The following is a 57,671-nucleotide window of genomic DNA, read 5'->3' on the forward strand; positions in this document are numbered from 1 at the left end:
AAAATAATCTCGGGAGATAAAAACAAATGCACTCCTGAAGAAAATGCAGCGATTGTACAAGGAAGCAATTCGCATTTTGGCAAATATGAAATCGATGAATCTACGAAAACTATTACTTTTAAAATTGAAACTGCTTCTTTCCCGAATTGGGAACAAACAGAGCAAAAACGATCTTACAAATACAATAACGGTCAATTAGAATATATAGTTGTTAATACAACCCAAGGCGGAAAATCGGTTACGGCAAAAGTCGTCTGGAAAAAACTTTAATCGAAATAGCAATTCTTAAGAAAAACGTTTTCGTAACTAATTGTTATATAATTATGAAGCTTTAAGCTATTAAAAGTAATTTCAGTATTTTTGTGTTTCAATAAACAAACTTTCAATACAAACAAAAATGGCTTTAAACACAACAAACCCAACCGGGACTGAAGCGTGGAAAAATCTGCAAAACCACTATAATGCGATTCAAGCAACTACGATACAAGAATTGTTTCAACAGGATAATGCCCGCGTTGAAAAATTCAATTTACAATGGAATGACTTTTTAGTTGATTATTCTAAAAACAATATCAATCAGGAAACCATTTCGCTTTTGTTAGAATTGGCCAATTCAATTGGATTAAAAAATGCGATTGCTGATTATTTTGGCGGAGAAATCATCAATCAAACCGAAAACAGAGCAGTTTTACACACAGCTTTACGTGCTCCGGAATCGGCAACGATTAAAGTTGATGGCGAAAATGTAATTCCTGAAGTTTACGAGGTAAAAAATAAAATCAAGAAATTTACAAACGAAGTTATTTCGGGAGAAAGAAAAGGTTTTACCGGAAAAGCGTTTACTGACATTGTAAATATTGGTATTGGAGGTTCTGATCTTGGTCCGGTTATGGCTGTTGAAGCTTTACAGTTTTACAAAAACCATTTGAATGTTCATTTTGTTTCGAATGTTGATGGCGATCACGTTAATGAAGTTATTAAAAAACTGAACCCGGAAACAACTCTTTTTCTGATTGTATCGAAAACTTTTACAACTCAGGAAACTTTATCAAATTCTGAAACTATAAAAGAATGGTTCTTAAAATCGGCTAAGAAAGAAGATATTGCAAAACATTTTGTGGCGGTTTCTACAAACATTCAAAAAGTAACAGAATTTGGAATTAATCCTGATAATGTTTTCCCGATGTGGGATTGGGTTGGAGGAAGATTTTCTTTGTGGAGCGCTGTAGGTTTAAGCATCGCTTTGGCAATTGGTTTTGACAATTACAATGATTTATTGAAGGGAGCCAATGAAATGGATGAACATTTCAAAACTGCAGAATTTGACCAGAACATTCCTGTAACTTTGGCTTTATTAAGCGTTTGGTATAATAATTTTTTTGGTGCCGAAAGTGAAGCTTTGATTCCGTACACACAATATTTACAAAAATTAGCTCCATACCTTCAACAAGCAACAATGGAAAGTAATGGAAAAAGTGTTGGACGTGACGGAAAACCTGTAAACTACCAAACGGGAACAATTATTTGGGGAGAGCCGGGAACAAATTCTCAACATGCTTTTTTCCAATTGATTCATCAGGGAACAAAATTAATCCCAACTGATTTTATTGGATTCGTAAAACCATTATACGGAAACGAAGATCATCACGACAAGTTAATGTCAAACTTTTTTGCTCAAACCGAAGCTTTGATGAACGGAAAAACAGCAGAACAAGTTCAGGCAGAATTTGACAAACAAGGCCTTGCTGCAGAAAAAGCTTCTTATTTATTGCCATTTAAAGTTTTTACCGGAAACAAACCAACAAATACTATCTTAATTCAAAAACTAACTCCACAATCTTTAGGTTCATTAATTGCACTTTACGAACATAAAATTTTTGTTCAGGGAGTTATTTGGAATATCTTTAGTTTTGATCAATGGGGAGTAGAATTAGGAAAACAATTAGCAAATTCTATTTTAGAAGAAATAAATACTAAAACAGTAAAAAATCACGATAGCTCAACTACGTTTTTACTAAATCATTTTTTAAGTAATAAATTAACTTAAAAATTACATAGCAAATTTGAAACGCCTTAATTTAACAAAATTAAGGCGTTTTTTCGTATAAATCATATCATTTAACAAAGAAAACAGATATTTTTGAAAGTTAAACACTACAAGTTAGAGTGTATTATTATCATTTTAACAAAAAACACGGCATTAAATTCAAAAAAAACTGATTTTAAGTAACACAAAAAGAAAAAATCATTTTAATGTGCAACAGATTAAACAAATCTACCCTTTCTTAACATTTTGATAACATTATCTGATTTTAATGTTATAATTTTGCCAAAAACAATAAACTAAATAAACAAATGAAGACAATGAAAAATTGGTTACTCACGGGACTATTGTTCATGATAGTTTCAACCGCATTTTCTCAAAACAAAATTACGGGTACTATTACCGATGGTGCTCTTTCTTTACCTGGTGCAAATGCAGCAGTTAAAGGATCTTCAGACGCTGGTTCAAGTGATTTTGATGGTAAATTTACGATTACAACTTCAGCTACATCTGGACAAGTTGTTGTTTCTTATCTTGGATATGAATCAAAAACAATTTCTTTTACTGTTGCAAATGGAGGAACTGTTAACTTAGGTGTTATTACTTTAAGCGCAAATTCAAATGAATTAAGCGAGATTGTTGTTAAAAGTAGCACAGTAGATATCGCAAAAGACAGAAAAACTCCTGTTGCGGTTTCAACTATTAAAGCAGCTGAAATTCAAGAGAAATTAGGTTCTCAGGAATTTCCTGAAATTCTTAAAAATACTCCTTCTGTGTATACTACAAAAGCAGGTGGTGGATTTGGAGACTCAAGAATAAGCATTCGTGGTTTTGACCAAAAAAATATCGCGGTTATGATTAACGGTATGCCAGTTAATGACATGGAAGGTGGAACTGTATACTGGAGTAACTGGGCAGGTTTATCTGATGTAACTTCTGCAATGCAGGTTCAAAGAGGTTTAGGATCTTCAAAATTAGCAATTGCTTCTGTTGGAGGAACAATTAACATTTTGACAAAAGCTTCTGATTTAAAAGAAGGAGGATCTGTTTCAACTTCATTTGGAAATGATAACTATATCAAATCACAAGTTTCTTATTCTACAGGAAAATTAAGCAGTGGTCTTTCTGCATCTGTTTTATACAGCCATACTCAAGGTGACGGTTATGTAGACGGAACAAAATTTAATGGAGATAATTACTACATTGGTCTTGGTTATGCTACTAAAGATAACAAACACGACTTTCAATTTACTTTTACTGGTGCACCTCAATGGCACAACCAAAGAACAAGTAATATTACTTTAGAAACGTACCAAAAATACGGAACTCCTACTGATCCAAATATTAAATACAACTCTGATTGGGGTCTTTTAAACGGAAAAGAATTTAATATTAGAAGAAATTACTACCACAAACCGGTAGCTTCTCTTAACTGGGATTACAAAATTAACGAAACTACTAAATTATCAACTATCGCATACGCTTCTTTCGGACGTGGTGGTGGAACTAATGGTACTGGTGGAATTCAAGGAAGTAACTACGCTAACGCTAAATTAAGAACTGCAGACGGATTAGTTGATTATGACAAAATCGTAGCATACAACTCTGGTCAACCAGTAACTCTTGCTGGTGCAACAACACCAATTACACGTACACCAAATGCTGCTGGTCAGTATCAAAATACGTCAAGTTCAGCAGGAACTGGAGCTGGTATTTCTCAAATTTCATCAATCAACTCTCATAACTGGTATGGTGCAATTATCAATTTAGATAAAAAACTAGGACAATACTTTACTTTAGATGCTGGTATTGATGTTAGAGGATACAAAGGTCTTCACTACCAAAACATCAACAACCTTTTAGGAGCTGACAATTATTTAGATAATTTTAATGTTAACAGCCCTAATAGAGTTTTAACTCAAACAAATTCTGTTTATCCTTCTTGGAATCCTTTCAAAAGTACAAGTGGAGAGGAAAAAATTAACTTCAACAATGATGGTGATGTAAACTGGTATGGTGCATTTACACAATTAGAATATTCTAATGATAATTTGACTGCATTTATTCAGGGAGCTATTTCTCAACAAGGTTTCAAAAGAGTAGATTATTTTAAATATGCATCTTCTGATCCATTATCTAGTACAGATTACGAAAACATCCTGGGAGGAAACGTAAAAGGAGGAGCTAACTACAACATTAACGAACACCACAATGTATTCGTTAACGCAGGTTACTATTCTAAACAACCTTTCTTTAACGCAGTTTATCCAGGAAATGCTTCAATTGTTAACCCACTTTTGACAAATGAAAAAATATTAGGTCTTGAGGCAGGATACGGATTCCGTTCAGGTATCTTTAATGCAAATGTTAACGTTTACCGTACATCTTGGAAAGATAGAAACTTAAGAATCACCGATACAAGAACAACAAATACTGGAGGTTATTTTGACTATACTGGAATTACAGAAGTGCATACAGGTATTGAACTTGAAGGTACTGCAAGAGTTATGGACAAGTTAAAAATTAACGCAATGTTCTCTATGGGAGATTGGGAATATGAAGGAGAAGCAAACGCTACTACTTATGACAACCAAAATAATGTAGTTGAAAGCGCATTATTATATCTTGACAAAGTAAAAGTTGGTGACGCTGCACAATTAACAGCTTCTTTAGGTGCTACATATGAAGTGCTTACAAGATTGAACGTTGATGCAACTTATAACTATAATGAAAAATTATATGCTTTCTTAAATCCAAACAGTTTTACGGCTGCTGATAATAAAGGAGCTTTAGAGTTACCTTCTTATGGATTAGTAGATGCAGGTATTTCATACAAATGGTTAGTTGGAAGAACAAAAGCAAACTCTGTTAACTTTAGACTAAACGTAAACAACTTGTTTGACACGGTTTATATTGCTGAATCAAAAACAAACAATTTTGCTAGTGATAATCTTCCTGTTGCAGCTGGTCAGCCAGCCGGATCAAATGGAACTTATGCTTCAAATGGTTTAGTTTACAGAGGAATTGCAACTAATAACGCAGTATTCTTCGGTTTCGGTAGAACTTGGAACTTTAGCTTACGTTACGATTTCTAATATTTAGAATCTAAATAAATATCAAAAACGGCATTGACTTTTAAGTTCAATGCCGTTTTTTTATACCCTTTTTTGTTATATTTGTTTCAATCAAAAAAACAATTTATGTATTATTTTCTACAAAAATTTCACTCTGGCTGGGCATATTTAGCTTTGCTTCTTTTATTAATTGCCGTTGTAAATGCTATCATCGGATTAACTTCAAAAAAAGAATTTACTGGTAAAGATCGCAAAATTGCCTTATTTGCTTTAATTGGAACTCATACTCAATTATTAATCGGTTTGATCCTTTATTTTGTGTCTCCTTTGGGAAAAGCTGCTTTCGGACAAATGTCTAACGCAGAACTTCGATTAACTTCATTAGAACATCCTCTAATTAATATTATAGCTATCATTCTAATCACAATTGGATGGTCTAAACATAAAAAACTAATTAATAGCGAAGCAAAATTTAAAACATTTGCTATTTTTTACGGTTTAGGATTATTGCTTATTTTAAGTAGAATCCCCTGGAATCTGTGGTTTTAAAAACCATCAACTAAAGCCCTAAAATTAGGGCTTTTTTTATCTCGGCATATTATTTGTACAAAGTCCCCAAGTCTGAAAAACAATAACCCATGAGAATTAAAAAAAACATTACCCTCTCTCTATTTGCAGTTACATTTTTAAGTTGTTTTACTACTATAACGAGTCAAAACAAAACAGCGGTAGAACCTCCTAAAATTATTCAGGACACAGTAAAAATTGGAAAATTATCGGTCCCGCCGTTAGAAAGTGATTCTATATTTACCGACAATGGTTTAAAATTAAAACCTTACAAAAAAAATGCACACGCTTCTTATTACGCTGATAAATTTACCGGAAGAAAAACAGCAAACGGAAGCAGGTTTGACAATAACAAATACACTGCGGCCCATAAAAAACTTCCATTTGGTACCAGAATAAAAGTAACCAATGAAGCAAACGGGAAATTTGTAATTGTAAAAATTACCGATCGTGGTCCGTTTGTAAAAACACGTGAATTAGACCTCTCAAAAAGAGCTTTTATGGAAATAACAAAAAGCAAAGGTGCAGGTGCAATGAAAGTGACAATAGAAAGAATAATAGAATAATAAAAAAGTCCCAATTATGGGACTTTTTTTATTTAGACAAACTTTCGAATACTCATTATGATTCCGGTATGAATTCCTTCATGGTAATTCACAAAGTCTAATGCGTCCTGAACATTTGTGAGTTCAAAACCCATACTTGTCATATAGGTCGTATAGTTTTGAAAAATGCCATCCTTAACATCTTTTTCAGTTTTATCTAAAGTTGAAAAAAGTAATGCTCTGATTTCATCAACTTCTGATTGTGATACGTCACCTTCTGGTTTTGTTCCTTTTTTATATTTATCAATGAATTCATCAGAAACCAGCGTTGGCAAACCTGATAATTTATAGACTAAAACTTGTTGTGAAGAAATACAATGCGCCACATTCCAAATTAAATTATTACTATATCCTGCCGGAATTTTATTTAATTGTTCCAATGAATGATTATCCAAAATCTTCAGGAGAATTTCGCGAATGGTTTTCTGTACTTTAAAAACTGAACTCATATTTATATTTTTTTTATAAAATTAGTCATTTTTATATTTCAAATGGATTTTCTTTGTATTCTAATAAATCAGAAATCATGAACAAAATATATTACTTAGCTTCTTGCGATACGTGCCGAAAAATCATTAAAAGTTTACCAAAAGACAATAATCTGGTTTTTCACGATATTAAACAAAATCCGATTACAGAAGCTGAACTGGAAGAAATGTATCAACTTGCGGGAAGCTACGAGGCTTTATTCAGCAAAAAAGCACAGTTATACAAATCGATGGATTTGAAAAACAAGAATTTGACTGAAGCTGATTTTAAAAAATACATTCTGGAACATTATACTTTTATCAGCCGTCCGGTTTTTATTATTGATGAAAAAATTTATATTGGCAATACACAACCTGTGACATTACAGGTAATGAAGGCTTTAGAAAAATAATAACTCTAAAATTTGTAAGAATTCGGGGTTGCGTTAGGGATAGAAGCGGAAATCCTTTTTTTGAGCTTTTTCTGCTCAAAAAAAGATTGGGAGCGGATAGCCCGACCGAAGGGAACGCCCAAAAAACAATCTTAGCTCTAAAAAGTTAGCCACGAATTTACACGAATTAAAATTTTTAATTAATCGAAAAAATCAATAAATTCATTTTTGCTAATTCGCAAAGATTTAAACAATAGTAATTAGTGAAAATTCGTGAGATTCGTAGCAAACAAACTGTTTTAACAGATTAACGAATTAAAACCCAAGACTGCAAAGTTTTATTTATCTTTGCGCCTTTATACTCAATTATATGATACAATCTATGACAGGGTTTGGCAAAGCTTCTTTGCAATTGCCTACAAAAAAAATTACCGTCGAAGTAAAATCCTTAAATAGTAAAGGTTTAGATTTAAACGTAAGAATGCCCTCGCTTTACCGCGAAATGGAACTAGGTTTAAGAACTCAGATTTCTACCAAACTTGAAAGAGGAAAAATTGATTTTGCAATCTATATCGAAAGTACTGCTGAACAAACTTCGACAAAAGTAAACGTTCCTGTTGTTAAAAATTATATCGCTCAACTAAGAGAAGTATATCCTGCTGCAGATGAAACGGAATTAATGAAAATGGCGATTCGTATGCCGGACACCTTAAAAACCGAGCGCGAAGAAATCGACGAAAACGACTGGGAACAAATTCAGGTTATTATCGAAGAAGCGCTGCAAAATATCCTAACTTTTAGAAAAGACGAAGGTGAATCTCTTGAAAAAGAATTCAACCTAAGAATTGGAAATATTCGTCAATATATGACAGATGCTTTAGAGCTTGATCCGGAACGCGTTCAGGCAATAAAAGACCGTTTGCAAACTGCCATCTCAGAATTGAAAGTTAATGTTGATGAAAATCGTTTTGAACAAGAATTGATTTACTATTTAGAAAAACTGGATATTACAGAAGAAAAAGTTCGTTTAACGAACCATTTAGATTATTTCTTAGAAACTATAAAAGGTAAAGAAGCAAATGGTAGAAAATTAGGCTTTATTACTCAGGAAATGGGTCGTGAGATTAATACAATGGGTTCAAAATCAAATCACGCTCAAATGCAAAAATTGGTTGTGATGATGAAAGATGAATTGGAGAAGATTAAGGAACAGGTTTTGAATGTGTTGTAAAAGCTGTAGGCTTTAAGCTATAGGCTATAAGCAAAAAACACAGCAAACTAAAGCTTAAAGCGTACAGCCTAAAGCTTAAAGCATAAATTAAAGCCTAAAGCATAAATTAATGAACAAAGGAAAATTAATTGTTTTTTCAGCACCATCTGGATCAGGAAAAACAACTATAGTAAAACATTTACTCGGGAAAGAGGATTTAAATTTAGAATTTTCGATCTCAGCGGCTTCACGCGACCCTCGCGGAGAAGAAGAACACGGAAAAGATTATTATTTTATTTCGCTGGAAGAATTCAAAAAACACATTAAAGCCGAAAACTTCCTGGAATGGGAAGAAGTATATCGCGATAATTTTTACGGTACTTTAAAAGCGGAAATTGAGCGTATTTGGGCTTTAGGAAAAAATGTGATTTTTGATATTGATGTTGCCGGCGGATTGCGTATTAAACACAAATTCCCGGAACAAACCTTAGCCGTTTTTGTAAAACCACCAAGTGTTGACGAACTAAAACGTAGATTGAAAGAGCGTTCTACCGAAAGTGACGACAAAATCAACATGCGTATTGCAAAAGCTTCGGTTGAATTGGCAACAGCTCCACAATTTGATACAATCATTAAAAATTACGATTTAGATACTGCGAAAGAAGAAGCTTATCAGTTAGTGAAAGCTTTTGTTTCCAAATAGTAATTAGTCGTTAGTTGTTAGTCCTTAGTCTGTGAGGAAATTAAATTAAGATTTACATGAGTGGTATTAAATCGTACAAAGAGTTATTCATTTGGCAAAAAGGAATCAAAATAGTTGTTCTGGTTTATAAACTCACAAAGAGCTTTCCTAAAGAAGAAATTTACGCCTTAACAAGTCAATTAAAAAGGGCGAGCGTATCCATTCCTTCAAATATAGCAGAAGGTTTTGGACGCCAAACCGATAAATCATTTAACCATTTTTTGAATATTTCCAGAGGGTCTCTGAATGAAATAGAAACACAATTAATTATTGCAAAAGAATTAGAATTTATTTCTGATGATAATCTATTTAACGAGATTATGTTTTTGATTGAAGAAGAAAGCAAAATGATAAATGCCTTTTCTAAAAACCTTAAAGACTAAGGACTAATAACTAAGTACTCTAAAAATGAAAATAGGTCTTTATTTCGGAACATATAATCCCATTCATGTTGGTCATATGATTATTGCCAATCACATGGCTGAGTTTGCCGATTTAGATCAGATTTGGATGGTCGTTACGCCTCATAATCCGTTAAAAAAGAAAGCAACTTTATTAGACGATCATCAGCGTTTGCAAATGGTTTTTCTGGCCACAGAAGATTATCCAAAAATTAAACCTTCGGATATTGAGTTCAAATTACCTCAGCCGAATTATACGGTAAATACGTTGGTTCATTTGCAGGAAAAATATCCAACTCATGAATTTTCTCTAATAATGGGTGAAGACAATCTAAAAACGCTTCATAAATGGAAAAACTATGAAGTGATTCTGGAACATTATGATATTTATGTTTATCCGAGAATTTCTGAAGAACCTGAAAATACTGAACTAAAATCGCATCCAAAAGTGCATGTTATCGATGCGCCAATTGTAGAGATTTCTTCTACTTTTATTCGAAACAGCATTAAAGAAGGAAAAAATATTCAGCCGCTTTTACCGCCAAAAGTTTGGGAATATATAGATCATAATAATTTTTATAAGAAGTAAAAAAAGCTGTCTGGAAATAATCAGACAGCTTTTTTATTTTAAAGTTCATTATCTCTCGTAATCTTGTCATTTTGACGTAAGGAGAAATCTCCGCAAGTAACTCCGTAACGAGAATCAATCCTTGTCGAGCTTCTCGCGGAGATTCCTCGTGCCTCGGAATGACAATGTTGGGGTTACTGTGCGCTCAAGGGATTAAAATCCCTTGCTACAAAATAAATCATTCCTTTGGAATTTCATAAAGAGTTCGGGAGGAACGGATTATATTGTAGGGATGGATTTCAATCCATTCTACACATGCAAAATCGCCAATCTTTGTCGAGTTACTTGCGAAGATTTATCGTCCCTCGAAATGACAAACTGGTGTACAAAAAAAGCCTGAATTATAAAAATTCAGGCTTTCGTTTTTAATATTGAATAGCTCCAGCGGAGCTCAATATTTATAGCCAACAATAAGCGTTCGATCCAGAGCTCCATCGGAGCGACATTTTGGTAACCAAATATATCACCCCGATGGGGTTTACTTCTCGCAATCTCTAAAATCCTATAAATATGTCGTCCCTTTGGGATTATTCTAAATCATAATTAAACTTTTTTATGCTTCAACATTAACGGCACTTTTTACCCTCGCTCTAATATCACTCAAAGACTGATCTACTAAAAGTTTTCCATCTCTGAAAACTTCTTTCAATTCGCCTTGTTTTTCTTCTTCCCACGAAACATTATCGGTTAATTGGTACACACCATCAACTAAATCAATTTTCATTAATCCTTTAGCCGATTTTTTAGTCCCGTCATCAGTAATTGGATTTTTGAAGATAGCTCTTCCTTCTCCGTCAACTTCACCGTAAGTTGCTTTCATGGCAAAACCGAAAGTATCTCTGGTGTTATATTGATAGGTAAAAGAACCAATTCCTAAAACAACGTTTGTAGAGGCAAATCCTTTTTCTTTTAATCTTTCTGCAATTTGAGTTGCTCTTGCTACCGTAATACTATCGCCGTAAATAGCTCCAATTTGCGGAATAAGCTCTTTATATCCTTTTGCATTGGTTGTTCCTCCAAAAACATCCCAAAGCAGTTCAATTACTCCTTTCTTTTCTTGTTCTGTTTTTCCGTTCGGATTTCCGCAGATAATATCAACCGGATCTCCACTATCTGGTCGAATCACTACTTTACCTTCTCTGGCAATAATATCTTCTTTTAAACGAGGTAAATAATCGGTTAGCACTTTCCATAAATCCCAAGTATCAGAAACGATAGAAACAATTCCTTTTGGATAAACCTCAGTCACTAATCTTTTAAACGTTTCGCACTCGCCTTCAGTAGTTCCCATACACATTACAGAATGCTCTGTTGCTGCCACTGAACCTGCGATTAATTCTTTATCTGAATTGGCATTGTAATAATCTTCGAAGAAATCAATTACAGGAATAGTATCTGATCCTGTAAAACTCAATAAGTGACCGGCTGCAGAAGTTATCGCCGCTTCGATTCCGCCCATACCTCTCATAGAGAAATCGTGTGCCTGCCAATCTACAAATTCAGGAACAGAAGAAGTTTCGTCAGCGTATTTGTCTAATACTTTTCTGTATTCTTTGGCAATTGTAGCAGAGTTACAAGGAAGCCAGATTACCGCAGAAAGTAACGTTTCGAAATAATTTGTCAGCCAGAAAAATTCCGGAATCGTATTGTACATCGTAAACATTGGCACTCTCAAAGGCACACTTGATCCTTCCGGCAAGGCTTTAAAAACCATCGGAATATATCCTAAATCGTGTAAATCTTCGATATGTTTTGTTCCAACCTGGTTTTCGCCCAAATAATTATTGATTCGGCGTGCGTATTTTTTAACGACTTCTTCTTTTGGCTGTTTGAAAAAATCAGCATCAAAATCGTGAATAATATATTTTTTAATGAAATATTGTAATCCAAAAAACACCACCTCATCAAGACCTTCAATTCTTGATTTTCTTGGTGTCCAGTTAGAATATACTAATGTTGTTTTATCCGGGTATTGTCTTCTGTGGTCAACTTTGTAACCGTCTGTTAATAATAGTGGGTTCATATATTTTAGTTATTTAAATTCTCGTAAATTTTGGGTTTCACAGAGATTCACAAAGTTTATCACAGAGACTCGCAAAGTTTTAATTTTCTTTGTGCTGTTTTGTGTTTTCTCTTCGCGTGTCTTTGTGTAATTATTCTTTGTCCTCAATCCTATTTCAAAACTACTTATTTCTTCCTTTTTCATTTATATAAAATGTCTGCACAACATCGCTTTGCCAAAATACTTTTGTTTCTATATCAATACAACTTAATTTTCCATAAAAACCTGCGCCAGTATCAATATTCCAGACATTACAACCTTGCATTGGAATTTCAATATTATAATGAAGTGTTGGCGTATGGCCGATATAAATTTCATTATAAAGCAATAATCTTTTAGGATAAGAAAGCGAATCTTTTTGAATTCTCTTATCCATCGTTAAAGCCATTTCCCAAAGTGTTCTGTCCCAGGAAAAATTGCTTACGTAATGTTCTTTTTCCGGACCATGCATCGATGAAAAACCAGCGTGAATAAACAAATTATTATGCTCATCTACAAAATAATCTTTCATATTTGCAAAAAATTCAAGATGTTTCTCTTTTTCCAAAGAATCAATGTTCTGATAACTTTCTATAGTTGATTTTCCGCCATGCAGATACCAAATATCATTTACAACATCTTTTTTCAACCATTCATGGCACCAAACATCATGATTTCCGCGTATAAAAATGCATTCTCGTTTTTGAGATAACTCGATCAAAAAACCAACAACTTGTGCAGATTCACTCCAGCCATCAACATAATCTCCAAGAAAAATAAGTCTGTCATTTTCTTCTACGGCAACTTTTTCAAGTAATTGAATTAAAGCTTTTAAACCGCCGTGAATATCCCCAAAAACTAATGTTCGTTTCATATATTGGCTTAATTACTTAAACTTATTCAATAGGTCCAAATCTAATTTAGTCAAAAAGTCTTTCCCAAACTTATCGTTTTCTAACTCTTCATACAAAAACGAAGGCAGCACTTTCTCGCAATTTTGTTTGTGACTCAAAATCGCCATGCACAAAGCGGCAACAGTATCTGTATCTCCACCATAACCGATGCTTGTTTTTAAACAATCTTTCATTGATGTTGCTTCAGAAACGATTTTTATAACCGCTTGCGTGGTTGGATATCCGTGCATATCAATTGGCGAAGTGATTCTATAATTCTCATTTTCTTTTAAAGTTTCATTTAGAAACTCAATCAAAGTCGATCCATCACCCAAATTATACTTAAAATAATGAACTGCCAAAGCAATACGTTTCGCACAACTTATTCCTTCAACCGTAAGATGAGAAGTTTTTGCCTGAATTTCGCAGAACTCCATCAATTGCTCTATATTTTTTAAGTAGCCAATAGAATAGGCTCTCATAGCTGAGCCGTTTCCGTTACTTCCGTTATTGATTATTTTGATGAAATCAGCTCCATTTTTACTGGCATCTAAGGCATTGTAAACCCGGTCTGAATATCCTCGTCTTTTATCTCTGTGAAATACTTCGACAAACTTATCGGCAACTTTTACCTCGTTCCAATTGTCATCTTCTAATAACAATTCTGAAATTGCAATTGCCATTTGCGTATCGTCTGTATATCTTTTGTAAATTTCAGTGTAAAGTCCGTGTTTATGATATTGAGTCAGATCGTTGTTTTGAGAAATAAAATCTAAATCTCGAAATTCAAAACCTGCACCGTATGCGTCGCCTATTGCTGCTTCTAGTATCATAGCTATTGTTTTTGGTTGTTAATTTGGGGATTCTGTTTATGATTTAAATTCTATGTATTTCGCCGGAACCTCATCTGTCAACCAAACATTATTTTCAGACAAATAAAATTTAAATCCATCTTTATGCATTTCGCCGCTTCTAATGGTCAAAATTTGAGCAGCTCCTCTTCGGCTGCCTACTTTTATTGCCGTTTCAAGATCTTTTGAAAGATGCACATGCTGACGGCTCATTTTTTGCAAACCTTCTTTTTTAATGCTTTCCAAAAACTTTGCAACAGTTCCGTGATATAAATATTCCGAAGGTTCTGTTTCTGCTAAATCTAATTCAACGGAAATGGAATGTCCCTGACTTGCTCTGATTTTTGTTTTATCTTCATTAAAAGCAAAACGTTTTTTATCATTATTTTCTACTACATAATCCAAAAGTTCTGAATTTAATGTTTTTCCTTTCTTATTACATTTTGTAATCAATTCCTCAACATCTGCCCAACCGTTTTCGTCTAATTTTAATCCAATCTTTTCTGGTGAGTGTCTAAGTATCAAACTCAGGAACTTACTCACATCTTTTGTTATTTTCTCATTCATGATTTCCAGAGATTTTTAATTTTTTATTCAGTTCCTCATCTTTAAAAAGGAAAGGTTTTTCAGCAGGAACCATCAGTTTTTCTAATTCTTTATTCTGAACAAATTCGTATTGTTCTTTTACAAATTCAGAAATATCTTCGATCAACACTATGTCTTCTTTTGCAAAAGACTTTATAAAATCTTCTCGTAAACCAATCTGAATCGCTCTTCGCTCCAACTTATTCCCATACGGATCATGATCTGGATCCCATTGTAATCTTACAGAAGATGTTTTTACACTTTCTTTCCATTCTTCCTGACTCATTTCGAGTGAAGGGCTGTAAGACGAATAAACCGCATTTTGTAAATATGTATTGAATGCCGAAATTTTAAGGTGAATCGCCAAAACGACTTCTTGCCCTTCTTTTGTTCCCCAACCGTTTCTGTACATCATCCACAGAAAATTTGGTTTGATCCATGTCATTCTGTCCAGACTAAATGCTCCGCCAAAATATTGGTTTTTTGCAGCAAATTCGCCAATTTCTTTTCGGTACGATTGATACACTATTATTTCTTCCTCGTCATATTGAGCCATAATGTGATAGCCTGATTTTGGCCATTCTACAATTTGCTCATCGTATTTTTTTAATTCTATTTTCATTTTGTATTGTACACAATATCTTCATTGTGTTATTTTTAATTTTAATTATCTGAGTTAGATTGTAAAATGCAAATCCCAGAGGGATGCTATATTTATAGAAAGTTTAATTTATTTCAAACGAACCCCATCGGGGTGGCATATTTTTGAATTTAAAATACAAGAAGATGTATCGCTCCGCTGGAGCTTTTCATAAATACATATCTATTTTGCTATAAATATTATGCTCCGATGGAGCTTATAATAATCAAAATCTATCCATCTTTTTTAAAATTCTAAAGAACAATCTAACTCATTTTTTATCTATTTTTCTAATAAATCATTGTAGATTTTATAACTCTCATCATCAAAGCAAACAAATATCACTTTTTCTATTTCTGAAATTTTATCAAAATTTAGAACTGTTTTTATAGCAATTTCTCCTGCTTTATCTTTTGGAAAATGATAAATTCCTGTGCTAATACCAGGAAAAGCTATCGTTTTAATGTTATTTTCAACAGCCAGTTCTAAACTGTTCTGATAACAAGCAGCAAGTAAATTCTTTTTTTCTTCTTTATCTCCATTCCAAACCGGACCAACAGTATGAATTACATATTTAGAAGGCAAATTACCCGCCGTTGTAATAACCGCTTCTCCAACTTTACATCCGCCTTGTTTGTTTCGAATCTGGATGCACTCGTCTAAAATTACTTTTCCGCCTTTTCTGTGAATGGCACCGTCAACTCCACCTCCGCCAAGCAAAGAAGTATTGGCTGCGTTTACAATTGCATCAACATGGATTTCAGTAATGTCAGCTTTGAGAATTTCTACTTCCATAATTCTAACTTATTCTAATTCATCCCTAACTTCCATCAAAGCAAAACCCAGCAAATTCAAGCCTTTCCATTTCTTCGGATTCATAACATCTTTGTGGTCACCAGCCATTCCTATTCCCCAAATGGCATCAACGGGACTTGCTTCTACAATAACCCTGTCTTTTGTGTTTAGTAAAAAAGTTTTTAACTCCGGATTTTGACTGAATTTATGATAATTCCCTTCTTTTACAATATCAAATCTGGCGGCTAACCAAAGCGTTTCATTATAATTCTTCACTTCGCGACCTAACTTTTTAGCTTCCGCAGGAGAATTGGCTTTAATGATTTTTTCTAAAACTACATTGTCCTTAAACAATTCGGCTTTTTTGGCCATCATCCAATGTTCAGCCGTTTTGTAAATCACTTTATCGACTTCAAAAGAACTTAACCACCATTGACTAAAACAGGTTTTCGAAATACTTCCGTCTTTATTGGGCTGATGTCCCCAGAAAAACAAAAACTTATTTTCCGAATCTATATTTTCTATATTATATTTCATTTTTTCTTTTATTGAAACAAAGAAGTTATCTGTTTGAAATCTTTAGAATCGGGTGAAAATGATCCATAAATATCCTTAAACTCTGTTGTTAAATTTTCGAATTCGTAATCTTGTTCTAGCTGATCCATGCAGGTTACAACCAAATTTCTTTTTGCATTTAAACTATAAGCTGCATCCAACTTTAAACTATAATTTAAAAGATCATAATCTAATTCGCCTGTTCGAAATTCTCTTTGAAAATCATTGTAAACACAGGTTTCTTCTTCGTTGTTTTTTAATTTTAATTCTCTTTCATTTGCCATCCAGCCGCTTCCATGTCGGGTTGAATAACTTCTCGTAACATAATAAACCTCAACATCCTCTATTTTTAATTTCTGGCAGATTTCAACTGCATTTTTTGAAGTTGTATTCGCATACGTTACATTAGGAAAAACACCATGATCCATGTCGAGTAAAATCCCCTGGCTTCCTTCAAAGATCAGATTCTCATACTTTTCTAAAAAACTGTAATCGCTGATATTCCATTTTATTTGATCAATGATTTCCAAGTAATGATCGACTTCTGCATCGATTTCACTTTCATTTAAAAAACCGTAGTAATAAGCGATTTTTTGCAATTTCTCTAAAAGCATTTGTCTTGGCGCGATTAAATCTATGGCGTACAATTTGTACTGACCTTCATTTCTTTTCATTGTGGCCCCAACACCTTTTCCACAAGTTCCGTGATCCAGATTTCTCACGTTATTTCGGTTTTGCCAAACATCAAACGGAGTTGTTATTTTGGCTAATGGATGAATATGAAGTTCAACATTGCCGCCTTTTGCTTCCAGTTCTTCTTTTTCATTGAATAAAAAAACCGGATGAATCGTGCAATGTTCGCCATAATAAGAAGGCAAACCGCGAAGTGCTCCGCTGGCAAAACTCGAATGAACGTGTTTTTTACCGTCAATCATTACGGTATGTGCCGCTTGCTGTCCGCCTGAAAACCGAATAACTATAGATTCAGGATTTTGCTTCGCCAGAAAATCTGTTGTAATTCCTTTCCCTTCATCACCAAATCCTAAACCTATAACTATTTGAGCTGTTTTCATTTTGTAAAATATTTTTTAAGTTCTTTCAACTTAAATTTTAGAAAAAACTTTGCGTCTTCGCGACTTTGCGAGCAAATTTCACGCTAGTATTAAAAAAACTTAAAATAATAATCTCGCAAAGACGCAGAGGCGCAAAGTTTTTAAAGCATTTCTATATTATCTAAACCTGTATTGTTTGTATCAGAAACTGGTATTGTTCCTAAACCAGAATTTTTATGTTTATCACAAATGATTTTCTTGATTACATTCGGGATTTCTTTGTGATCTTCGATAGACAAACAATTTTGTCCCAGTAATTCTTTCCATGCTACATTTGCTCTTACGGCCTGATCAGAATGTAAAACGCTGATATGATACACTTCGTAGCGTTTTTGTGCCTCTTTTAATAATTCAAGAGACGTATATGTTTGCTGTCCAGAACCCATAATTTCTTTTATGGCAGATGCCGGAAGTGTTGGTAAATTTGGCTCGTCACCAACAGTAAACAACAATCCTTTTTGACCTCTTTTTTCGAAAGCATCGGTTTTGGTATGAAAAGCGGCAAAATACCACGCCAAAAGATAACTTTCTCCAGCGTTTCCTCCGCCTCCACCTTCGATATACGTTCTCGTTAACCACATATCCAATTCTTCATCTCCAGATTCAAATTGTCCAACCTGCAACGGAAATCTGTCGCATTCGTGATCTCCAATTCCTAAAAACAAAAGTGCCGGATCCGGAACGCCGCCCTGAATGATTCCGCCCATTAATTTCGGAAGTCCATCCTTAATCAATTCATGCGGAATATGTCCCATACTTCCCGTAACATCCAATCCTAAAATAATTGGAACTGTGTTTGGGTGAACTTCTGAATCTCTGGCTTCTCTAAACGTAATGCCGTTCGGGTTCATAGATTCATGTGCCATATGCAATGAATTTTGCGTGAAAATTTCACTTGCTGATTTTTTTCCGTAACCTGCTGCTTCGGCTCTGCTCAAACGAGCGCCTAAATCGTATCTTGTACCTCCCATGATTAAAATGTTTTACCAAATAAATATTCAAATCTCTTTTTTGTCACTTCAAACTGAATATTTAAATTTCTGATTGTTAATGATAATTCCATATCTTTTTGCACAAACGCTTCCGGTTGAAAGTCGGCAAAAGTCAAACTATTCTTGTCAAGCGGACTAATATCGATAAGGCCTTCCTGCTCTCTTTCGAGTCTTTTTATTTTAAGTTCGATATCTTCAACTCGTCGTCTGTATATTAATTCAGAATCTTCACCAATGGTTTTGGCTCTGTCTTCTCTTATCTGATCATTGTTTCTTTTTAAAGACTCAATAAATCTTGGTTTTAAATCATCGCTCATAATTTCTAGTTGTTTGGTTATAGTTTTTTGTTTGGGGTTTTCTTTGTTTCAGGTTTCAAGTTTCAAGCTGCTTTGGATAACTTGAAACCTGAAACTTAAAACTCTTATTTAGACCAATTGATCTAATTTAATAACTTGAACACTTTCGCCTTCGAAGTCTTTTACTGAATTCGTTGTAAATATTTTGTCGAAACAATCTAAAACTTCAAAACCTTTGTTGAAGATTCCGTGGCTTACGGCTAAGTATAATTTTCCGGCATTTTTGTTTTTTAATTCTTCTGCTAAGCCAACAAAAGTTCCGCCGCCGTCGCAAATGTCATCTACAATTAAACAATCGATTCCGTTTAAGTCATCTTCGTACACTTTAAAACCAGATAATTTTCCGGTTTTCACATCACGGCTTTTACTGCATTCTACAACATCAACGCCGCCTAAAAATTCAGACACTTTGTAGATTTTCTTCAAAGCGCCACCGTCCGGAGAAATCAATTTTACGTTTTCTCCAATTATATTTAAAACTTCTTTGATGAAAGTATGATTCGGAATCACTTCGCAATTGTTTACCAATGCCGGAGTAACCTCAGAGTGCGCATCAAAAACAAAAACTTTATTCAATTGAAGTCCGTTGATGATATCTGCATACACTTTTACAGAAAGAGATTCTCCTTTTATCATAACACGATCTTGTCTTGCAGCCGGAAAATACGGAATAAACAAATCGATAACTTTAACATCCATTCTACGCAAAGCATCTACTGTGATACACAATAAACCCAAATCGTTGAATGAATTTAATCGGTGTGTAATTGTTACTTTCTGATTATGATCAAAATCCGGATTGATTTTAATATGTGGTTCTCCGCCAGAAAATGTAAAACTTTGAAATTTGATTTCTTCCTGATTCGTTACAGGAGTGAATTTTGGGTCTAAATTTAGTATCATAGTTTTTTAGTTTGCGTTAATTATACGCAAATATAGATTTAATTATTTAATAAACAATTTTATTTTGTGTAAAATTTACGCAAACATGTTTTTTTATTTTCTAAACATAATTTAACATTCTTTAAAACACTTATAATCAAAGATTAAAAGGTTTTTTTTTGAACCATTAAGAGATTAAGAAAAATTAAGATATGCTGCTTAATAAACTTAATATCTTAATGGTAAAAAAATATATGTTAATTACCATCCGCAGATTCTTTAAAGTATTCCTTGGCTACTTTTTGGGCAATTAGTTTTCGTTTTTCTTTTAAGGCTTTATCCTCGCTGTCAAAGGCTTTTACCATTTTTTGGCCTTTGGTTCCTACTCTGCCGTATTGAACAATTATCGTATTGCCTTCTGTACAAATTTCCCAAAACTTATTACTTCCGTTTGAGGTATTCAGGTATCTTTCAAAATTAGTATTCGCGTTAGTTACTGATTCAGGATTATTTTCTGAGGCATTATTTTCGATTTCGATAGTCGTTTCTTCCATTTCTACATCATCAAAAAACGACTGATTGTGCAACGCTGCCCCAATCATTTTTAAAACTCTTGGTTTGTTTTCAATCCAGTCTTTCGAATAAATCTGGCAAACCGTCCAGCCGTTGGCTTTCAGGATTTCCGGTCTCAAAAGATATTGTTCCAAAATATCGTTATTCGCATAATGAAGATCATCGTCAATCATAATTCCTAAAACAAACTCTTCATCTTCTGCCGCTTTCTTGATTCCTAAATGGCATTTAAATTTACTTTGCCCAATATTTTGTGTAGCGAAGTAGCCCATTTTCTCCACTTCTGCCTGAATTTGATTGGCGATTAAACTCGACGTTTCAATTTTGTTTTTACTATTTATCGAATTCAGAACATTATTTGCCGCTTCCAATTGTCCCAAACTAATCAATTCAGCATATTGAAGGTATTTTCTAAAGTAATTTGCACCTTCGTTGTATTCGTTTTTAATGTCGGTATATTTTATAGAACTCACGACGCACATACTTTTCTTGGCTCTGGAGAAAATTACGTTCAAGCGTTTTTCTCCGCCGCGCTTGTTGATTGGTCCAAAATTCATCAGCATTTTTCCCGTTGGGTTATAACCGTAACACGTACTCATAATAATAATGTCGCGTTCGTCTCCCTGCACATTTTCGAGGTTTTTCACAAAAAGCCCAACAAACTGATTGTTTTCAATACGTTTGTATTCTTCTTCAATCAGGTTTTCAAAAACTTTATCTTCGATACAAATATTTTCGATTGCCGTTTCGATTTCGTTTTGCTGTTCCATCGAAAAAGCAACAATCCCAATACTTTGTTCTTTATTCTGAATTAAAAGTTCGCGAACCATATTGGCAATATATTGCGCTTCCAAAGTATTGGAGCGTGCATTATAAACTCCTTTTTGAATATAATGATAGGATATTGGTTTAGAAAACAAATGATCCAGATTGTTTTTCGCCTCTTTTACATCATTCACAACAATCGCTTCGCCCACTTTGCTGTGATCTTTTAAATCCGGTATGGTCAACAATTTACTATCGTAGAATGAAGCATTCGAAAAACCAATCAAAGCTTCATGTTTACTACGGTAATGCCAGCCCAACATAATCGACGGAAATTTGCGCGCGCCCTGTGTCAGGAAACTATCGGCATCTAAAGAGAAATAATCATCATCATCCTCTGTGGCGTCCGTCCATAAATCGTCCTGATTTCCAGAGGAACTTCCGAAGAAATTACTTGGCGGCATTTGCATTTCATCTCCAACGATAATGGTTTGTTTGGCTCGATATATTGGCACAAGTCCTTCTTCGAGCGTAATCTGACTCGCTTCATCAAAAATGACAACATCAAAATAGTTTTCATCAACCGGTAAAGTATCTGAAACGCTCAACGGACTCATTAACCAAACGGGTTTTATTTCTCGGATAATCTGTCCGGAATCTGAAGACGCCAATTCGCGAATCGATTTAAATCGAATGCTTTTGCTGAATTCATTTTCCAGAATTTTTCTTCCTTCAGTAATCGATCTTTTGCTTTCTTTTTGTTCCGATGTCATTCCGGAAACCGACATTTCAGACGTTAAAATCAGTTCTTTTAAATTGCTGACTTGTTTTGCAATGATGTATTTTCCGTTGAGTTCTAATAAATCAGCATACATTCTTTTTACTTTTTCGATAGAAGTATGCAGCAAATCCATGTTGAATTTTTTATGCGTGTAATTAATCGCATAATATTTTTCTAACGATCTTTCTGCCAAAGTAATTTTTAAATGATCGAGCGGAATTTTAGTTCCTTTCAATAATTGAATAACCGATGGATTTACGTCTTGTATTTCATCAAAAAAAGAAGCGTACAAGTCAAAATAAGCTTTCTTGGTATTGATCGCTGTAATTTCGTTTTCAATGGTCGATAAACTTAAATTCTCATAGTTTTCGATACTGTCGCACAAAGACGAATTTACTTTTAAAAACAGATTCTTAATTTCCGAAACTTCTTTTCTTTCTTCTGCATTCAGGTTTTTGGCAAAATCCAGAATCGTGGCATCTAATTCTTTTTTAAGCGTTTCGGTATGGTATTTTAATTCGAATAAATCGCCAAGATTGTAATTACTTTCAAAATCACTTTTTAAAGTATTGAATTTCTCTTCAAGCTCAAATTGTGCAATATAATTTTCTAAAACAACAGACAAACTTGGTTTTACAGCATGTTTATTGAGATCATAAACGGCAAGAATTTCATTTTTTGTCTTTTTAAAATCAGAACTTATAAAATTAAAAAAGCTGTTTTCATTTTTTCTGATGATTTCCAAAGCCGTTTTAGCTTCGGTTTCAGATATTGTGTTGGTCCAATACGGATATTGTTTTGCCAGTTTTTCGATATCAGATCGTAACTTCAATAAAGTCTGAACATCTTTTTCCAGCGATCTAAAAAGTGCGCTGTTTGGCTCTAATAATTCCGGCACATTATTATCAAAATAAATAAAAGTCCCAATTGCTTTTCGAAGGAATTTATGAATCTCAAAAAACGTATCAATTTTTGGCGGAATCGAAACAAAATCCAGTCGTTCTGAAATATTTTCTAATAATTCCTGACTGTTTTCTAAGTCCTTTTTTAAATCCGAAATATGCTGGTATTTACGAAACGCATCCATTTTTAAAAAGCGGAACGGATGCACAGAGAAAAACTCAGACTGATTGGTTTCGAGATTTATCGCAAATAATTTCTCGAATAATTCGTGGTTTTTGTTCCAGTCTTCTAATCCTGCTCTGTCGTCGAGCGTGTTTAAATTGTCTAATAATGCTTTGTGTGAATTCGAAATCAAAACATCAAAAATCGATTTGATCGTAAGATTGGTTTCAGCATCAATTCGGGCATTCATAAATTCATGAAAAATTGCCACTTTATTAATTTCAGCATCAATTTTCTCAACGAGTTTATTTCGCGTTTTTGCTATGGCTTCAAAATTATTTTTGGAAGCTGTAAAGTCATTGAAAGTTTGTTTCAGATCAAAAATAAACTCTTTTTTATCGGCCTGCGAATCATGAATTAAACAGCATAAATCGTCTAATCCCTGATTCTTAAGTCGGTAAAAAACGACATCAAGTGCCGCGCGTTTTTCGCAAACGAATAAAACCTTTTTATCATTGGCCACATAATTGGCAATTAAATTGGCAATGGTTTGCGATTTTCCTGTTCCCGGCGGACCTTGTATAATATAGCTTTCTCCAGATTCTGAATATTTTACGGCATTGTTTTGCGTAGGATCGCTCGCCACAACATTAAATGTTTTGGTAAAACTGTTTCCGGATTCTATTTCATTCTTAAAATCTTTTTGTGCCAATGAATTAAACAAACTCTTGAAAACATTATTCTCAACGTCATTTTCTATCACCTGATTGTAATCGCGAACCAGAGACATTTTTTTATAATTAAAATTGCCTAAAATTAAATTGCACGTATCAAATTCCCAACGAAAAGGATTTACGTCGCCTTCATCAAGCTGATAAAATTCTCTTTCGATGGTTTTATTTTCATTAAAAAAATGAGGATTCTGTTTGATGTCGCTGTTAATCAGATATTCCAGAGATGAAGCCTGTTTGAAAACATAATTTCGAAACAACTCTAAACCATAAGGCTGATAATTTTCGGGTTTATAAGAATAATTCAGGCTTCTTTGATCCTGAATCGCTTCTCGTTTTTTTGAGCGTTTATTAAACTGCGTCAGGATTTGTTTTGCCTGCGAATGAATCAGTTTTATTTTTGGTTTCTCAATATAATCCAGAACAATTCCCGAACCATTTTTCTCGACTTGAATTCTTAATAATTCATAGATTTCTTCAATTTTAGTTTCCGAAAGCTGAATTCTTTCAGGCAAACGAATATCATATAAATCTTTTAGCATATTGGCCAAAACAGGGTTTATCTCCACTTCAGAATCCAGAAATTCCAGTGTATAATCGTCTTTTACGCCTTTTTTCTTTGTTAGCGTAACCGATGCCAAAAGCAAAGGCGAAACTATTTTTTCTGAACTATCTTCTTTGGTATTGAACCAATTAAGGTTGCACAAAACAAGTTTTAATTGACTAAATCCGTATTCGTTAATGTCTTTATTGGCTTCTAAACGAATTTTATCGAGCGTGGGAACGATATACGTATTGTCTTGAAATTCTAAATATTTGTTGAGCGAAATCGTACTGGTATTGCTGATTTTTTTAGAGATTTCAGCATTCCAGTAAAAAATAGCATTGGGATCGATATTCTCATAATTCAACGCTTGCGGAACAGACGAAACGGTAAGATTCAGGAATTTTAAATTTGGCTGAAAATACAAAAGCCGATTTCGTTTGCTGTTATCAAATAATCGGTTTCTAAGTTTCTCGTGAATAAACTGATTTTTATTCTGAACTTTTGCGTCGATTAAATGTGATAAATCATATTCGGTTTCAGGATTATAATCTCTGTAATTCTGGAGTTTTTCTACAATTTCGTTTAAATCCTTCCAACGATTTTCACGATTCAATTCCGTCATTCCCAAAATAATATTGGCAATTGCAGGATTTATTTTGCTGTTCAGGAAGTACATTTTCTTGCGATATTCTACAAAACGTTTTACATCTTCAATATCTGTAAAATCAAATTGCAAAGCGATACTCGCCAGAATCATTCCCAAAACAAAAATATCTGTCAACGGATCATGATGGTCAAACTCAAATTCGAAAGAGCTGTAATCTTTTACATAAACCGGTTTTTTAGAATCTTCTAAATCATCTTCAGAAACACTTTTATCACTGTATTCTCTTTTTACATTTTCTCCAATTTCGGTTGTATTAAAATGTTCGCCAGAAATTTCAAAAGCTCTGCTTCTACTTTTAAAGAATGCCGAAATTACTTTCGAATTATCTTGTATTTCGAAAACATTATCCAAAATATGAAAATGTTGATTTTCGATATAAATCGTCGAAATATCCTGCAGCGATGCCACTTTTCCCTGATTATGAATAGTTGCAACTGTTTTTAACAAAGGCATTATTATGGCAATAATATCATCGTTGGCAAATACTCCTTTTTGAAAGTTTTCGGTAATAAATTGATAAAAAGCGGATTCCTTAATGGGTGTAATCATCTTAATAAGTATTTTCCAGGTCAGATTCTAAAATAGTATTTAAGGTAGTCGTGCAGTTTTGAGCAAAGGCTTTATAGGTTTTCTCGGTTAGATTCAATTCTTTTTTGAGAATGGTTTTCATTTCTTCTTCTAAACTTAATTGTTCCGAAATATCCAGAATATGCCCAATAAATGCTTCTTTCAAATCCGGATCGCACAACGCAAAATCGAGCATTACGTAAGCATAATATTCTTTTAAGTTTTTCTTGCTGTTTTCTATTTTCAGTTTGAAGGCATCGTCAATAAAGGCGTCGGTTTTTTTATCTGAATTCGAAAAATATTGTTTGTAAAGCGCGTTACAATATTCAGATTGCGTCCATTTTGGTTTTAAAATAATCGAGATTAATTCTTTTGTAATATCAAAAACCAGCTTTTTATTAAATAAATTGAGTTGATGCAAATCTGTTTTTCCGGAAATAATCTTTTCTACTTTCGAATAAAAATTGGCATTGTCATTTTCGAAAATTTCCAGAGATTTGGCTCTGATAAAATTCTCCGGATGTGTTTCTCCGTCAGAACCTTTTTCTATTCTTTCCAGAATTTCATTGGCTTGTTTCAGATAACTTTCCGCTGAAACTTTTTCTAAACCGGTATTTAATTTTACTAATGTCTGAATTGTAGTTTCCAGACTTCCACTGACTTTTAAAGCACCTAAATCACAATATAATTCGGTATAAAGCTGATACAATCTGGCGGTTTCGTAATAAAACAATTCGCTGTTGCCGTCGCTCGCAATCGTATTGATGATTCTGTTTGTGATTTCAAAATCGCCATTTTCCAGATTAAACAACAAAATATGCGATAATTCATGTCCGAACAAAACCAGTAATTCGTCTTCGTTTAGCAATTTTAAAATCGTTCCTGATAAAATAATGTGGGCTTCATTTTCAAAAAAAACAACTCCGGCATTATTATCCACACTTTGCGACTGATAAATCGTGATGGGAACCAGAATTCCCAATTTGTCTTTTGCCGTATTTAAAATTTCGTAAACCTTTGGTTCTGTATTGGGATCAATCCGATAAGAATTTTTTAATAAATCGGTTTTAAAGGCTTCTTGTTGTTCTGCTTTTACTTTTTCTTCAGAAAACCAAGACCAGGTTTTGTCTTGCTTTTTAAAATAATCTCTTAAATCAGAATGGAATGGAAATGGTTTGATCATTATATTTAGTTTAAGCAAATTTTATTTCAAAATGGAAGCCTCTTTCTATCAAATCATTATATTTCAATTTATTGAACTTAAATAATTTTGCCGGGCGACCGCTTTTTATGGGCGAAAATTTGTCTGTTTCTTCTAAAAATCCGTAACTCAATATCTTTTTTCTGAAGTTTCGTCGGTCAATTTCTTTTTCTAAAATCGTGCAATACAAATTTTCAAGATCCGAAAACAAGAATTCTTCGGGAAGTAAATCAAACCCAACAGGCTCGTAAGTAAGTTTGGCCTTTAATCTTGAAATCGCTTTTTTGATAATTAAATTATGGTCGAATGCCAAAGAAGGAATTTCGTCTATTTTGTACCATTGTACTTTATCGGCATCTGTATCTGCTTTAATTTCAAGATTTGAAGCATCAACCAAAGCATAATAAGCAACAGAAATAACACGGTTTCTGGAATCCCTGAAAATATCATCTCCAAAGGTGTAAAGCTGTTCCATAAACTTTAATTGCACATTGGTTTCTTCATGCAACTCCCTGATTACAGCGTTGCTCAACGATTCGTCATTTTTTACCAAACCGCCCGGAAGCGCCCAGTATTTTTCGGCAGTACCAAATTTTTGTTCTATTAAAAGCACATATAAACTGTTGTTTTTATATCCAAAAACAATGGCATCAACTGCGATTCTAATATTTTGAAAATTTTCCATAACTCAAACACATTAACAACAAATATAACTATTGAAGTTTCCCGTTGTTATACTAAAACGAAAAAGTTTGCCACGAATTTTAATCTGTAGTGTTTTTTATGCTTGCGAAGAAGTTTGCCACGAATTTCACGAATTTTCACGAATTCGTTTTTGATTTCATATTGAACAAAAAATTCGTGTCAATTCGTGAAATTCGTGGCGAAAAAAAATAATTCGTGGCGAAAAAAATTACAACCTATTGCCCAGAAATAATTTTAATTCTTTAGAAATAGCTTCAAAAAAAGAATTCAAATTATTGTTTTTAGCGGTCAATAAGTATACAAATTCCTCAGGAACGTGAAAACTATTCCATACCAGCTGTAATTTGTTTTCTTTAATATATTTTCTCGCATTACAATTCCAGGTTATCGCAAGTCCCGAATTTTTGGACAGCATTTCCAGCATTTCAGATTCTGAAGGAATAATATAATTAGGCACCATAGAAGGCCTTTTTTTACTGAAAGCATGCAGCCAGAATAATTTGATATGCGGAATTCTTGCATCATGACTGTACCATTTTTGGTTGTTAAGCCATTTTTCTGTTTCGGTATAATTATCTGCTTTTAGTTTCTGGCGGAATTCTTCGATATTTAAATTCATTGGCGCCACCATGATCAGTTTAATTTTACCTACGATTTCGTAAATGGTATCAAACGTATCATATCTTTTTGTTGTAATGGCAAAATCGAGTTTCTTGGCATCGACAAGTACAAAAAGGGCATCATCTTCGGCAAAAGTAAAATCAATAAAATCAAATTTGGAGATCAAAATACTTCCGCAGCTGTTGAATAAATCTTTTGAAACACCAACAGAAATCAAGCGAACAGAATCTTCTGCTTTTGCCCTGAATCCGTTTTCAACAGTTTCTAATCTATCGAGCGCGTCAATAATTAAATTATTCAGTAACTTAGCGTACTCTGTTGGTTCTACGCCTTTAGATTTTCGGTTAAATAATTTATAACCTACATGCGCTTCTAACATAGCTATTTGCTGACTAACCGCGGGTTGGCTCATAAACAACTCTTTTGAAGCGACAGAAAAATTTCCATTTTTATATACAGACTTAAAAGTTCTGTACCATTCCAAATTTACCATGATATAACTTTATTTATAACAAACATAGTTTATTTTATTTTTACTAATATCACATAAGGTGTAAATTTGATCAAAATTTAAACATTGATAATAAGACATGAAAAAAATCGCATTAATCGCAATAATCGTATTAACAGCTGGCTTTTCGGCAACAGCTCAAAAAACAAAAAAGATGAAAAAAGTATTATTTGTTGTGACCAGTAATGATAAACTGGGCAATACGGGAGAAAAAACCGGATTCTGGTCAGAAGAATTTGCGGCTCCTTATTATGAACTATTAGATAAAGGTGTAGAAATTACCATCGCATCACCACTTGGAGGCCAGCCGCCAATTGACCCAAAAAGTGCAGATCCATCATCAGCAACAGAAGACACCAAACGTTTTGATGCTGATAAAACATTACAGGAAAAATTAAAAAATACGCATAAACTTTCGACAATAAATCAAAAAGATTATGATGCTGTTTTTTATCCTGGAGGTCACGGTCCGCTTTGGGATTTAGTTGAAGATAAAAGCTCAATTGCATTAATTGAATCTTTTTACACGCATAAAAAACCAGTAGCTTTTGTTTGTCACGCTCCAGCCGTTTTGAAAAACGTAAAAGTAAATGGTGAATTTTTAGTGAAAGGTAAAAAAGTAACCGGTTTTACCAATGAAGAGGAAGAAGCTGTTGGTTTAACCAAAGTGGTTCCGTTTTTATTAGAAGATGCTTTAACTCAAAATGGAGCAAAATTCTCAAAAGGTCCAAATTGGGCTCCTTATTCTGTAGAAGATGGTCTTTTAATTACAGGACAAAACCCGGCTTCGTCTAAATTGGTCGCTGGTAAATTATTGGAAAAATTAAAATAAGATGCTAGGGACTAAGGTTCTAAGTTACTAAGATTTTGGAAATCTTTAAAAAACTTAGAACCTTAGTATATCAGAAATTATTAATAAAAGATCTACGTTGCTAAGATTAAAAAACTTAGAACCTTAGCAACTTAGCATCTCAGAAACTCAAAAAAAAAATGCTAAACTTTGAATTATATAATCCGACGAATTTAATTTTCGGAAAAGGACAAATTGAAAAACTTTCGACTTTAGTTCCAAAAGATGCTAAAATTCTTTTGGCTTACGGCGGTGGAAGTATTTTTAAAAACGGAATTCACGAACAAGTAATCAAAAATTTAAAAGGTTTTGAAATTGTTGAATTTGGAGGAATTGAGCCAAATCCGCATTTTGAAACGTTGATGAAAGCCGTTGAAATTATCAAAGCTGAAAAAATAGATTTTATTCTGGCTGTTGGCGGCGGATCTGTTATTGATGGTGTGAAATTTATTTCGGCAGCCGTAAATTTTGACGGAAACCCAATTGATATTTTACAAAAACGTTTGCTGATTAAAGAAAATGCGGTGCCTTTTGGAACTATTTTGACATTGCCTGCAACGGGAAGCGAAATGAATTCCGGATATGTCGTAACCATTAAAGCAACTCAGGAAAAATTAGCTTCGGGCGGAAGTGCTTTGTTTCCTAAATTCTCTATTTGTGATCCAACAGTTATTGAATCGTTGCCAAAAAGACAATTGCAAAACGGTGTTGTAGATGCTTATACCCACGTAATGGAACAATATTTAACGTACCCGCACGAAGGTTTTTTACAAGACAGAATTGCCGAAGGAATTTTACAAACGTTAATTGAAGTTGGTCCTAAAGTTGTAGAAAACCCAACGGATTATGCTTTGGCTTCGAATTTTATGTGGAGCTGTACAATGGCTTTAAACGGATTGATTCAAAAAGGAGTTCCTTCTGACTGGGCAACACACATGATTGGCCACGAATTAACAGCTTTATATGATATAGACCATGCCAGAACTTTAGCTATTATTGGCCCAAGTTTATACACGGTAATGTTCGAAACTAAAAAAGGAAAACTAGCACAATACGGAAGAAGAATCTTCAACCTAATAGGTTCTGATGATGAAGTGGCAAAAGAAGCAATCAACAAAACAGTTGAATTTTTCCACACCATGGGAATGGATACTAAATTATCTCAATATACAGATGATTACACCAATACAGCAGATTTTATTGTAAAACGTTTTGATGAAAGAGGCTGGAAAGGTCTTGGCGAAAACCAATTGGTAACTTTAGATAAAGTAAAATCGATTGTTGAGCTTAGCTACTAAGGAATAAAATTCCAAAATTTTTAAATTCCAAATTCCAATACTTATCGTACTTGGGATTTGGATTTTTTTATTTGAAGCTTAAACATTTAGTTTGAAGCAATTGGAATTTGGAATTTAAAAAATTTGGAATTTTAGAAAAAAAGGCGTTCTTAAAATATTTAGGAACGCCTTTTTAAAATACTAAAACAAAACTAACTAACTCAATTTTTGCTAAACTCATTAAAATTCTAATTTATAAAGAGTTATAACGCAACTATTAAATTATTATTGTGTAAAGCATAAAATATTTTTGATAATTATTTAGAACTAGCTGAAAACCATTGTTTACAGACCTTGTTTTTAAATTTCTTAAATCAGATTTTGTATTATTACTACATTATTAAGTACTTTTGCTTTAAATTATTAAAATAATGAGCGAAAAATTAAAGTTTGCAGTAATTGGAGGAGGGAGTTGGGCAACGGCAATTGCTAAGATGTTATGCGTAAATCTTTCAGAAATAGCTTGGTATATGCGTAATGATGCTGCAATAGAGCACATTCAAAAATACAAACACAATCCAAACTATTTAAGTTCAGTCGAATTTGACACTACTAAACTTAAATTAACCAACAATATAAACGAAGCAGTTGAATATGCAGATTATGTAATTTTTGCTATTCCGTCTGCTTTTTTAGATGCTGAATTAAAAAATCTGACTGTTTCTTTAACAGATAAAATAATCTTTTCAGCTATTAAAGGAATCGTTCCTGAAACGAGTTTAATTGTTGGAGAACATTTTCATATTCAATACGACATTCCTTATTACAATATTGGGGTTATTACAGGTCCTTGTCACGCAGAAGAAGTAGCGTTGGAAAGACTTTCGTACTTAACCATTGCTTGTGGCGATCCGGACAAAGCCAGCATTGTAGCAAAATCTTTATCAGGAAATTATATTAAAGCCAAAATCTCAGACGATATCATCGGAACTGAATATGCGGCGATGTTGAAGAATATTTATGCAATCGCAGCCGGAATTGCACATGGTTTAGGTTATGGAGATAATTTCCAATCAGTAATGATGAGTAACGGAATTCGTGAGATGAAGAAATTCATCAGAAAAGTACATAAAATGAAACGTAACATCAATGATTCGGCTTATTTAGGCGATTTATTGGTCACAGGATATTCCGTATTCTCCAGAAACAGAATGTTCGGAAACATGATTGGAAAAGGCTACACCGTAAAAAGTGCGATGATGGAAATGAGCATGGTTGCCGAAGGTTATTACGCCACCAAAAGTGCTTATAAACTAAATCAGGGTTACGGTGCCAAAACGCCTATTATCGACGCCGTTTACAGCATTTTATACGAAGGAAAAGATGCTAAGTCTGTGTTTAAGAAACTGACTGAGTCTTTGGATTAGTCTTTTTTAGAAGAAGAAGCAAGAGACAAGAGGAAAGATTTAGTGAATAGAGAATAAAAAAGAGTCAAGACTAATTAATTTCGTCTTGACTCTTTTTTTATGTTCAATATGAGAAAGTCTATTCTCTTGATTCTTTCCTCTTGTCTCTTACTTCACCATAACTCCCTCAACAAACAAAATCGGCACTTCTTCCGTATTATTTTCGCTGATTAGGTTAGATTTGAAGATGAATTTCTTGTCGTATAAAGTATTTCCGATGAAGAAAGTGACCATGAATTCATTGTTTAAAACCAAAAGGCTTTTTTCGATCATTTCAATTTTTACTACAGAAACTGCCGGAACTTCAACAAAAGCGTGGCGTAAAACAGATGTTTTTTTCATTTCGCCATCGATAGTTCCAAATGCTTTTGAAACTACCATAACGCTGTCTAAATTAAAGTCGCTATCGTTTACAAGATAAGCGTACCACACTTTCTCCATAAAATCGTCGCTCCATTCCTGAACGGCGGCTAGAAATACGTTTTCTACTTCGGGGATTGTTATATCTTTTTTCATCTTTATTTAAAGCTTTAAAACCTTTGTCAAAGTCTAAACTTCAACAAAGGTTTATTGTATTAATGAGAATTATATCTTCAGAATTAATCTGAAATCTACAATCTAATATCTAAAATTAAATATTGGCTTTGAATTGCTCTAAGAAACGAACATCGTTTTCATAAAACATACGAATATCACCAATTTGGTATAATAACATTGCAATACGTTCTACTCCCATTCCGAAAGCAAAACCGTTAAATTCATCCGGATTGATGTCGCAATTTTTAAGAACATTCGGGTCAACCATTCCACAGCCACCAATTTCTAACCAGCCTGTTCCTTTTGTAATACGGTAATCAGTTTCTGTTTTTAGTCCCCAATAGATATCAATTTCGGCACTTGGTTCCGTAAATGGAAAGTATGACGGACGTAAACGGATTTTTGATTTTCCGAACATTTCTTTGGTGAAATAAAGCAATGTTTGTTTCAAATCTGCAAACGATACGTCTTTGTCAATGTATAATCCTTCCACTTGATGGAAAATACAGTGCGAACGTGACGAAATTGCTTCGTTACGAAATACACGTCCCGGAGAAATAGTACGAATTGGCGGTTTGTGATTTTCCATATAACGCACCTGAACAGATGATGTATGCGTACGCAACAACACATCAGGATTTGTCTGAATGAAAAATGTATCCTGCATATCACGCGCCGGATGATATTCCGGTAAGTTCAACGCCGTAAAGTTATGCCAGTCGTCTTCGATTTCCGGACCTTCGGAAACGTTGAAGCCAATGTTGGCAAAAATATCTATAATTTGGTTTTTTACGATAGAAATAGGATGACGTGAACCAATAATAACAGGCTCTGATGATCTTGACAAATCTCCAAAAACACCTTTTACTTCTTGCTTGCTTTCAAGCTCTTCCTGAATAACTCTTACTTTTTCTTCAGCTACGGATTTTAAAGTATTTATTACTTGTCCGAAATCTTTTTTCTGGTCGTTTGGAATATTTTTAAACTCTGTAAAAAGTTCTTTTAATAACCCTTTACTACCTAAATATTTAATTCGGAACTGCTCTAAAGATTCTTTATTTTTATCATTAAAGGCTTTTGCTTCCTCTATATGCTGTTTTATCTTGTCTATCATTTTCCTTCAATAATTGAGAATACAAATTTACATAATTTGTTTCAAGTTTAAAGTCTAAAATTTAAAGTTTCCCTTCGCGGGTTACGATATTCATTTATAACTATTTTATTAAACTTATTTTGCTTTCGATTTCCCTGACTCTGCCCAGCCAAAAATCTATTCCCTCCTGATTTTTAACAACCTCTTTTTTAAAATTTGATGAAATAGTATTTAACTTTCCCCAGTTTCTTTGGTTATCTTTATCACGTTCCGCTTTTGTAGTGGGTTCTGTTCTGGTTCTCCAAAAATCAATATTTTTAAGATAATTTACTTTTAAATCTTCAAAATATTCTATCAATTTTTCTTTTGAATTAGGAATATATCCCGGACCATTGCAGCCACAAGAATGAAAAGCGATTCCAACAGAATATAAGCTTTTCATATGTTCCCATTTTTTTACATCATCTTTTTTTGGAGATTCAAAATCAAGTCCCATATTAGCCATAAACCCTCCACAATCCGGACACTTTACTTCCAGATCTGATTGTTTGCCTGTTTTTATGTCTTTAAAAAGTCTTCTTTTAAATGTTTTTCGACAATCAAAACAAGCATAATGAGGCTTATAAGAGGTCATTGCATATCTACACATTTCTTTCTTTTTAAGTGTTAGTCACAGACTGAATACTGTAAACTAAAAACTATTCAATAAATTCTCTTTCTAAAAAATAACTTACAATCGCTTCTTTCATTAAAACCGATTGTTCGCCTGCTTTTAGCGGTGGTAATTCTTCTTTTACTTTATAATGTGGCCATCCGTCTTCATCAAAATATTCGAATTCATAAAATCCGTAAGGCTCTAATAATCGGCAAATAGCGATGTGCATTAAGTTTAATTTTTCATCTTTTTTGAATTCTCTATGAATCTTTCCAAATTCCTGAACTCCGATTAGGTAAATAATGGCATCTAAATCTAAATCTTCGCCTTGCGAAAATTGATTTGAAAGTATATCGACGAGCTTTTCCCAACGCTCTTTTAATTGTGTATCTCTTGACATATATATTTGTGATTTTAGATTTTAGATTTTAGATTGCTGACTTAAAAATCTAAAATCTGCAATCTGAACTCTAAAATAGATTTGCAAAGATACGGACTTCAAATCCAAAGACCTAAAATTAACGGTTTGCCTTATTGTATAGAGAAATTACCCACGGATTATACGGATTTAACTGGTTTACACAGGTTTTTTTATTCTTAAAGTATATTTTCAGCCACACCTTTTTTAATCTGTGTCAATCTGTTAAATCCGTATAATCTGTGGACTATAAAAAAAACCTCTGCGCCTTTGCATCTCTGAACCTCTGCACCTTAAAAACTAGATAATTCTTTTATATTTGCGCCTCAATAAAACGACAGAAAATATGAGTGTTTTAGATATGATTTTGGGTGTGCTTTTAGCTTACAGTTTATACAAAGGAATTAAAAATGGGCTTTTTGTAGAAATTGCTTCTTTTATTTCTTTATTGCTCGGGATCTATTTAGCGATTAAATTTTCTTCTTTTATGACAGAAATGATCTCAAAACATGTTTCCTGGAATCCAAATACGATTCAGGTTACAGCTTTTCTGCTAACATTTATTCTGGTTGTAATTGGTGTTTACTTATTGGCCAAAGCCTTAACGGGAATTGCAGATTTTGCACAATTAGGCTGGTTGAATAAATTGGGCGGCGGATTTTTCAGAATCCTGAAAACAATCCTGATCGTAAGTATTGTAATTGCACTGTTTGAGAAAATAAATTTCGACAACACTTTTGCCAAACAAGAAACTTTAGACAAATCTATCTTTTATAATCCCATTAAAAAAGTAGCGGGTTTTGTTTATCCTTCTATCGAAAAATGGTACGAGGAATTTAAAGAAAACCATGTTAAGAAAACATCTGAAACAGAAAAGGAAAAAGAAACTGAAAAAGAAGAATAATTCATAAAGAAGCTGTTCTCTTATTCTTCTTCATTAAGATGTTTCGGAAATAAATTTTTCAGAATAATCAACATCATTCCAATTACATTTACAGACGAAGTTGTCAATAAAGTAATCAATACATTTTCTGAAAGATTCAGATGCAGTAAATTATCATTGAAATATAAAATAGACACTACAGCCGCTAGCCAGAGAAAAATAATGAAGGCAAAAATATAGGTTAAATGCCTTCTAAGTCTGGTGTCTTCTAAAAAACGACCTACTTTGGCGCTTCCCAATCTGTCTTCAAGAATCTGATTTTGCAGGCGCGCTTTGCTAAGGTCTTCAGGGGTTAATGAAGAACTATTTGCAATTGAAATTTGGTTAAGATTTAGGGAGGACATATAAGCTTAAATTGGTTTTAACTTAGTTTTATAATGTTCAAAAATATCATCATCAGAAATAACAGCATTAGAATCTTTGCGGTAAACTTTTCGCCACGGCGTACCGTCGTTGTGGGTTAATGCACTTAAATAAATACCGTCAAATCTTCCGTAGACTTCCCATATTTTATCTAAAAATTTCTCGTCTTCGCTAGTTATTTTTTCGTCTTTTAAGGCATTCGGAATTTTCTCTGTTATTTTTTCTTTCTTGTATTGCTTGATGCTGTAATACAAAGATGGAAAAACAGGCCCAAAATCCCAGGCAATAGGACTTTCGTCCAGCAATCTTTCTTTTTTATCTGTTAAGGCCAAATACCATCCATAAGCAATATAAGTTAGCTTAATTATTTTCATTGGCGTAAGATCTCCTGTTTTGGAATATTTATCTATGAAATAATTGGCGACTGTTGTTGGATTGTAAGTCATAATCATAATATTTTAATCAAAGTTAATGAAAATAACTTTGTGACAAAATTTTAAGAACTTATTGTAATGTAAATCAGTTGTTTTGCTTAATATTTAAAAGCAAACCCGAATATAGTAAACCCGACAGGTTTTTAAAACCTGTCGGGTTTGATAAAGATTATGCTTAGAACTTTCTACCAGTTTATTTCTAAACTTTCCCCTTTTTTCAAAGTGACGTTTTGTTTTTTATCCCCGCTGATTAAGTTTGTTTTTCCTCCAATTTTAGAAGAAACAGTAACTTTCTTTAAAATTTTATTTTCCCATTCCATTACGATTTCAAAACCTCCACGGGCACAAATCCCTTTTACAGATCCGGTTTCCCAGGCATCCGGCAAAGCGGGTAATAATCGGATTTCGTTTTCGTTTGACTGAACCAGCATTTCTGCAACGGCTGCAGCGCCACCAAAATTCCCATCAATTTGAAATGGAGGATGCGCGTCGAATAAATTCGGATACGTTCCTCCGCCTCTTCGTGGAGTTGCTGTTTTCTTTCCGTCGGGATCTACGTATCTCAATAATTCCCTAAACATTTTATAAGCACGGTTTCCATCCCAAAGCCTTGCCCAAAGATTGATTCTCCATCCTTTTGACCAGCCAGTGGTTTCATCGCCTTTTATCTCTAAAGTTTTTCTCGAAGCTTCGGCTAAATCAGGCGTTTTCTCCGGTGTAATATGATCGCCGGGAAAAAGTCCGAATAACTGCGATTGATGTCGATGTTTAGGATCTTTATCTTCCCAGTCAAAATACCATTCCTGCAAATTTCCTTTTTTGCCAATTTGATACGGATATAATTTTGAAAGCGCCGTTTCTAATTTTAGTCTGAAATCAGCATCAATATTTAGAACTTTCGAGGCTTTTATCGTTTTCCCAAAACATTCTTTAATCATGGCCAAATCTGCCGTTCCGCCGTACATCGTTGCACCAACAAAACCATCGGGTGCAATGTATTGGTTTTCGGGTGAAGTGGATGGTGACGTAATTAAATTCCCGTTTTTATCGGTTATCATCCATCCCAAAAGAAATTCAGCAGCGCCTTTCATCAACGGATATCCTTCTGTTTTCAGGTAATTTTTATCTTGTGTAAAAACATAATGTTCCCAAACGTGTGTACTGAGCCATGCGCCCGCCATTGGCCAGCAAGCCCACATTGGATCTTCTTTTCCGAATTGTCCAACGGGATTTGTCATTGCCCATATGTCCGAATTGTGTGCTGCAGCCCAGCCTTTGTTTACGCCATAAAAAGTTTTGGCCGTCACTTTTCCGGTTATCGAAAGGTTTTTTATAAAACTTAAAAGCGGCAAATGCATTTCTGAAAGATTGGCGTTTTCGGCAAGCCAGTAATTTTCTTCCAGATTAATGTTCATCGTATAATTACTGCTCCACGGCGGGTTTAAATGAGGATTCCAAATTCCTTGTAAATTTGCCGGAACACCCAGAGTTCTGGAACTGCTTATCAATAAATAGCGTCCGTAATTGAAATAGAGAATTTCAAGGTTTTTATCTTCTTTTCCGTCGGCGTAGCGTAATAAACGTTCGTCTGTTGGTAGATCCGGAGCGGTTGTTTTTCCTAAATTTAAATCAACGCGATTGTAGAATTTTTGATAATCAGCTGTGTGCGATTCTTTTAATTTATCGAATGATTTTGCAAATGCCTTATTCATATTTTGCACTGCAATTGCTATATCGTCTAAACCTTCGCTTGCGGGATTTTTGTCAAAACCATTAAAACTTGTTGCAACAGAAACATAAATAATGGCTTCTGTCGCATCTCTTAAGCTTAAAGATTCTCTTGAATTTGTAATTTTTCCGTCTGTTTTTTTAATTTGGACTAAAGTGGTAAATTTTGTTCCTCTTTCTTGTATATCCAGATATTTTGGCAAAACTGTATATCCTGCATTTTCGTGAATAGGTGCAGAACCTGTCATTACCAGAATATTATTTCGCACTTCGACATTTGATTTTAATAAACTCTTTAAATTAATATCAAAATTTAAAGTGCCTTTGTGATCGCTTGTCAATTTGATGATCATAATTTGATCCGGAGCAGAAACAAAATATTCACGCGTATATTTTACACCGGCCATTTCGTAACTTACTTTTGATATTGCATTCGAAATATCAAGTTCACGATGGTAATTGACAGCTTTTCCTTTTTCAGAATTATTAATTTCTAATGTTCCCAAAGGCGCAAAAGATTCAGAGTTTTTACCCTGAATTTTTTTGTTTAATTCCTCTGCCAATTTGTAGTTTTCGTTTTTTAAAGCTTCACGAATTGCCGGAATATTTTTGTACGCTTCCGGATTCATATTGGCATTTACGGGTTCACCAGACCAAAGTGTGGCGTCGTTCAAATAAATTTTATCTGCATTTGCGCCGCCAAAAACGGTTGCTCCCATTTTTCCGTTTCCTAAAACCAAGCTTTCTTCAAAGAATTCTGCGGGTTGATTGTACCATAAAACATGTTTGGATTGTGCGGTCATGTTTATGCTGAAAGAGGCGAATAGTAAAATGAAGAATGTTTTTATGAGGCTTGATTTCATGTATTCTTTTTTTGATTTTGAATTTCGTTTAAATATATGCCGTTCCTACGGAACTTTGTTATCATGCTCATTCTTATCAACGGATTAATCCCGAAGCTTCGGGACGTTGCTACAATATAGGTCGTTCCTCCGGAACTTTTGAGAGAGCCTTCGGCTCGGATTATTTTGTAGGGACGGATTTCAATCCGTCTTAACAATATGGATATTCAAATCTATCCAATTTTCTGAATTATTCGATTTCTTAGCTTATAAATAGGTAAATATCTCGTTTAACGGTTTCGCGCGTGAGGGATAGGAGTTAGCTACCGAAGTAGCACGGATAGCCCGACCGTATTTGCGAAAGGCGCACATAAGCGGTTTGTTAAATAGCGCCTTTTGTAAATACGGTCACGCCCAAATGTCACACCAAAATATTATTTACTAACCTTATATATTTCGTTTGCTGTAATCATTTCCCAATTATCGGTTCTGAAAGGCGATGCAGGGAATTTTTCTTTGTTGAAAAGATTGATTTCCGTATCGTCGTCTGCCCAACCGTAATGAACTGCAACGGGATTTTTTACGTCGTCGCTTGAAACTATAATCGTGTTGCCTTTTATTCTCGCTTTCGCGGAATGAAAAACTTTGTCGGCACTCGCGATTTCGAAGCCTTTTACGTTTTCTGAATTATCTGAAGCTATTAATCCTGAACCTATGTTATCGAAAGTCAGAATAATTTGATTGCCTTTTATTTGCTGAGATTTAAAAGTTGGTCCGCTATAGATTTGTTTTTTGCCGTAAACATTGTTTAATGCAATGGCGGCCAAACGTAATCCGACATCTTGTTTGTTTGTGGGATGAATGTCTTTTGCGTTACCAATATCTGTAGTTACGACCATTCCTGTATTGGGTACTTTTAAAGTTTCGGATTGTGCTTCGCGAAGTTCTGCCCAACGGCTGCCGACTTTGCTGTTTCCGTTGAATTCGTTGAAAGTCGATAATTGTACGAAATAAAAAGGAAAATCGCCTTGTTTCCACTTTGTTCTCCAATCCTGAATCATTAACGGGAATGCTTTTTTGTATTGTTTTGCGCGCCAAACATTGGCTTCGCCCTGATACCATAAAACGCCCTGAAACGCATACGGAACTAACGGATTTACCATTGCATTGTACAATAACGATGGATAACTGTTTGGCGAAATAGCAATTTTTACCTGAATGACATTGAATTTCCAAAGTCCTTCAAGTGGAATATTGCTGTCTTTAAACTGAATTTTTAAATCGGCCGGATCGCCATAAATTCCGCCGCCACCTGAATAATCTGCAATGCGAACTGCGATTACATTTTTTCCTTCTTTTAAAACTCCGGCTGGAATTTTATAAACTCTTAAAGCTTCCCAAATTTTATTGGTTCCAACTTCAACGCCGTTTACATAGGTAATATCTTCGTCATCTACTTTTGAAAGATGTAAAACGGCTTCATTTTTCGCCTGTTCGGCAGTTAACGTAATTGTTTTTCTCATCCAGACAATTCCATCGATATTGCCAATTTGTTGGTTTTCCCATAAAGAGGGTACTTTTATTTCGGGCCAGTTTTTATCTTCAAATTTGAAGTCCTTAAATTGGTTTTCATTTTCCATGGAAACATCAAAACCCTGAATCTTTTTTAAATTTTCTAAAACTGATTTTTTGTAAACGGCAAAAACGGCGTCCATATCTACCTGAGGAACATCTGCAATCATGGTTTTGAATTCGTCACTTTTTTGAAACGCTTCGTGGCTTGTCCAGGTTTCTACATTGGTTCCACCCCACGATGTATTTATAATTCCGATTGGGATTTTTAATTCAGCATATAGTTTTTTGGCAAAAAAGAAACCTGCCGCTGTAAAATCACGAATATTTTCTTTGTTGGCAACCAGCCATTTTCCTTGTTTTAGATCTTCTTTTGGAGTTCCGCTTAAATCTTGCGCAACTCCAAAATGGCGAATCATTGGATAATTAGAATCGGTCATTTCTTTTTCAGCGTTCATGACTTTGTACATCTGAAATTCCATGTTCGATTGTCCGCTGCAAATCCACACTTCGCCAACCAAAACATCTTTGATTACGATTTTATTTTTTCCTGTAATGATTAATTCAAAAGGTCCTCCCGCTTTTTCAGCAGACAGTTTAATCTTCCATTTTCCATCTTTATCGGCCTGAATGGTTTTGGTTTGTTTGTTAAAACGAACTTCCACTTTTTCATTGGCTTCTGCCCAACCCCAAACCGGGATTTCTTTGTTGCGCTGCAACACCATTCCGTCAGAAAACAACAATGGCATTCGCACATTTGCGTTTGCCATTATACTGAATATCAAAAAGATAAAAACTTTATATTTTTTCATCGTGTTATTTTTAAACCATATAAGTGATATAAGTAAATATAAGCTTTTTATTAAGTATGACTTATGTTTACTTATATCACTTATATGGTGAATTTAATTTTTTTACTGTAATCCTTCCTTCAGAGCGGTTAAAGCCTGAGTATCAAAAACGCTATTATCGCTTCTTTTAAAGATTCCGAAACCATTATTTCCCATACTTCCTTCATCCCAATAAAAAGGTAATAATCCGTTTGCTTTTGCTGTTTTTACCACCGTTTTTAAATAATAAGCTCTTGAAGCCAAATGTAAAGTTAAGGCATCGCCGGTTAAAGTCGTTCTGCGAATGGCGCCAAATTCTCCTAACAAAACAGGAATTCCTTTATCTACAAATTGGGTTTTCATTAGTTTAAAGTTTTTCTCTAAATCTGCTTCTTCTCCCCAACTTGCATTTCGTTCTGTATCTGCTGCTGAATGAAAATTTGCTCCCCAATAATAAAACATTTTTCCCCAGGTTTCGTCTTTGGTTAAACCGGCAAAATTCCATGGCGAATAGTAATGTACTTCTACCATCATTTTGTTTGCCACTTTATCTGTTGGCAATGTCAGCATTAGTTTATTTGTTTTTTCGATATCTGTTGTTGGTCCCTGAATTACTAAAACACGATTGGCATTTTTTCCTCCGGTAGAACGAACGGCATCAATAAAAGTTTGGTGATATGATGTTAAAACAGCCATTTGTGCTGCATCTTCTACAGCTGGTTCATTGGCACTTGCAAAAAGTACATGCTCATCAAAACCACGTAAATGTGTTGCAATTTGTTCCCAAAAAGCTTTTTGTTTGGCATTGTTTTCTACTTTTTTGGCTTCGGTAATATTGTTTTCCAACCATCCACCGTCCCAGTGAATGTTTACAACAACATACATATCGTTATCTACGCAATATTGCACGACTTCTTTTACTCGGTTTAGCCAGTCTGCTTTGATTTTGGCTGTAGCCGAATTTTCTAAATACTGGTTCCACGAACACGGAATTCGAATTGCATTAAAACCGTTTGCCTTAACGGCGTCGATAAGTGCTTTGGTTACTTTAGGATTTCCCCACGCGGTTTCTCCTCCGGTTGCTTCAAGCGTGTTGCCGATGTTCCAGCCTAATTTTATTTTGGCTGCTAATTGCACGGCTGTACTTGACATTCCGCTTGCATCTGCAGGGATTGGGTTTGTATTGTAACTTGGATATAAGCCCGCAACTACAATTTTTTGTTCTTGTTTTGTTTCTTCTTTATCTGAACTGCAAGCCCAAAGACTTAAAAAAGAAAAACATAATGCGGTGCTTAACAGATAACCTTTTACAGTGTTTTTCATTTGATTTGGTTTAATAGTTAGTTATAAGTTTTATTCAGGCAACTTCATTTTTTATTTATTAAAAAATGCTCTTCAATAAAATCAAAGAGCATTAATTTTTTAAGCTTTATTTAATTGTTACAACAACTTCTTTTTTGATGTCTCTTGAAGAATTTCCTAATTTCAAAGTATATTTTCCTGGTTCAACTGTCCATTTTTTGGCAGTTACATCATAGTAAGCCAATTCTTTTACAGGAACTTTAATTGTAACTGTTTCTGAACTTCCCGATTTTACCAATGTTTTTTGGAAACCTTTCAATTCCTGTGCAGCACGTGTAATTTTTGAATCTGATTTTGAAGAATACAACTGAACAACTTCTTTTCCGTCAACTTTTCCGGTGTTTTTTACATCAACAGAAACTGTAATTGTTTCGTCTTGTGCATAATCGGTTTTGTCTGTTTTTGCATTTTCAAAACCAAAAGTCGTGTACGACAATCCGTATCCGAAAGGAAATAATGGCGCAATATTTTTAGTATCAAACCAACGGTATCCTACCAAAATTCCTTCTGCATAATTTACTGTTTTTCCTCCAGGGAAACTGTTTGTAGCGTGCGCTGGAGAATCCATAATATTTTTAGGCATTGTCCAAGGTAATTTTCCAGACGGATTTACTTTTCCTAAAAGTACATCTGCCAAAGCATTTCCTCCTTCTGAACCATTAAACCATGTCCATACTACAGCTGAACTTTTTTTACTGATATTTTCAATCTCAAAAGGCGCTCCGGCAACAAAAACAACAATCGTTCTTGGGTTTGCAGCGATTACTTTTTGAATTAATTCTTCTTGTCCAAAAGGTAATTTTAAATTTCTTCTGTCAGAAGCTTCTGTTTCGTAATCACGGTTTGAACCCGCAAAAATAATCGCCACATCCGATTTTTTAGCCGCTTCAACCGCTTCCTGAACTTTTGCAGGATCTAACTGATCGATTGTTACCGGACCATTTGATGTAATATTTCCTAAGTTTCCTTTGTTTTTTTCTTCGTAACGCTCTAAATATCCTTCAGCATAATTGATTTTTACTGAAGATGGTAATCTGTTTTTTAAACCTTCAAGCGGTGTAACTTCTCTTTTGGTTTTTACACCTGCGCCAAATCCGCCAAGCGCGTTTTTCTTCGTTGCATTGTTTCCAATTACTGCGATAGATTTAACTCCGTCCAGTTTTAACGGTAAAGCATTGTTGTCATTCTTCAATAAAACTACCGCTTCTGCAGCAATTTTATAAGCGTCCTGATAATGTGCTTCTGTAGCAATACTTCCTTTTGCACGGTCTTTTCCGCCCATTGCTTTTACCTGAAACAAAGTGCGTAAAATTCTTTTTACGTGTTTGTCCAATTCTGCTTCTGAAATTTCTTTGTTTTTGGCAGCAGCGATTAATTTATCGGCAAGGAAAAATTCGTTGAATGGTTTTGGAGTTCCCATTTCAATATCTAAACCACTTTCTAAAGATTTTACTGTTGAATGCACCGCAGCCCAGTCTGAAACTACAACGCCTTTAAATCCCCATTCGTCACGAAGAATTTTATTCAGCATATAATCGTTTTCACATAAATATTCGCCTCTAAATTTATTATAAGCGCCCATTACACTATACGCGTGCGCTTCTTTTATCGAAGCTTCAAAAGCCGGTAAATAAATTTCACGAAGTGTACGTTCATCAATTTGAACATCTACAAAATCACGATTTGTTTCCTGATTGTTTGCTGCATAATGTTTTACGCAAGCCATAACATCATTGTCTTGTAAACCAACAATTAATGGCACTGCAATTTTTTTGTTCAAAAACGGGTCTTCAGACATATATTCGTATGTTCTTCCTCCAAGCGGTGTTCTTACGATATTTATGGCTGGCGAAAGCAACATATCTTTATCTCTTGCGCGCATTTCCTGCCCAAGACTATTCCCGAAAGTATATGCCATATCAGCATTCCACGTTGCAGCAAGTCCGCCACCAGCTGGATAATACGTTGCAAAATCATTTGTTAAACCTGCCGGAGCCCAATTGTCACGCGAAATTTCTTCACGAACACCAAGTGGTCCATCAGCCATTTTTAATTCTGGAATCCCCAAACGTTTTACACCGCCAGAAGTAAACATGCTATTTCCATGTAACATTCCTATTTTTTCCTCTAATGTCATTTGAGAAACCAACTTGTCGATTTCTGCATCAAACTCAGATCCAATTTCTTTTCCCTTGTATTCTTTTTCTGCTGTTTCAGAATCTGTGGTTTTTACATCACTCTTACAAGATGTAAATACTGCAAAAGCCAATGCTGCTGACAGGTATAAAATTTTGTTTTTCATGCTTAATAAATTTTAGTTTTTTAGATAGTTTATTTTGAAAATTAAAGCTTTACAAAATTCAATAAGAAAACATCATTCTCATTGATTTTCAAATCTTTGCTAAAAGTTCCTTTTGCGTCAATGTTTACTTTTTCACTTCCCCACAAAGTGCCATTGTTTTTTTGTTTGATTGTATTTACCTGATCGCGTGTTAACTGACTTGGTTTTCCCATGGCCAGATAATCCGCGTAAGCGTCATTTGATTTATAGCCTACTTTGTAGATTTCTAAATTGTATTTTCCTTTTTTTAAACCTTCTACTTCAATTTTTAAAGTTCCTTTTGGTTTCGATGGTAAATCCTGAACATAATAGGTTTGGTTCCAAACTTTATCGCCCGGATGTGTGTTGGTAAAATCCCAAACCAATAATTGAACATCCCCTTTTTCATTTTTTGTCGCCCAGGAAGATCTGTCTTTATTCTGAAGTTCTGTTTCGCCCAATTTATTTAAAAAGGAATACGAGAAATAAGCCGGTTTTTTAATTCCCTGCGTATTCAATAATCCGAAACCTCCGTGAAATGGGGTAAATCTTGGTCCGGCTTCTTCAAAAATATCGGTAAAAACCCAATACGACATTGAGTTCGCAGCATTTCCAACTTGTTTTAATTTCTGAAGAATATACGCCGCCGAATGATAACTGTCATGAATTGGATCTGATGGTGTGTATGAACTACTCCATTCTGTATAATGTAATTCTAATTTTGGCTTAGCCGAATTTGAAATTTGCTCACGAGACGTAATTACTTCACCGCTTATGCTGGAATCTTCTTTGTTTAAAACCGTTCCCGAAGTTCCGAATTCGTCTAAATATCCTTGTTTTACGCCGTAAGTATGCGTTGAAATAAAATCTAAAGGCACATTATTTTTAGCACAAAAATCGATTGTTTCCGGAACCCAGCCTGCGCCTGCCGTTGCCGGACCGCCTACTTTGTACGCCGGATTTACACTTTTAATGCCTCGCGCTGCATATTCGTATAATTTGAAATATTCTGCCTGTGTTCCTGTCCAGAAACCCGGAGATAAATTTGGTTCATTCCAAACTTCAAAATACCAGGTTTTTACTTCTTCGTCTCCGTAACGTTCTTTGAAATGTTGGGTTAGGTTTCGAATTAAATCTTCCCATTTTTTATAATCTTTTGGAGGTGTTACATTTCCTTTCCACCAAAAAATAGTTTCTTTTCCACTTGCCAAAGCATTAGGCATAAAACCTAATTCTACAAAAGGCTTTACTTTAATGCTTAAAAGAAAATCATACAAAGCATCAATATATTGATAATTGTATTCTGGATTTCCTTTTGAATCTTCTCTGTAAACCGCCATATCATCAGACAATAAGCCGTGCATTCTGATGTATTTAAAATCGCATTCTTTTTTAGTCATTGCCAATTGCTGCTGCCAGTCGGCACGTAAACCTTCGTTTGCTCTTCCGGCACCAATACATTCTTTGAACATGGTGTTTAATTGACCTGTAGTTTTGTTGTAATCGATTTTTATAATTCTGTTTTCAGCAGCATTTTGTCCAAACAACGGAACGTTGATTAGAGAAAGCAAAATAAAGAGTATCGCTAGATTTTTTTTCATTGTAAATTATTTCACTGTTATTTTTTTGTTCAGCAGAATTTTATCCGAAGCACTTCCTATTTGAATTTCAATTGTATTGTTTTCTAATTCAAATTGTTGTTTTTGTGTGTTCCAATATTCTAAATCTTTGGCTTTCAAAACCAAAGAAACATTTTTAGTTTCTCCCGCTTTAAAGAAAACGCGCTGAAATGCTTTTAATTCTTTTTCAGGGCGTTCTACTTTTGACTGCAATTGTTTTACATACAACTGAATTACCTCATCTCCGTCTTTGGTTCCTGTATTGGTAACTGAAATTGTAACTTTTACTTCTCCATTTTTAGAAATGCTTTCTGAATTTGTTTCAATGGAATTGTATTTGAAAGTTGTATAACTTAAACCATGACCAAAAGCATATAAAGGTTTGCCTTTAAAATACATGTACGTTCTTCCGTTTCGAATGTTGTAATCTAATAAATCCGGCAAATCAGTAATATCCCTAACCCAGGTTTGTGTTAAGCGTCCGGCCGGATTATAATCTCCAAATAAAACATCAGCCAAAGCGGTTCCGGTTTCCTGACTATTTTGTGTCATGTGTACGATTGTCGGCACGTTTTCTTGTGTCCAGTTTATGGCATATGGAAAACTGCTTATTAATGCTAAAACTGTTTTAGGATTGGCCTGATAGACTATTTTGATTAAATCTTCCTGTTCTAAAGTCAGCGATTGACGATCTACAGCTTCTTTACCTTCACTTGGTACGGGACAATTTGCCCAGCCTGCATTACAAACCGGATGATTTCCGACGATGACAATAACTGCATCTGCTTTTTTGGCTATTTCAGCTGCTTTACCATCTATATTATTTTTGGCATAAAGTATTTCGACATTATTGCCTAGTTTATTTTTTATTCCTTGCAAAGGTGTAATTGTATACGGAGGAGTTCCGCTGTACCAATCCAGAAGCACTTCATCTGCACGATTTCCTATTATGGCAATAGTTTTTAATTTATCTTTTTGTAAAGGCAAAAAATTAGAATCGTTTTTAAGCAAAACAATGGATTTTTGTGTTGCTTCTATAGCGATTTTTTTATGTGCTTCTGTTTTCCAAGGATCGATTGTGTCTTTTCCGGTTCCGATTTTTGCATACGGATTTTCATCTGAACCATCCAACATTCCGAGTTGAATCATGACTCTATAATCTCCGCGAATAACAGTATCAATATCTTTTTCTTTTAAATATCCATGCGAAAGTGCACCATAAATTGCTTCTGTATATTCATCTAAAAACTGATTAATTCCTGCTTTTATGGCTGCTGCAGCTCCGAGATATTTATCAGCATAATATTTATGATCTGAAAGTAATAATTTGAATGCGCCTCCATCTGTGCAAATGATTCCGTTTTGTCCCCATTCTTTTTGAGTAATATTTTTGAGCATTGGGTGTACCATTGCCGGAATTCCGTTTACTTTATTGTAAGCTGCCATATAAGCACGGGATCCTCCATCAACAACGCCCATTTGAAAAGGCAAAGCATAATATTCACGCCAAAGCCTTTCATCAAAATCAGATGAAGTATAGGTTCTGCCATCTTCATTGCTGTTGGCCAGAAAATGTTTCATTAACGAAGCCGTTTGCCAATATTTTGGATTATTTCCTTGCAATCCTTTTACAAAGGCAACGGTCATTGTTCCGTTAAAAAAAGCATCTTCTCCATAACTTTCTTCGGTACGACCCCAACGCGGATCTCTTGCAATATCTGCATTTGGAGCTCGAACTACTAATCCGCCACGATGGTATTTTTGAAAAGCATATCGCGCTTCATAACCTTCGACTTGCGCCACTTTTTGAAGTAAATCAACATCCCACGTTTCTCCCAATCCATAAGCCTGAGGAAAAGTAGTCGTTCTTAATGGCTCTTTATTTTTTCCTCCCCATTCGCCCGGTCCGCCAAGTGCCAAACCGTGCAAACCTTCTACGTGACCTGTTCCTGTAACGCCTAATCTTTTTATCGATGGATTTGTGCTCAAAGCCTGAACTTTTTCATCGAGTGTCATCAATGACAACAAATTATCAATACGCTTTTCAGTATCTAATTTAGGATCCTGAAAAGGATATTGCTTTTGCTGCGACAACATCAAATTGACCGACAAAAGAAAAGCGATTTGTAAAACGAGGTTTTTCATTTAAAAAAATTGTGGTTATTAAACCCGGATTTGAAAATCTTGGGTTTGAAATTTTTATAAATTATGCTATTTAAATCTAATCGTTGTTTTAGTAAACCCGACAGGTTTTTGAAACCTGTCGGGTTTGAAAATCTATATAAATTATAATTTTTTGAATCTAATTGCTGTTCCTCCAGCGCCGCCTAAATGTAATTTTAGAGAATCTGATGCTTTAACCGTTTTCTTAGAAATTGCAATTTCTGCTGGATTATGTGTTTCATCTGTTCCTACGGCATCAGCATAAATCTGAGCTTCGTAAGTTGCATTTGGATCTAAAAATGATAATGAAACATTTACGTCTCTTGCATTTTCGTTTGTTATCGTTCCTAAATACCAGTCAGCACTGCTTCTGTCTTTACGAACTGTTGTGATATATTGTCCAATTGCTCCTTCTAATACTTTTGTATCTTCCCAATCTGTTGGAACATCTTTTAAGAACTGTAAAGCTGGTTTTCCTTCGTAGTTTTCAGGTAAATCTGCCATCATCTGGATTGGTGCATAAATCGTTACATACAATGCCAATTGCTGCGCTGCTGTTCCGTGTACTCTTTTTCCAGGGAAACCTTGTTTTACCTCAACATCAAAAATTCCGGGTGTAAAGTCCATCGGTCCCGAAAGCAATCTTGTAAACGGAATGATCGTTAAGTGATTTGGCGGATTTCCTTCGCTCCAAGCGTTATATTCTTGTCCACGTGCTGCTTCTCTCGAAACCATGTTCGGAAAAGTTCTTCTTTCTCCTGTATCTTTTATTGATTCGTGGTATAAAACAGCTAAATCATATTGCGCAGCTTTTTCTAAAATATACCTGAAATAATTCACCCCAAATTGTCCGAAGTGATTTTCTTTCATGTTTAATTTCGAACCTACGTGACCAATTTTAACGGAATGCATTCCTAGTTTTTTGTACAATGCAAAACCTTCGTCAACTTCTTTTAAGTAATTAATTAAGTTTGAACCTGTTTCATGGTAACCAATAAGGGCAACGCCTTTTTTGTTTCCGTAATCCACCACTTTTTCTAAGTCGAAATTGTCGGCACTTTTTGTGAAACTGAACATGTGCATGTGGTTTTCATACCAAGCCGGTGTCCAGCCTTTGTTCCATCCTTCGATCAATAAATGATGAAATCCTTCTTTTGCTGTAAAATCGATATATTCTTCGGCATGTTTGGTTGTTGCGCCTTGTTTGTCGCTTTCCCAAAATGTATATTTACCAATGTGCATTCCCCACCAGATTCCGAAATATTTGTATGGTTTGAAATAACTTGCTGTGTTTTTTAATTTATTTGGATCATTCAGATTTAAAATCAAATAAGACGTAATTAAATCTGCCGGAGTTTCTCCAATTTGAAGTGTTCTCCAAGAAGACGTAAATGTATCTTTTACTCGAACTTTTACACCATCTGCCCAAGGCACTAAATCTGATTTAAGTTGTGTTCCGGTTGTATTAACCAAAGTCATACTCGCGAAATCTACCAAATTTGCTTCGTGAAAACTCAATGCTAATCCGCTTTTGCTTTCGATTGTAAGTGGAGTTAAAACAGTATCTAATGTACTTACGGCTGCATCTTTAAAAAGATATTCGTCACGGTTTTCTCTGTTTGCCGGAATCCACCATGCTTTTCCATCTTCTTTTAAGTTAAAAGTCGTTTTTTCATCCATAATGAAAATACTGTCTTTTACATTTTGTTTTGGATACACATATCTAAAAGCAATTCCGTCATCAAACGCACGAAACTGAATTTCAAGCTTACGTTTATTTCCGCTTTTTTGCTGTAACTGAACAGAAAGCTGATTGTAATTATTTCTGATATTTTTCTTCTCGCCCCAAACTTGTTCCCAAGTCTCATCAAAAGAAGTATTTTTTACGCTTTTTACTTCAAAGTCTGAACTTAAATCTTCATTTCCTTTTAATAAAAACCCCATATCTGATGGTGTAATCACTTCGGTTTTTCCGTGAGATACAGCATATTTTGGAGCGTTTTTTACTAACTCAAATTTGATTTTATTCTGCCCGTTTGGCGATGCCAATTCATAAGCATTTTTATTTTTCTGACTGTATCCGATCGTAACAGAAAGTAATACGGCGGAAAGAACTAGGTTTTTTTTCATGATATTTTTTCTTGAATTCTCAAATAAATCGAATGAAGCGCTCAAAACTTCATCCGATTTAAAACTAAACTAAACTAAAACTTATTTTTATCCTGTTGGGGATGTTTTTTTTCACGCAGATTCTGCAGATTTAAGCAGATTTTTTAATTTTTAATTTTTTTGATCTGTGCCTTAATTTTTTTTAACACATAGAATCATAGCTCATTGGAAACTTAAAAAAGGCGTTTCACTAGTTTAAACAAACATAGTCTATGTGTGAGAAACTAGTTTCTTTTTATTTTCTTTTATTCACTAACAAAAATCCTATGTTTCTATGTGTTTATTTTTTTTTACGCAGATTTTGCAGATTGAGCAGATTTTTAATTTTTAATTCTCAATTTTTAATTCTTTTATCTGTCGCTAACTTTTTCTATTTAACCCACTCCGTTTTAAAAGTGGTTTTTCCGCTTAATGCGTTTGGTGTTACGTCAAATGCATTTCCGTTTTTGTTTACTGTAATTTCCTGAACGGCATCGCCATCCGGTAAAAATACTTTGGCTTTCGCCGAAGTTGTTTTGTCACTTGCGTAAACTTTCAACGTTAATTTGCTCCAATCCATATCTTTTGTAGATTGTGCCAAAGCGATGTGAGGCAAAGCTGTTCCGTCTTTTACTAAAACTACGATTGGCACTTCACCCGCTTTGATTTTATGCCAGCCGGATTGGTATACTTTTTTAGTTTGGTAATCAATCCAAGTTCCTTCCGGAAGATAAACATCTCTTTCTGTAACTTCTTCAAAAAGTGGTGCAACCAACATGCTTGAGCCAAATAAATATTCATTATCAACCAACCATGCTCCCGGATCATTTGGATATTCTACAAAAAGTGCACGCATCATTGGTAATCCTTTTTGAGAACTTTCTTTTGCCTGGGCGTAGATATATGGCATTAATTCGTAACGCATATTATCTGCTTTTCTAAATCCTTCCAAGAAATCTTTGCTGTATAACCAAGGTTCGCGCGGAGGTTCGCCGTGGCTTCTTACGTGTGAAGTAAACATTCCGAATGGTGCCCATCTTCTGTATAAATTCTCTGGCGATTTTGTTGCAAATCCACCCACGTCATGACTCCAGAAACTAAATCCGCTTAGACCTAATGAAAGTCCACCACGTAATTCTGCCGACATTGCGCCGTTTGTTGTTTCAGCATCTCCACCCCAATGTAATGGATAACGTTGAGATCCTGCCCACGTACTTCTTGCCCAGATTAAAGTATATCCTTTTTCTTTCTGTGTAATTTCTGCAACAGCCTTATTATATCTCAATGGATATAAATTATGTTCGTAAAAACCTGTTCTTCCAGAATGATAAATTCCGTCTGGCGGTGCAGCTTCTCCAAAATCTACTTTGAAAACTGCAACTCCCTGATCGAATAAATGTTTCAGTTTTCCTTGATACCAGGTTACCGTTTCAGGATTTGAGAAATCAAGAACAGCGTCTTCGTACGGAAGATTTCCTTTACGGTCTCTTACGGCTAAGTTCTTATCCATGATTTCATTAAACAACGTATTCTTTGGAGTGAAGTAAGGCAATTGCCATAAACAAACCTGAAAACCGTCTTTCTTTAAATCGGTCATCATTTTTTGTGCATCCGGGAAACGGGCTTTTGCAAACTCGTAATTGTTTCTCCAGTCTACATCAAACCAACCTGTATCAAAGTGTATTACATCTGTTGGAATTTTATATTTACGTAAATCTCTTGCTACGTCACGACCTTCTTTTTCAGAAAAATAAGTGATACGGCTCATCCAGAAACCAAACGACCAAAGTGGTGGCATTGCTGCTTTTCCGGTCAAATCCGTGTATTGATCTAAAACGTCTTTTGGTTCTCCGATAAAGAAAAACAAATCGGCTTCGTCATCTCCAATATACATTTCGTTGGCACTTGAATAATATCTTCCAAAATCAACTGTAATTGGTGTTGAATGATGCATGAAAACTCCGTAACCACGGCTACTCATATAAAATGGAACAGGTTTATACATGGTTTCATTCTGAATTCCGTTGGCGTCATCTGCCCACAAAACTACTTTTTGTCCTCGTTTATTGAATTGTGTGAATGATTCTCCACAACCAAATATTTTTTCGTCTGGCTCTAAACTAAAAGCCGCGCCCATACTTCTTGAATAATCGCTGTTTCTACGAACATAAGAAAACGGAAGTGTTGGGGTATATGTGTTTTTAAAATCAGTATCGTGCAATGTACTTGTCAGTAGTTTTCCTTTTTCATCGTAGATTTTTACGTGCCAAGGTTTTACTAAGATTTCGACAACTCCATGTTTGCTGGTGTATTTGTGACCGCCTTCGATTTTAGAATACTTCCATAATTCCGGGTGATTAGGCGCAACACCGTCAACCAACATTAAAGATTCTTTTTGCGGATGAAACTGTGGTCCTGAAGTAGTTTTGATCCTGATGGTTCTATCAGAAATAAACTGAATTTCAAACGGCAATAAAGGCGAAGCTTCGTATTCTGTTGCCGGGAATTCGTTTGCAGCAACAGAGTCCGGCTTCATCATCATGTTGTTGAAAGCCTGACGTGTTTTATAATTGTATCGCAAATATTTTATTGTCCCTTTTCCTGTAGCAGGATCAAACGCTTTTAGTTCATCGGCAAAATAAAACGTGTTCAGATAATTCTGAAAATCTTTGCTGATATCTATCGGAGCATTTAGCACATCGGCATTTTGAATTTGTGCCGACGCTTTTGGCGAAAGCAATCCAAAACCCATGAATAGAGATAATGAGGCTATCTTTATTTTTTTCATTGTGTCTTTTTTAGTTAGTTTGTATATAGTGGTTATTCTGCTGTAATTACAATTGTCGACGGTTTTAATCCATTCGCTTTAGCGGTTAATTCAAGTCTTCCGGTTTTATCTCCAGATTGAACAATAACCAGACATTTTCCGTTAAGCGCTGTATGTTTTAAACCTTTGTATGATTCATGACTTACGGGATCTCCGCTTGCAACTCCAACGATTTTTCCGTTTCCTTTTAGGGAGAAGTTGATTTCGTTATTAGCATTTGGTGCCAAAGTTCCTTTTTCATCTAAAATATCTACCGTTACAAATGATAAATCATTTCCATCTGCTTTTATCGTACTTCTGTCTGCTGTTAATTTTAAGTTTGATGGATTTCCGGCTGTTTTGATTTCTTTTTCTAAAACCACTTTTCCGTTTTTACGAGAAATTGCTTTTAGTGTTCCGGGTTGATATGGAATTCTCCACATTACGTGCAAATCATCTCCTTTTTTACTTCTGATTCCAACTGATTTTCCGTTAAGGAAAAGTTCAACCTCATCGGCTTTATTATAGTATGCCCAGACATCTACGGTTTGTCCTGCTTTCCAGTTCCAATGTGGGAAAATGTGAAGCACAGTTTTGTCTGTCCATTCGCTTTGGTACATATAATAAACATCTTTCGGGAAACCAGCTAAATCTACAATTCCGAAATACGAACTGATTGACGGCCATTCGTATGGAGTTGGTTCTCCAATATAATCGAAACCTGTCCAGATGTACATTCCAGAAAGAAAATCGTGTTTTTTAATGACTTTCCACGTTGCTTCGTGCGTTGAACCCCAAGGTGTTTGCACCTGATCGTAAGCTGAAACGGTGTTGCCCGGATTTCCTTCTGTAAATTTAAGATCCCATCTTACTGGCCATTTTTTTATAGTATCTGAAACGGCATCATAATAGCCTCTTGTCTGTAATCCAGAGGTTGTTTCTGTGGCAATGAAAGGAACTCCGGGGAAATTCTTTTTATGATGTTCATACGTTTGATGCGCATAATTGTAACCAATTAAATCCAAAACGCCAGATGCGGCAAGTGGATTAATTTGAACATTATTCTTTTCGAATTGTAACGTTACGTCATCAATATTCATATTTACCGGCGGATTCATTGCTGCGGTAAGCGGACGTGTTTTGTCATACTGGCGAGTAATTGCCGCTAATTCTTTGGCAATTTCAACCCCTTTTTCATTCCATTGTTCCGGAATTTCATTTCCGATACTCCAAACAAAAATACTTGGATGATTTCGGTCGCGCAGTAATTGATCGATTAAATCTTTTTTGTGCCATTTGTCCCAATTGTTTCCGTAATCGTATTTGGTTTTGGTTTGTTTCCACATATCAAATGCTTCATCCATGACAATGAAACCCATTTTATCGCAAAGATCCAAAAGTTCCGGTGCAGGCGGATTATGAGAAGTTCTGATTCCGTTTACGCCCATTTCTTTCAAAATTTCTAACTGGCGTTGGATTGCGCGTGTGTTGATTGCAGAACCCAAAGGTCCTAAATCGTGGTGCATGCAAACTCCTTTTATTTTAACCTGTTTTCCGTTAAGGATAAAACCTTTATCAACATCAAACTTAAAATCCCTGATTCCGAAATTGGTTTTGTATTGATCTACAATTTTATCGTCTACCGAAATTTCTGTAACTGCTGTATACAATTCAGGTTTTTCAACCGACCATAAAACTGGTGTTTCAACCTGAGTTTCTTGTTTGATAGTTTGATTGGCATTTGCACCAATGGTTATATTTTGCGTAACGGACGTTACTTTGGTATCTTCTTTAAAAATAGTAGTTGTTACTGTTGCCTTTTTTGAAGCTGAATATTTGTTTTGAATGGTAGTTTCAAATTGTACCGAAGCTTTTTCGGCAGTCGCTTTTGGAGTTGTAACGTAAGTTCCCCAATTTGCTACATGTAATTTATCGGTGGTTTCGATCCAGACATTTCTAAAAATTCCTGATCCTGAATACCAACGTGAATTGGGTTGTTTTGAATTGTCAACCTTTACAATAATTTCATTGCTTTTTTCCCCATAATTTAAATAGGGTGACATGTCATATTGAAAACCAATATATCCGTTTGGACGTTTTCCTAAAAAATGTCCGTTTATCCAAACTTCGCTGTTTCTGTAAACCCCATCAAAGGTAATTGATATAACTTTACTACTATCAGAAGGATTTAATTTGAAGGTTTTCTTATACCATCCCAAACCTCCGGTAAGTGATCCGCCTCCATATCCGGCCGGGCTTTTCTCATCAAATTTTCCTTCAATGCTCCAATCGTGCGGCACGTTTAGGGTTCGCCATTTGGTTGAAGTTCCAATGGTGTCTTTATCTGCCAGACTATCATTTAGATGAAAACTCCAATCTGAATTAAAAGAAACTTTGCGGTTAACAAAAGTATCTTCTTTTTTGCTGCAAGAACCAAAAAGAATTATTGTTACTAATGTTAATAAGGAAAGTTGACTGCTTAAATTCTTTCTTTTACGCATTGGTACTGTTTTTTTGTTTTGGAAAATTGAAGTTAGAAATAAAAATGATTGCTTTATTTCTTATAAAATAATTTAAGTCTCAGTTTTATAGAACGTTATAAACGCTTTTAAAACTGAGACTATAGAATTAAATAATTATAGTGTATTTGTTTTAGCAATTAAGTGATAAGATAAATAACCTCCATCAGCTCTGATAGCTATAAAACTTAAAGTAGTTTCTGTTAACTCAACCAGTCTTACATTTGTAAAACTAAATGAAGAACTAAAATATGTAGCATCATTTGGGTGTAGCATTTCGAGTCCGCCATTAAAAATTAACCTGTCATTTTTTGACTGATCTGAAAATGCAAAGTTGAATGTTCCTGTTTTAGTCGTTTTTTCTGTACTTCCTAAAGTTGGATTAGTTTGTGTTACTGATACATTGTAACCTCCTTTAAGGTCGAAAGTGATTTCTCCCCAATCTTTATTCTCTAAGTTTGCCCAAGGAATTTCTGAAAGTAATGGCCACCAGCCTGCAGGGCTAAGTGTACTGTTTATGTACTTTGCATCAACAAACTCAAGAGGTTTTACCATGTTTAATACCCATGTTTTTCCTTCTGTTCTGTTGGCAAGAAGACCCCATCTTTCATCACTAAAATAAGCTTCGTCATTTTCTGCTACTGTAACCGTTACCGGAGGAGCTTCAACAGCACCACCTCTGGTATAAGCAGTATAAAAAATCTTATACGTTCCGCCAAAAGGTAAAATGATTTTATCATCACCTTTGTTAGAATGTCCTAACTCATTTCCTTTACTGTCGATATAATGCCAGTATGGAATTACATTTGGATCTTCATTTTTAATCGCCACTTCGTGATCGTTCGCGGGATTTTGAACAACCGAAAATTTAGTAGTAGCCGGTGTTAATGTAATGGCATCTAAACTTTCACGGTCTTCTACAGGCTCGCATGAAAATAAAAATGAGCCTATGGTTATTGCTGCTATTACTATATATAATATACGTTTCATAATCATTTGTTTTTTAGTTATTACCAACCTGGATTTTGTTTGATAGTTCCATTAGAAAGTACAATTTGAGATTGTGGTAATGGGAACCAGCCTAAAGTTTCTGGTCTAAAAGTTACAGCAAAATCAGATCCACCATCAGTATTGTCAATTTGAGCTTTAGCAACAGTCAT

General features: G+C 34.6%; 47 protein-coding genes (2 of these 47 cut by a window edge). 14 read left to right on the forward strand and 33 right to left on the reverse strand.

The features are described from left to right. The 5 genes from AC4FQ3_RS10245 to AC4FQ3_RS10265 all read left to right on the forward strand — a co-directional run. Positions 1 to 270, forward strand: the 3' portion of a protein-coding gene (locus AC4FQ3_RS10245) for a lipocalin-like domain-containing protein (RefSeq protein WP_491181782.1). Its footprint begins 222 nt before the window's first position; 270 of the gene's 492 nt are visible here — the last part of the coding sequence; the start codon falls outside the window, past its left edge; the stop codon is at positions 268 to 270. Positions 271 to 397: 127 nt separating this feature from the next. Then, positions 398 to 2,047, forward strand: coding sequence for a glucose-6-phosphate isomerase (gene pgi / locus AC4FQ3_RS10250; RefSeq protein WP_491181783.1), 1,650 nt, complete (start codon positions 398 to 400; stop codon positions 2,045 to 2,047). Positions 2,048 to 2,355: 308 nt separating this feature from the next. Then, positions 2,356 to 5,139 (forward strand): TonB-dependent receptor, encoded by a 2,784-nt coding sequence (locus tag AC4FQ3_RS10255; protein WP_491181784.1) that lies wholly within the window; start codon positions 2,356 to 2,358, stop codon positions 5,137 to 5,139. Positions 5,140 to 5,244: 105 nt separating this feature from the next. Continuing rightward, positions 5,245 to 5,667, forward strand: a complete 423-nt coding sequence (locus tag AC4FQ3_RS10260) for a hypothetical protein (RefSeq protein WP_042565485.1) — start codon at positions 5,245 to 5,247, stop codon at positions 5,665 to 5,667. 89 nt (positions 5,668 to 5,756) lie between these two features. Continuing rightward, positions 5,757 to 6,251, forward strand: a complete 495-nt coding sequence (locus AC4FQ3_RS10265; RefSeq protein ID WP_073397457.1) for a septal ring lytic transglycosylase RlpA family protein — start codon at positions 5,757 to 5,759, stop codon at positions 6,249 to 6,251. 32 nt (positions 6,252 to 6,283) lie between these two features. Here the strand turns inward: AC4FQ3_RS10265 and AC4FQ3_RS10270 are convergent, their stop codons facing one another. Further along, the gene (locus AC4FQ3_RS10270) at positions 6,284 to 6,739 is read right to left on the reverse strand and encodes a DinB family protein (protein ID WP_491181785.1); all 456 of its coding nucleotides are present in this window, start codon (positions 6,737 to 6,739) and stop codon (positions 6,284 to 6,286) included. Between the two features lie 77 nt (positions 6,740 to 6,816). Here AC4FQ3_RS10270 and AC4FQ3_RS10275 point away from each other — a divergent pair, with 77 nt between their 5' ends. The 5 genes from AC4FQ3_RS10275 to nadD all read left to right on the forward strand — a co-directional run bounded on the left by AC4FQ3_RS10275 (position 6,817) and on the right by nadD (position 10,091). Continuing rightward, positions 6,817 to 7,170 carry an arsenate reductase family protein gene (locus AC4FQ3_RS10275; protein ID WP_302093901.1) on the forward strand — a complete coding sequence of 118 codons (354 nt, stop codon included), beginning with the start codon at positions 6,817 to 6,819 and terminating at the stop codon, positions 7,168 to 7,170. Between the two features lie 349 nt (positions 7,171 to 7,519). Continuing rightward, positions 7,520 to 8,380 (forward strand): YicC/YloC family endoribonuclease, encoded by an 861-nt coding sequence (locus AC4FQ3_RS10280; RefSeq protein ID WP_042562914.1) that lies wholly within the window; start codon positions 7,520 to 7,522, stop codon positions 8,378 to 8,380. A 109-nt stretch (positions 8,381 to 8,489) separates the two neighbouring features. Next, entirely contained in the window at positions 8,490 to 9,062 is a 573-nt protein-coding gene (gene gmk, locus AC4FQ3_RS10285) for a guanylate kinase (protein WP_073397451.1), read from the forward strand. 56 nt (positions 9,063 to 9,118) lie between these two features. Further along, positions 9,119 to 9,484: a four helix bundle protein gene (locus tag AC4FQ3_RS10290; RefSeq protein ID WP_052483496.1), complete on the forward strand. Its 366-nt coding sequence runs from the start codon at positions 9,119 to 9,121 to the stop codon at positions 9,482 to 9,484. Between the two features lie 25 nt (positions 9,485 to 9,509). Then, positions 9,510 to 10,091 (forward strand): nicotinate (nicotinamide) nucleotide adenylyltransferase, encoded by a 582-nt coding sequence (gene nadD, locus AC4FQ3_RS10295; protein WP_463459492.1) that lies wholly within the window; start codon positions 9,510 to 9,512, stop codon positions 10,089 to 10,091. Between the two features lie 592 nt (positions 10,092 to 10,683). Here the strand turns inward: nadD and AC4FQ3_RS10300 are convergent. The 15 genes from AC4FQ3_RS10300 to AC4FQ3_RS10370 form a co-directional block, all read right to left on the reverse strand. After that, positions 10,684 to 12,153: a nicotinate phosphoribosyltransferase gene (locus AC4FQ3_RS10300; protein WP_491181786.1), complete on the reverse strand. Its 1,470-nt coding sequence runs from the start codon at positions 12,151 to 12,153 to the stop codon at positions 10,684 to 10,686. Between the two features lie 160 nt (positions 12,154 to 12,313). After that, complete coding sequence (locus AC4FQ3_RS10305) at positions 12,314 to 13,045, reverse strand: metallophosphoesterase (RefSeq protein WP_491181787.1); 732 nt, start codon at positions 13,043 to 13,045, stop codon at positions 12,314 to 12,316. A gap of 12 nt (positions 13,046 to 13,057) precedes the next feature. Further along, the gene (locus AC4FQ3_RS10310; RefSeq protein WP_491181788.1) at positions 13,058 to 13,897 is read right to left on the reverse strand and encodes an ADP-ribosylglycohydrolase family protein; all 840 of its coding nucleotides are present in this window, start codon (positions 13,895 to 13,897) and stop codon (positions 13,058 to 13,060) included. Between the two features lie 36 nt (positions 13,898 to 13,933). Beyond that, entirely contained in the window at positions 13,934 to 14,482 is a 549-nt protein-coding gene (locus AC4FQ3_RS10315) for an RNA 2'-phosphotransferase (protein ID WP_491181789.1), read from the reverse strand. Beyond that, entirely contained in the window at positions 14,475 to 15,122 is a 648-nt protein-coding gene (locus AC4FQ3_RS10320; RefSeq protein ID WP_491181790.1) for a DUF4291 domain-containing protein, read from the reverse strand. Before AC4FQ3_RS10320 ends, AC4FQ3_RS10315 begins: the two co-directional genes overlap by 8 nt. A 300-nt stretch (positions 15,123 to 15,422) precedes the next feature. Continuing rightward, complete coding sequence (locus tag AC4FQ3_RS10325; protein ID WP_491181791.1) at positions 15,423 to 15,935, reverse strand: O-acetyl-ADP-ribose deacetylase; 513 nt, start codon at positions 15,933 to 15,935, stop codon at positions 15,423 to 15,425. Between the two features lie 9 nt (positions 15,936 to 15,944). Continuing rightward, positions 15,945 to 16,472, reverse strand: coding sequence for a riboflavin biosynthesis intermediates N-glycosidase (ybiA, locus tag AC4FQ3_RS10330; RefSeq protein WP_491181792.1), 528 nt, complete (start codon positions 16,470 to 16,472; stop codon positions 15,945 to 15,947). Positions 16,473 to 16,480: 8 nt separating this feature from the next. Continuing rightward, positions 16,481 to 17,563 carry an adenylosuccinate synthetase gene (locus tag AC4FQ3_RS10335; RefSeq protein WP_491181793.1) on the reverse strand — a complete coding sequence of 361 codons (1,083 nt, stop codon included), beginning with the start codon at positions 17,561 to 17,563 and terminating at the stop codon, positions 16,481 to 16,483. A gap of 140 nt (positions 17,564 to 17,703) precedes the next feature. After that, positions 17,704 to 18,573 (reverse strand): hypothetical protein, encoded by an 870-nt coding sequence (locus AC4FQ3_RS10340; RefSeq protein WP_491181794.1) that lies wholly within the window; start codon positions 18,571 to 18,573, stop codon positions 17,704 to 17,706. A 2-nt stretch (positions 18,574 to 18,575) separates the two neighbouring features. Beyond that, positions 18,576 to 18,911: a hypothetical protein gene (locus AC4FQ3_RS10345; RefSeq protein WP_031455095.1), complete on the reverse strand. Its 336-nt coding sequence runs from the start codon at positions 18,909 to 18,911 to the stop codon at positions 18,576 to 18,578. Between the two features lie 108 nt (positions 18,912 to 19,019). Further along, on the reverse strand, positions 19,020 to 19,853 hold the full coding sequence (gene prs, locus AC4FQ3_RS10350) for a ribose-phosphate diphosphokinase (RefSeq protein ID WP_491181795.1): 834 nt from the start codon (positions 19,851 to 19,853) through the stop codon (positions 19,020 to 19,022). 236 nt (positions 19,854 to 20,089) lie between these two features. Further along, positions 20,090 to 25,510 carry an AAA domain-containing protein gene (locus AC4FQ3_RS10355; RefSeq protein ID WP_491181796.1) on the reverse strand — a complete coding sequence of 1,807 codons (5,421 nt, stop codon included), beginning with the start codon at positions 25,508 to 25,510 and terminating at the stop codon, positions 20,090 to 20,092. Between the two features lies 1 nt (position 25,511). Beyond that, entirely contained in the window at positions 25,512 to 26,711 is a 1,200-nt protein-coding gene (locus AC4FQ3_RS10360; RefSeq protein ID WP_491181797.1) for a M48 family metalloprotease, read from the reverse strand. 10 nt (positions 26,712 to 26,721) lie between these two features. Beyond that, entirely contained in the window at positions 26,722 to 27,414 is a 693-nt protein-coding gene (locus AC4FQ3_RS10365; protein WP_491181798.1) for an NUDIX hydrolase, read from the reverse strand. 228 nt (positions 27,415 to 27,642) lie between these two features. Continuing rightward, entirely contained in the window at positions 27,643 to 28,548 is a 906-nt protein-coding gene (locus AC4FQ3_RS10370; RefSeq protein WP_491181799.1) for a LysR family transcriptional regulator, read from the reverse strand. 97 nt (positions 28,549 to 28,645) lie between these two features. On the opposite strand from AC4FQ3_RS10370, the gene AC4FQ3_RS10375 reads away from it, so the two are divergent. From AC4FQ3_RS10375 to AC4FQ3_RS10385, 3 genes are all read left to right on the forward strand, one after another. Beyond that, positions 28,646 to 29,398, forward strand: coding sequence for a type 1 glutamine amidotransferase domain-containing protein (locus AC4FQ3_RS10375; protein ID WP_042562931.1), 753 nt, complete (start codon positions 28,646 to 28,648; stop codon positions 29,396 to 29,398). Between the two features lie 158 nt (positions 29,399 to 29,556). Continuing rightward, a complete protein-coding gene (locus AC4FQ3_RS10380; protein ID WP_491181800.1) occupies positions 29,557 to 30,714 on the forward strand; it encodes an iron-containing alcohol dehydrogenase in 1,158 nt (385 codons plus the stop codon). A 410-nt stretch (positions 30,715 to 31,124) separates the two neighbouring features. After that, a complete protein-coding gene (locus tag AC4FQ3_RS10385) occupies positions 31,125 to 32,120 on the forward strand; it encodes an NAD(P)H-dependent glycerol-3-phosphate dehydrogenase (RefSeq protein WP_042562933.1) in 996 nt (331 codons plus the stop codon). 147 nt (positions 32,121 to 32,267) lie between these two features. Here the strand turns inward: AC4FQ3_RS10385 and AC4FQ3_RS10390 are convergent, their stop codons facing one another. From AC4FQ3_RS10390 to AC4FQ3_RS10405, 4 genes are all read right to left on the reverse strand, one after another. Then, a complete protein-coding gene (locus AC4FQ3_RS10390; RefSeq protein ID WP_042562934.1) occupies positions 32,268 to 32,675 on the reverse strand; it encodes a hypothetical protein in 408 nt (135 codons plus the stop codon). Between the two features lie 115 nt (positions 32,676 to 32,790). After that, positions 32,791 to 33,810 (reverse strand): phenylalanine--tRNA ligase subunit alpha, encoded by a 1,020-nt coding sequence (locus AC4FQ3_RS10395; protein ID WP_042562935.1) that lies wholly within the window; start codon positions 33,808 to 33,810, stop codon positions 32,791 to 32,793. Positions 33,811 to 33,910: 100 nt separating this feature from the next. Further along, positions 33,911 to 34,438: a hypothetical protein gene (locus AC4FQ3_RS10400; protein WP_042562936.1), complete on the reverse strand. Its 528-nt coding sequence runs from the start codon at positions 34,436 to 34,438 to the stop codon at positions 33,911 to 33,913. A 49-nt stretch (positions 34,439 to 34,487) separates the two neighbouring features. After that, entirely contained in the window at positions 34,488 to 34,844 is a 357-nt protein-coding gene (locus AC4FQ3_RS10405) for a hypothetical protein (RefSeq protein ID WP_491181801.1), read from the reverse strand. 364 nt (positions 34,845 to 35,208) lie between these two features. Here AC4FQ3_RS10405 and AC4FQ3_RS10410 point away from each other — a divergent pair, with 364 nt between their 5' ends. Next, on the forward strand, positions 35,209 to 35,766 hold the full coding sequence (locus AC4FQ3_RS10410) for a CvpA family protein (RefSeq protein ID WP_491181802.1): 558 nt from the start codon (positions 35,209 to 35,211) through the stop codon (positions 35,764 to 35,766). Between the two features lie 20 nt (positions 35,767 to 35,786). Here the strand turns inward: AC4FQ3_RS10410 and AC4FQ3_RS10415 are convergent, their stop codons facing one another. The 13 genes from AC4FQ3_RS10415 to AC4FQ3_RS10475 all read right to left on the reverse strand — a co-directional run. Continuing rightward, the gene (locus tag AC4FQ3_RS10415; RefSeq protein ID WP_073397421.1) at positions 35,787 to 36,149 is read right to left on the reverse strand and encodes a hypothetical protein; all 363 of its coding nucleotides are present in this window, start codon (positions 36,147 to 36,149) and stop codon (positions 35,787 to 35,789) included. Between the two features lie 6 nt (positions 36,150 to 36,155). Then, positions 36,156 to 36,614 (reverse strand): Panacea domain-containing protein, encoded by a 459-nt coding sequence (locus tag AC4FQ3_RS10420; RefSeq protein WP_042562974.1) that lies wholly within the window; start codon positions 36,612 to 36,614, stop codon positions 36,156 to 36,158. 173 nt (positions 36,615 to 36,787) lie between these two features. Then, a complete protein-coding gene (locus AC4FQ3_RS10425) occupies positions 36,788 to 39,193 on the reverse strand; it encodes a glycoside hydrolase family 95 protein (RefSeq protein WP_491181803.1) in 2,406 nt (801 codons plus the stop codon). A gap of 413 nt (positions 39,194 to 39,606) precedes the next feature. Further along, on the reverse strand, positions 39,607 to 41,556 hold the full coding sequence (locus tag AC4FQ3_RS10430) for a sialate O-acetylesterase (protein ID WP_491181804.1): 1,950 nt from the start codon (positions 41,554 to 41,556) through the stop codon (positions 39,607 to 39,609). 102 nt (positions 41,557 to 41,658) lie between these two features. Beyond that, positions 41,659 to 42,897 (reverse strand): glycoside hydrolase family 5 protein, encoded by a 1,239-nt coding sequence (locus tag AC4FQ3_RS10435; protein WP_491181805.1) that lies wholly within the window; start codon positions 42,895 to 42,897, stop codon positions 41,659 to 41,661. Between the two features lie 106 nt (positions 42,898 to 43,003). Further along, positions 43,004 to 45,238, reverse strand: a complete 2,235-nt coding sequence (locus AC4FQ3_RS10440) for a glycoside hydrolase family 3 C-terminal domain-containing protein (RefSeq protein WP_491181806.1) — start codon at positions 45,236 to 45,238, stop codon at positions 43,004 to 43,006. Positions 45,239 to 45,279: 41 nt separating this feature from the next. After that, complete coding sequence (locus AC4FQ3_RS10445) at positions 45,280 to 46,857, reverse strand: GH39 family glycosyl hydrolase (RefSeq protein WP_491181807.1); 1,578 nt, start codon at positions 46,855 to 46,857, stop codon at positions 45,280 to 45,282. Positions 46,858 to 46,863: 6 nt separating this feature from the next. Beyond that, positions 46,864 to 49,020 (reverse strand): glycoside hydrolase family 3 C-terminal domain-containing protein, encoded by a 2,157-nt coding sequence (locus tag AC4FQ3_RS10450; protein WP_491181808.1) that lies wholly within the window; start codon positions 49,018 to 49,020, stop codon positions 46,864 to 46,866. Positions 49,021 to 49,161: 141 nt separating this feature from the next. Further along, on the reverse strand, positions 49,162 to 51,168 hold the full coding sequence (locus AC4FQ3_RS10455; protein WP_491181809.1) for a glycoside hydrolase family 97 protein: 2,007 nt from the start codon (positions 51,166 to 51,168) through the stop codon (positions 49,162 to 49,164). Between the two features lie 409 nt (positions 51,169 to 51,577). Further along, positions 51,578 to 53,974, reverse strand: coding sequence for a glycoside hydrolase family 31 protein (locus AC4FQ3_RS10460; RefSeq protein ID WP_491181810.1), 2,397 nt, complete (start codon positions 53,972 to 53,974; stop codon positions 51,578 to 51,580). A 32-nt stretch (positions 53,975 to 54,006) separates the two neighbouring features. Next, positions 54,007 to 56,493 (reverse strand): glycoside hydrolase family 2 TIM barrel-domain containing protein, encoded by a 2,487-nt coding sequence (locus AC4FQ3_RS10465; protein WP_491181811.1) that lies wholly within the window; start codon positions 56,491 to 56,493, stop codon positions 54,007 to 54,009. Positions 56,494 to 56,628: 135 nt separating this feature from the next. Next, positions 56,629 to 57,501, reverse strand: a complete 873-nt coding sequence (locus tag AC4FQ3_RS10470) for a hypothetical protein (RefSeq protein ID WP_242607158.1) — start codon at positions 57,499 to 57,501, stop codon at positions 56,629 to 56,631. A 20-nt stretch (positions 57,502 to 57,521) separates the two neighbouring features. Beyond that, on the reverse strand, positions 57,522 to 57,671 hold the 3' end of the coding sequence (locus tag AC4FQ3_RS10475) for a RagB/SusD family nutrient uptake outer membrane protein (RefSeq protein ID WP_491181812.1). 1,431 nt of this gene lie beyond the right edge of the window; only the last 150 of its 1,581 coding nucleotides appear in the window; its start codon lies off the right edge, out of view; the stop codon is at positions 57,522 to 57,524.

It is taken from the genome of Flavobacterium sp. AK-345 (assembly GCF_058310175.1).

Coding starts and splice junctions, on each gene's coding strand:
- pgi (WP_491181783.1), top strand. CDS start 398: ATGGCTTTAAACACAACAAACCCAACCGGGACTGAAGCGTGGAAAAAT.
- AC4FQ3_RS10370 (WP_491181799.1), bottom strand. CDS start 28,548: ATGGTAAATTTGGAATGGTACAGAACTTTTAAGTCTGTATATAAAAAT.
- AC4FQ3_RS10375 (WP_042562931.1), top strand. CDS start 28,646: ATGAAAAAAATCGCATTAATCGCAATAATCGTATTAACAGCTGGCTTT.
- AC4FQ3_RS10410 (WP_491181802.1), top strand. CDS start 35,209: ATGAGTGTTTTAGATATGATTTTGGGTGTGCTTTTAGCTTACAGTTTA.
- AC4FQ3_RS10290 (WP_052483496.1), top strand. CDS start 9,119: ATGAGTGGTATTAAATCGTACAAAGAGTTATTCATTTGGCAAAAAGGA.
- ybiA (WP_491181792.1), bottom strand. CDS start 16,472: ATGAAATATAATATAGAAAATATAGATTCGGAAAATAAGTTTTTGTTT.
- AC4FQ3_RS10465 (WP_491181811.1), bottom strand. CDS start 56,493: ATGCGTAAAAGAAAGAATTTAAGCAGTCAACTTTCCTTATTAACATTA.
- AC4FQ3_RS10385 (WP_042562933.1), top strand. CDS start 31,125: ATGAGCGAAAAATTAAAGTTTGCAGTAATTGGAGGAGGGAGTTGGGCA.
- AC4FQ3_RS10365 (WP_491181798.1), bottom strand. CDS start 27,414: ATGGAAAATTTTCAAAATATTAGAATCGCAGTTGATGCCATTGTTTTT.
- AC4FQ3_RS10310 (WP_491181788.1), bottom strand. CDS start 13,897: ATGATACTAGAAGCAGCAATAGGCGACGCATACGGTGCAGGTTTTGAA.
- AC4FQ3_RS10275 (WP_302093901.1), top strand. CDS start 6,817: ATGAACAAAATATATTACTTAGCTTCTTGCGATACGTGCCGAAAAATC.
- AC4FQ3_RS10315 (WP_491181789.1), bottom strand. CDS start 14,482: ATGAATGAGAAAATAACAAAAGATGTGAGTAAGTTCCTGAGTTTGATA.
- AC4FQ3_RS10390 (WP_042562934.1), bottom strand. CDS start 32,675: ATGAAAAAAGATATAACAATCCCCGAAGTAGAAAACGTATTTCTAGCC.
- AC4FQ3_RS10260 (WP_042565485.1), top strand. CDS start 5,245: ATGTATTATTTTCTACAAAAATTTCACTCTGGCTGGGCATATTTAGCT.
- AC4FQ3_RS10345 (WP_031455095.1), bottom strand. CDS start 18,911: ATGAGCGATGATTTAAAACCAAGATTTATTGAGTCTTTAAAAAGAAAC.
- AC4FQ3_RS10355 (WP_491181796.1), bottom strand. CDS start 25,510: ATGATTACACCCATTAAGGAATCCGCTTTTTATCAATTTATTACCGAA.
- AC4FQ3_RS10305 (WP_491181787.1), bottom strand. CDS start 13,045: ATGAAACGAACATTAGTTTTTGGGGATATTCACGGCGGTTTAAAAGCT.
- AC4FQ3_RS10255 (WP_491181784.1), top strand. CDS start 2,356: ATGAAGACAATGAAAAATTGGTTACTCACGGGACTATTGTTCATGATA.
- gmk (WP_073397451.1), top strand. CDS start 8,490: ATGAACAAAGGAAAATTAATTGTTTTTTCAGCACCATCTGGATCAGGA.
- AC4FQ3_RS10380 (WP_491181800.1), top strand. CDS start 29,557: ATGCTAAACTTTGAATTATATAATCCGACGAATTTAATTTTCGGAAAA.
- AC4FQ3_RS10270 (WP_491181785.1), bottom strand. CDS start 6,739: ATGAGTTCAGTTTTTAAAGTACAGAAAACCATTCGCGAAATTCTCCTG.
- AC4FQ3_RS10425 (WP_491181803.1), bottom strand. CDS start 39,193: ATGAAATCAAGCCTCATAAAAACATTCTTCATTTTACTATTCGCCTCT.
- AC4FQ3_RS10395 (WP_042562935.1), bottom strand. CDS start 33,810: ATGATAGACAAGATAAAACAGCATATAGAGGAAGCAAAAGCCTTTAAT.
- prs (WP_491181795.1), bottom strand. CDS start 19,853: ATGATACTAAATTTAGACCCAAAATTCACTCCTGTAACGAATCAGGAA.
- AC4FQ3_RS10445 (WP_491181807.1), bottom strand. CDS start 46,857: ATGAAAAAAAATCTAGCGATACTCTTTATTTTGCTTTCTCTAATCAAC.
- AC4FQ3_RS10325 (WP_491181791.1), bottom strand. CDS start 15,935: ATGGAAGTAGAAATTCTCAAAGCTGACATTACTGAAATCCATGTTGAT.
- AC4FQ3_RS10335 (WP_491181793.1), bottom strand. CDS start 17,563: ATGAAAACAGCTCAAATAGTTATAGGTTTAGGATTTGGTGATGAAGGG.
- AC4FQ3_RS10450 (WP_491181808.1), bottom strand. CDS start 49,020: ATGAAAAACCTCGTTTTACAAATCGCTTTTCTTTTGTCGGTCAATTTG.
- AC4FQ3_RS10320 (WP_491181790.1), bottom strand. CDS start 15,122: ATGAAAATAGAATTAAAAAAATACGATGAGCAAATTGTAGAATGGCCA.
- nadD (WP_463459492.1), top strand. CDS start 9,510: ATGAAAATAGGTCTTTATTTCGGAACATATAATCCCATTCATGTTGGT.
- AC4FQ3_RS10420 (WP_042562974.1), bottom strand. CDS start 36,614: ATGACTTACAATCCAACAACAGTCGCCAATTATTTCATAGATAAATAT.
- AC4FQ3_RS10460 (WP_491181810.1), bottom strand. CDS start 53,974: ATGAAAAAAATAAAGATAGCCTCATTATCTCTATTCATGGGTTTTGGA.
- AC4FQ3_RS10340 (WP_491181794.1), bottom strand. CDS start 18,573: ATGGGAGGTACAAGATACGATTTAGGCGCTCGTTTGAGCAGAGCCGAA.
- AC4FQ3_RS10360 (WP_491181797.1), bottom strand. CDS start 26,711: ATGATCAAACCATTTCCATTCCATTCTGATTTAAGAGATTATTTTAAA.
- AC4FQ3_RS10430 (WP_491181804.1), bottom strand. CDS start 41,556: ATGAAAAAATATAAAGTTTTTATCTTTTTGATATTCAGTATAATGGCA.
- AC4FQ3_RS10415 (WP_073397421.1), bottom strand. CDS start 36,149: ATGTCCTCCCTAAATCTTAACCAAATTTCAATTGCAAATAGTTCTTCA.
- AC4FQ3_RS10300 (WP_491181786.1), bottom strand. CDS start 12,153: ATGAACCCACTATTATTAACAGACGGTTACAAAGTTGACCACAGAAGA.
- AC4FQ3_RS10440 (WP_491181806.1), bottom strand. CDS start 45,238: ATGAAAAACAAAATTTTATACCTGTCAGCAGCATTGGCTTTTGCAGTA.
- AC4FQ3_RS10455 (WP_491181809.1), bottom strand. CDS start 51,168: ATGAAAAAAAACCTAGTTCTTTCCGCCGTATTACTTTCTGTTACGATC.
- AC4FQ3_RS10280 (WP_042562914.1), top strand. CDS start 7,520: ATGATACAATCTATGACAGGGTTTGGCAAAGCTTCTTTGCAATTGCCT.
- AC4FQ3_RS10405 (WP_491181801.1), bottom strand. CDS start 34,844: ATGTCAAGAGATACACAATTAAAAGAGCGTTGGGAAAAGCTCGTCGAT.
- AC4FQ3_RS10470 (WP_242607158.1), bottom strand. CDS start 57,501: ATGAAACGTATATTATATATAGTAATAGCAGCAATAACCATAGGCTCA.
- AC4FQ3_RS10400 (WP_042562936.1), bottom strand. CDS start 34,438: ATGTGTAGATATGCAATGACCTCTTATAAGCCTCATTATGCTTGTTTT.
- AC4FQ3_RS10435 (WP_491181805.1), bottom strand. CDS start 42,897: ATGAAAAACACTGTAAAAGGTTATCTGTTAAGCACCGCATTATGTTTT.
- AC4FQ3_RS10265 (WP_073397457.1), top strand. CDS start 5,757: ATGAGAATTAAAAAAAACATTACCCTCTCTCTATTTGCAGTTACATTT.